This is a genomic window from Liquorilactobacillus vini DSM 20605, assembly GCF_000255495.1.
In the GTDB taxonomy this organism is placed as follows: Bacteria; Bacillota; Bacilli; order Lactobacillales; family Lactobacillaceae; genus Liquorilactobacillus; species Liquorilactobacillus vini.
Genome location: NZ_AHYZ01000060.1, coordinates 1 through 43,823, shown reverse-complemented (window position 1 = coordinate 43,823; position 43,823 = coordinate 1). Strand labels below are relative to the sequence as shown.

Here is a 43,823-nt window from a genome sequence, read left to right as displayed (position 1 = left end):
CAATTTGATATTCATAATCGAGCAATTTGCAATTGGCCGTTGCCTAAAATTAAATTGCTTAAACCAGTTGTCATGGTTAATATTTTAGGTCAGCATGTCACGGGAGCCAGGGAATTAGTTTTTGAAAAACCGCAATGGCAATTTCATGATTATGGCAAGACGGAGGTTCGTCGGGATCGTAAAATGGGTCATATTACAATTTTAACCAATGACTTAGAACAAACGCTGGCTGAAATTGCAGCAACAAAAGTTTGGGACTAAATTAGTAAGGAGATAAAAATGATTTCAAGATATACAAGACCTGAAATGGCAGCAATTTGGAGTGATCAGAAAAAATATCAATGCTGGTTAGAAGTTGAAATTGCCGTCGATGAAGCATGGTCGAAATTAGGGCATATTCCAGCAGCAGATGTTGCCAAAATCAAAAAAAATGCTAAATTTGATGTTAAAAGGATTCAGGAAATTGAAGCAGTGACTCATCATGATGTGATCGCGTTTACGCGGTGTGTTTCAGAGTCTTTGGGATCAGAACGGAAATGGGTCCATTATGGATTAACAAGTACGGATGTGGTTGATACCGCTTATGGTTATCAATTGAAGCAAGTTAATCAGATTTTACGGCAAGATTTAGCGGACTTTAAACAAATTGTTGCCAAAAAAGCAGTGCAATACAAAGAGACTGTCATGATGGGACGGACTCATGGGGTTCATGCCGAACCGACCACTTTTGGTTTGAAACTGGCACGTTGGTATTCAGAAATCAATCGTGATATTGAGCGTTTTGAACATGCAGCAGCTGGCGTTGAAGCCGGCAAAATCAGTGGAGCAGTTGGAACTTATGCCAACATTGATCCATTCGTAGAACAGTATGTTTGTCAAAAGCTCGGTATTCGTTCGCAGGAGATTTCCAGTCAGGTACTGCCGCGTGATTTGCATGCGGAGTACTTAGCTGTTTTGGCCTTGATCGCTACTAGTTTGGAAAAATTTGCTACGGAGATTCGCGGCTTGCAGAAATCGGAAACCCGTGAAGTCGAGGAACATTTTGCCAAGGGTCAAAAGGGTTCTTCGGCTATGCCGCACAAACGCAATCCAATCGGTTCAGAAAACATTTGCGGTTTAGCCCGGGTAGTCCGTGGCCACATGCTTACAGCTTATGAAGATGTAACTCTTTGGCACGAACGGGATATCTCACATTCTTCAGCTGAGCGAATTATTTTGCCAGATACAACAATTCTGATTGACTATATGCTGCAGCGCTTTGGGCGAATTCTCGATACTTTAACGGTTTTTCCTGAAAATATGAAACGTAATATGGGACGGACTTTTGGCTTGATTTATAGTGGTCGAGTATTGTTAAAGCTAATCGACAAGGGAATGACACGGGAGGCAGCTTACGATTTAATTCAACCTAAAACAGCGGAGTCGTGGGATAAACAGGTTCAATTCAGACCTTTGTTAGAGCGCGATCCTAAGATTTCTTCATTGTTGTCAAAAGCCGATTTAGACGATGCCTTTGATTATCATTGGCATTTGCGTCATGTCGATGATATTTTTCAACGTTTGGGATTAGCTTAAACACTTTCATAAAATTTTTCAAAAGACTGAGATTAGTAATTAAAGCTCAGTCTTTTTTAATTGTTCGTTATTTCAATAAAATTTAAAGTTAGCTGTTTTGCTTAAAGTTCATTAATTTGGCTAAATTTCTAAGAAAAAATATTTTTAAAAGCTTTTTTTGATTCAAATAAAAACTAAAAGCTTAAAATAAATAATAAAGTTCGTTTTTTCACTATTGACTAAGTTAAATAAAATTGTTAATCTTTAAGAAAAATAGCGATTATTTAATTGACTATTTATTATTAATATTCGTATTTAACGAAAGGATGGCAATTTCAAATGGCAAAAATGATTTATGCCGGGAAAGCAAAGCAATTGTGGACAACTGATGATGATCAGCTTTTACGGGTCGTCTATACCAATCAGGCGACAGCTTTAAATGGAAAACGCAAAGATCAAATCAGCGGCAAAGGGAAATTAAATAATGAAATTTCAACGTTAGTTTTTAAATATCTAGCTCAAAATGGAATTCCAACACATTTTGTAAAAAAAATTTCAGCAACTGAAGAATTGGTCAAAAAGGTTTCAATCATTCCTTTAGAAGTTGTCACTAGAAATATTGGAGCTGGTCATTTTGCTGCTCGTTTTGGAGTGAAAGAGGGCTTGAGATTGGCAGTACCTGTCGAAGAATTGTATTACAAGAGCGATGAGCTTGATGATCCATTTATGAATGAATCACAAGTTTATGCACTGAAAGTTGCTATACCGGCTGAAATCAAGCAAATTTGGCAATTATCACGACAGGTAAATCAATTGTTAACTCCGCTTTTTGCATCGCTTGGTTTGCAGCTCGTTGATTTTAAACTTGAATTTGGGCGAACAGCTGATGGTCAGATTATTTTAGCCGATGAATTTTCTCCAGACAATTGCCGCCTATGGGATCTAAAAACCAAGCAGCATATGGATAAAGATGTTTTTCGACGTGAATTAGGTGATTTAGCAGATGTTTATTCAGAAGTTCTGCGGCGCTTAGCAAGCAAATTGGGGGAATAAAAGATGAAGATCGTGCGTATTTATGTAACTTATAAACCATCAGTTTTTGATCCTCAAGGTGAAACGATTACTTCCGCTGTTCAAAGTTTGGGATATCCACAAATTAAAAAAATTGGAGTTGGAAAATTTTTTGATGTTCAATTAGACGACTCAGCTGACCTTGAGCAAACCATTTCAGAAGTAGCTGAAAAATTGTTGGTTAATTTTAATTTAGAGACTTATCGTTACCAAGTATTGGAGGAACAAAAATGAAAGTCGCTGTGGTTGTTTTTCCGGGATCAAACTGTGATATCGATCTTTATGAAGCCTTAACATCAGTATGTCAAGCACAAGCAGAGTATGTTTCTTATCAACAAGATAATTTATCGGGTTTTGATGCTGTCATGCTGCCAGGCGGTTTTTCTTATGGGGATTATTTGCGTTGTGGGGCAATTGCATGTTTCAGTAAGATTATGCCCGCCATTAAAGCTTTTGCCGAGGCTGGGAAACCGGTCTTTGGAACCTGCAATGGCTTTCAAATTTTAACGGAAGCTGGTTTGCTGCCAGGAGCTTTAAAAAGAAATGATTCATTGAAATTTGTTTGCAAAACTGTTGGCTTAAAAGTTGAGAATAATCAGACAATTTTTACGCAACTATATCAGCAAGCTGAGCAAATCAAGCTGCCAATTGCTCATGCGGATGGCAGTTACTATGCTGATCAGGCAACGCTAGCTGAACTTGAAGCTAATCATCAGGTAGTTTTCCGCTATGTTGGTGAGAATCCTAATGGCAGTTTGCATGAAATTGCTGGGATTACTAATCGCCGAGGTAATGTTTTGGGGATGATGCCACATCCAGAACGGGCAGTCGAAGCATTATTAGGAAATACTGATGGTTTAAGATTATTTAAATCATTATTGACTGGAAATTTGAAGGAGGCAATCAACTAATGGTCACAGAAATGACTCCTGAAGAAATAAAAATAAAAAAACCTTACTTGAATTGGGGACTAAGTGAAAAAGAATATAATTATATTTGCCAAAAATTATTGAAACGTTTGCCAAATTACACAGAAACTGGTTTATTTGCGGTGATGTGGAGTGAACATTGCTCCTATAAAATGTCTAAGGCACTTTTGCGAAAATTCCCCAGTCAAGGTGTAAGAGTTTTGCAAGGCCCGGGAGAAGGAGCTGGTATTTTAGATATTGGTGATAATCAGGCAGTCGTTTTTAAAGCTGAAAGCCATAATCATCCTTCAGCTGTTGAACCATATCAGGGAGCTGCAACCGGAGTTGGTGGAATCATTCGAGATATTTTCAGTATGGGTGCTCGTCCAATTGCGCTGCTTGATTCTTTACACTTTGGTGAAATCAATCGTCCGCGGATAAAATATTTAATCAATGAAGTTGTTGCCGGTATCGGCGATTACGGCAACTGCATGGGAATTCCAACGGTTGGGGGCGAAATTACTTTTGATTCATGTTACGCCGGTAATCCCTTGGTCAATGCCATGTGTGTTGGCTTAATGGATCAAAATGATATGCAAAAAGGTCGGGCTCAAGGAATTGGCAACGCGGTCATTTATGTCGGCGCTAAGACTGGACGCGATGGGATCCATGGAGCAACATTTGCATCTGCTGATTTTGCTGATGAAAGGGAAACACAGCGTTCAGCCGTTCAAGTCGGTGATCCTTTTATGGAAAAATTATTGATGGAAGCTTGCTTAGAGTTAACGCACCAACATCAAGACTGGCTAGTCGGAATTCAAGATATGGGTGCAGCTGGACTAGTTTCATCAAGCTGTGAAATGGCGTCAAAAGCTCAAAGCGGGATGGAACTCCAGTTAGATCTAGTTCCACAGCGTGAGCCAAATATGTCAGCTTACGAGATCATGCTTAGTGAATCACAAGAAAGAATGCTATTGTGTGTTAAAACTGGATTTGAAGAAGAAGTTAAGCAATTGTTCAAAGACTATGGCCTTGAAGCAGTTGTCATTGGCCGTGTAACTAGTGGTCACCAATATATTCTGTGGCAGCATGGTCAGAAAGTAACTGACATACCGGTCAGTTCTTTGACTGAGGATGTATTAGAAGAACAGGTTCCTGAAAAGCAGCCCCAACGAATTCAAACTGCTCAGGAGCCAATAACATGGCTAGCTCAGTTTGATGTTGAACACGTTTTCTATCAAATGCTGCAGCAGCCGACAATTGCTTCCAAGAAAATGTTTACTCAAACTTATGATTCTCAAGTCAGAACCAATACGGTTGTTGGACCGGGCAGTGATGCGGCAGTTTTACGAATCAGAAGAACTAAGAAAGGGCTGGCGATGACTACCGATGGCAATGGCCGTTTAGTTTATTTAGATCCAGAAGTTGGCGGTAAGCTAGCGGTGTTAGAAGCGGCAGCCAATTTAGTGGCCAGTGGGGCAGAGCCTTTAGGTATTACTGATTGCCTGAATTACGGCGATCCGCATGATCCTGAAATTTATTGGGAATTGCATCATTCAATCAAAGGAATGGCGGCGGCTTGCCGGGCATTAAAGATTCCAGTAATTTCTGGCAATGTTTCGTTATATAATGAAAACAATCATCAGGCCATTTATCCAACACCAATGGTTGGAATGGTTGGTTTGATCCAAAATCTTCAGCCTCGAGCAACGATTGCTTTAAAAAATGCCGGTGATCAGGTCTATTTAATTGGAACAACGAAAGATGACTATGCTGGCAGTGAATTGCAAAAATTATTAACTGGATCGATCAGCGGCAAACTGCAAGATTTTGATTTAGCTTCAGTTACAGCTTTGTTGAAAAAAATGTTGACTGCTGTTCAAAGAGGGTTGACAAACAGTGTTCATGACTTAAGCGAAGGCGGCTTGGCAGTTGCGGCAGCTGAAAGTGCCTTTGCGACCCAATTTGGCTTGCGACTTGAAGTGGACTTGTCAGACCAGCAGCTGTTTAGTGAAACTCCAGGTAGATTTTTAGTAACCGTTCCAGCCGAAAAAACAGCAGGATTTACCGATTTATTGGGAAGCAATGCTCAACTGGTTGGTCAAGTTACTGCCCAAAAAACGCTTGAGTTGAAGACTTTAACTGGTTGTTATCAACTTGATCTTTTGCAGGCCGAAAAATTATGGGAGGAAGCAATACCATGCCTTATGAAATCAAAGGATTAAACGAAGAATGCGGAGTATTTGGTGTTTTTGGAACTCCCGAAGCAAGCCGAATGACTTATTTTGGTTTGCACAGTTTGCAGCACCGCGGCCAAGAAGGAGCAGGAATTGTTTCTTGCGATGGGCAACATTTGCTGCAATTTCGGAATCGTGGTTTATTGTCAGAAGTTTTTGCCAATCGGAGGGATTTAGATCATTTAGTTGGGACAATGGCAATCGGTCATGTTCGCTATGGCACTAGCGGTAATAATACTTTAGCTAATGTTCAGCCGTTTTTATTTCATTTTCATGATGGTGATGTAGCATTAGCCCATAACGGCAATTTGACGAATGCTAGTTCATTAAAAAAGCAACTTGAAGACGAAGGAGCAATTTTTCAGTCAACCTCTGATACAGAAATTTTGATCCATTTGATTCGCAAGAATCAACAGCTGAACTTTATTGATGCTTTGAAAAAAAGCTTGAATCAGGTTCATGGAGGTTTTGCTTTCCTGCTTTTGCGCCGGGATTGCTTGATTGCAGCTCTTGACCCGAATGGATTTCGACCGCTGTCAATCGGACAACTTGATAATGGTGCTTATGTGGTTGCAAGTGAAACCTGTGCTTTTGACATGATTGGTGCAAGATTTGTTCGTGATATTTTACCAGGCGAATTGATCATTATTGATCATGACGGTTTGCATATTGATCACTATACGGACCAGACTCAATTATCGATTTGTTCAATGGAATATATTTATTTTTCCCGTCCAGATTCGATTATCCATGGAGTCACAGTTCATAATGCCCGTAAGAAAATGGGCCGTTTGTTAGCCCGTCAAGCACCGGTCCCAGCTGATGTTGATATGGTAATCGGAGTTCCAAATTCTTCACTTTCGGCGGCTAGCGGTTATGCAGAGGAAAGCAATCTGCCATATGAAATGGGGTTAATCAAAAATCAGTATATTGCGCGAACTTTTATTCAGCCAACGCAGGAACTGCGAGAACGCGGCGTAAAAATGAAGCTTTCTGCTGTTCGCGGTGTTGTCGAGGGTAAAAAAGTTGCGATTATTGATGATTCGATCGTGCGCGGAACAACAAGCAAACAAATTGTTCGATTGTTAAAAGAAGCTGGTGCTAAAGAAGTTCATATGCGGATTGCTTCACCGCCCTTACGTTTCCCTTGTTTTTACGGAATTGATATCTCAACCCGCTCTGAATTAATGGCTGCAAATTACACTGTTTCGGAAATGTGTTCGATTATTGGTGCGGATTCACTGGAATTTTTGTCAATTCCTAATCTAATCAAAGCAATTTCGGTACCAGATGCCGGTGACAATCCCAATGGCGGTTTATGCGTAGCTTACTTTGACGGCCAATATCCAACACCGCTTTATGACTACGAAGCAGGTTATTTAAAATCGCTCCAAAAACAAAAAGCACGGGAGGTCGTTCATTAAATGGATCGTTATCAACAGGCTGGTGTCAACGTTGAGGCTGGTTATGAACTGGTTAAACGGATCAAGCAAGATGTGGCTTCAACTGCACGACCGGGGGTTCTCGGTCACTTGGGAAGTTTCGGCGGATTATTTGAGCTTTCTGCGTTAAAAATTAATGATCCAATTTTAGTTTCGGGGACAGATGGTGTTGGCACGAAATTGCTAATTGCTCAAAAAGCTGATCAGCATCAGACGATTGGTATTGATTGTGTTGCCATGTGTGTGAATGATGTTTTAGCTCAGGGCGCTCAGCCGTTGTTTTTTTTAGATTATATTGCAGCTGGCCATAATCAACCTGAAAAGTTAGCAGCAATCGTTAAAGGCGTGGCGGCTGGCTGTCGGCAAGCTGAAACAGCTTTAATTGGTGGTGAAACAGCTGAAATGCCAGATATGTATGCTCCTGATGAATATGACTTAGCCGGTTTTGCAGTTGGAATTGCTGCTAAAGATCAACTCTTAACTGCTCAGTTGCCACAAGCTGGAGATGTTTTGCTAGGTTTGCCGGCAAGTGGCCTACATTCCAATGGCTATTCATTAGTTCGGCAGATTTTATTTAAGGATCATCATTTAACTTTGAATGATCGGCCGGTGGAGTTGCATGGTCAAAGCCTAGCACAAGTTTTATTGACGCCAACGCGAATTTATGTTCAAGCTGTCAAACCATTACTGGAGCAAAAATTGGTCAAAGGGATCAGCCATATTACCGGCGGTGGTTTTTATGAAAACTTGCCGCGAATGTATAATGATCAACTGCAAGCAGTGATTGATCCGGATAGCTGGCCACGTTTGCCAATCTTTTCCTATTTGCAAAAATTAGGTCAATTAACTGAAACGGATGCGTTTAGGACATTTAATTTGGGAATTGGCATGGTTTTAGCAGTTGCAGCTGATCAGGTTAAGCAGGTGCAACGGTTGCTGCAAGCCAATGATGAAAAAAGTTATTTGATTGGTAAATTGCGGCCACGAATGGCAAATCAAGCAAAGATAGTAATTAAGCGAGGCTAAACAATGAAAGTAGCAATTTTTGCTTCTGGCAATGGGACTAATTTTGAAGTGCTGGCCAAGAAGTTTTTAAAGCATGAGATTCCAGGTCAATTGGCACTTTTGTTTTGTGATCATCCGCAGGCAAACGTAATTGAACGCGCTAAACGTTTGGGGGTTACCTGGGCATCATTAACTGTCAAAGAATGTGGTGGCAAAGCTGAATATGAGAGAAGGGTTTACCAGCTGCTCATTGAAAAAAAGATTGATTTTATTATTCTTGCAGGTTACCTGCGAGTTATTGGCGGTCCAATTTTGGCAAATTATGAAGGCCGCATCGTTAATCTACATCCAGCTTATTTGCCCGAATATCCAGGCTTGCACTCGATTGAGCGGGCATTTGCTGATCAGCGAAAACAAACTGGAGTGACAGTTCATTATATTGATGCGGGGCTTGATTCAGGTCCAATCATAGCTCAAAAACATGTCCCAATTTTACCGACTGATACTGCAAAAAGTCTTGAACAGCGAGTCCATGACTGTGAGCATCAACTTTATCCGGCAGTCGTCAAACAGATTTTAACAAATTTACTAGAAAAGGAGCCAACCAAAAATGAGAAGAGCGATAGTTAGTGTTTCCGACAAAGCAAATCTAGTTCCATTTGTCAAAAAATTAATTGAGCATCAATTTGAAATTGTTTCAACTGGCGGTACGCAAAAATTTTTAGCCCAAGCGGGGATTAAAACAACCCCAGTGGAAGATGTGACCGGTTTTCCTGAAATTCTTGATGGTCGCGTCAAGACTTTGAATCCTTTTATTCATGGAGGTTTGCTTGGCCGGCGCGAATTACCGGAACACGAACGGATTATGAAGAAGCTTGGCATTCATCCAATCGATTTAGTTTGTGTCAATTTATATCCTTTTAAAGAAACAATCATGAAGTCAGGTGTAACTTTAGCTGAAGCAATTGAAAACATTGATATTGGCGGTCCGAGTATGCTGCGCAGTGCGGCTAAAAACTATCAGGATGTTACCGTCGTCGTGGATACGGCTGATTATCAGTTGATCATGGATCAATTAGATCAAAATGATCAAGTTGAACTAACAACCCGAGCTAAATTGGCAGCTAAAGCATTTCGACATACGGCAGCATATGATGCGTTGATTGCTGGATATTTATCAAAGCAAGTTGGCATTGAAGCACCGGAGAAGCTTTCACTAACTTATGAGCTGGAAGAAACCATGCGCTATGGAGAAAACAGTCATCAGCGGGCCTGGCTTTACAAAGATGCTTTGCCAGTCAAAAAATATTCACTGACCAATGCCAAACAACTGCATGGCAAGCAACTTTCATATAATAATATCAAAGATGCAGATGCAGCGCTTCGCTTAGCTCGGGAATTCGTTCAACCAACTGTTGTGGCTTTAAAACATATGAGTCCTTGTGGAGTTGGCCAAGGTAAGACCTTAGAAGAGGCTTGGGATCGCGCTTATGCTGCTGATCCAATTTCAATTTTTGGTGGTGTAATTGTACTAAACCGTCCGGTTGACTTAGCAACAGCAGCAAAAATGCATAAGTTATTTTTGGAAATTATCATTGCACCAGACTTTGCGAAAGATGCTTACCAAGTTTTGGCTAAGAAAAAGAATGTTCGATTGTTGCAGCTTGATTTTACAGCAAAGGATGAGCCAACTGAAAAAGAAGTTATTTCTGTTATGGGTGGTTTGCTGGTTCAAGACCAGGACGTATTAGCGGAGGATCCAGCTGATTGGCAAATTGTAACTAAAAAGGCACCGACTAAGGATCAATTGGCTAATCTATTTTTTGCTTGGAAAACGGTCAAACATACTAAGAGCAATGCAATTGTGGTTGCTAATAGTCAACGGACATTAGGAATTGGAGCTGGACAGCCAAACCGAATTGACTCGACTAAGATTGCAATCAAGCATGCTGCAGATCAAATTAACGATCAGACAGTAATGGCCAGTGATGCTTTCTTTCCAATGGACGACTGTGTTCAATATGCTGCTGAACATGGGGTTAAAGCAATTGTTCAGCCGGGTGGTAGTATTCGCGATCAGGATTCGATTGAGATGGCTAATAAGTATGGAATTGCGATGGTTATGACTGGTATTCGTCATTTCAGACATTAAGTGAGGAGGGGCAAAATGACGGCTTCAAATTTGCGGATTTTAGTCATTGGTTCTGGTGGGCGCGAACATGCAATTGCCCGCAAACTGTTGGCAAGTCCTGCAGTTAGTGAGGTTTATTGTGCGCCAGGGAACCCTGGAATGGTTGCAACTGGTATTAAGCTGGTTCCATTGGGTGAGCTAGCTTTTGATCAGCTGATTGAGTTTGCTAAAAAGCAAAATATTAGTTGGACGTTTGTTGGGCCAGAAGATGCTTTAGTGGCGGGAATTGTTGATCGGTTTCAAGCTGCTGGTTTAAAAATTTTTGGACCAACTGCCCAAGCAGCTCAGCTTGAGGGTTCAAAAAAATTTGCTTTAGAGTTTATGAAAAAATATCAGATTCCAACTGCCCATTATCAGGCTTATATTGATGAACAGTCAGCTTTGATTGGTTTAAGCGATTTGGATTTGCCCGTCGTAATCAAGGCTGATGGTTTGGCAGCTGGCAAGGGGGTCACGATTGCTCAGGATCGACTGACAGCGCAACAAGCTATTAAACAAGTTTTTGAAGAGCGTAAACAGCAGGTGGTTTTAGAGGAATTCTTAGCTGGGGATGAATATTCATTATTTGTCGTTATTGGTCAAACTAATTATCAAATTTTGCCGATGGCTCAGGATCATAAGAGAGTAGCAGATCATGATCATGGTCCAAATACTGGTGGAATGGGTGCATACAGTCCATTACCGCAATTGTCGACCAAACTATATCAGCAAATGCTGACGGAAGTTGTCGAGCCAACTGTTGCTGGCTTGCGGCAAGCAGAATTCAATTATCATGGAGTTTTGTATATTGGATTGATTGTCACCAAAAAGGGCCCCAAGGTCATTGAGTACAATGTTAGGCTAGGCGATCCGGAAACTCAAGTTGTCTTGCCTAGAATTGCTAGTGATTTTGCCAAATTAATTGATGCTTGTGTCCAAAACCAACCGTTGCCGCCAGTGACTTTTGCAGATTTTGCTGCTGTAGCAGTAGTGATTGCTGCTCAAGGTTATCCGCAATCACCACAGATTGGTCAAAAATTACCAGTATTGGCAGAAAATAAAAAAATCCAAATTGATTATGCTAATGTTGCTGGCCAAGTACCGGCTAAACTGGTTGCAAATGGTGGCCGCTTAGCTGCGGTAATTGCAAGTCAGCCTGATTTATTAGCTGCTCAAAAGACAGCTTATGATTATTTGAATTCTCTGAATTTGACGGGATGTTTTTACCGTCATGATATCGGTCAAAAAGCGACTGGTAAAATTTTTGCCTAAGCTATCAAAAAGTTATTTGATTCTAATTATCAAAGGGAGCTTGAAACAAAAGTTAATTTGCTTCAAGCTCCCTTTAAAAGCTTTAGAAAAAAGTCATTATTTAATGAAGAAAATCGATTTTATGCTTAATTTTTTAGTTATCCTTTTTTATTATTATCTATCGTGTTAAGATATGATTTGAGCCTAACCGATTGCCGGTTGCAAAGCCTGCTGAATTACTTGCCCGAGTTCTTGACAGCCTTGTTTAATTTGTTGAGTTGTTGTTCCTGTGAAGTTCAATCGTAAATGATTTGCTTGATGTGAAACAACGAAAAGGTCTTTACCGGGCAAAAAAGTAACGCCTTTACTTAGTTTAAGCAATTTTTGGGCATCGAGTTCTGCTGGAAGTGTTACCCAGACAAAAAAGCCGCCAGTTGGTTGGGAAAAAGTACAATTTTTCGGTAAATTTTCGGCTAAGCCAGTTAGCATAGCTTGCAGCTTGGTACGATAGGTTTTTCGCAGCTGATGAATATGTGCCGCAAAGTCATTGTCATTCAGATATTGATCGATGGCTTCTAAGACAACATTGGAAGATTGGCAATCAAAAGAAAGTCGTAATGTTGCAAGCGGTGCAATGATTTTGGGATCAGCTAATAGCCAGCCGCAACGCAAAGCCGGAGATAGGATCTTTGAAAAACTATTGACCATCACTACATTACCTGTTTGGTCAAAAGCTTTGACTGGTGGTAAACTTTGGCCTTGGTAGCGTAATTCGCGATAAGGATCGTCTTCGATCACTAGGGCATCATAAGCACTGGCTAGCTTAGCCAAACGTTTTCTTTTCTCGATTGACATGCAATAGCCAGTCGGATTTTGAAAATTAGGAATAACATAAATTAGTTTGATTTGCTGTTGCTGCAGTTGCTTTTCCAAAAGATCAAGGTCCATTCCATCAGGCTGCATTGGAATTTCATAATAAGTTGGTTGATATTCATTGAAAGCTTCAACTGCTCCAATGTAGGTTGGGCCTTCAACGGCGAGTCCATCGTGTTTATCAAGGAAGAGACTGGCTAATAATTTGATTGCTTCTTGTCCACCTTGGGTCAGCATAATTTGATCAGTTTCAGCTGTAACTCCTAATCTTTTTACATAATACATAATCTTTCCCCGCAAGTCAGGGTTGCCTAAAACGGATTGATATTGGAAGAGATCAGCAGAAGCCAGCTTGATTCTTTTTTGGAAAGCTGTTTCTAATTCATTTTTAGGAAAAAGAGCAGGATCTGGATACCCGCCAGAAAATGAAATTGAGTTAGGACGATCACTCAAGGAGAATAAAGCGGCTAAACTTGAAGTTCCTTGGGGATGACGATGTGAAATTTTTGGTATCATAATTAGATCCTCCTTGCTGATATTTGTGCTTGCTAATAGTGTAAACTAGATTTATCATTAAGTAAAATTCATTTTGTTCAATTTAAAGTGAAATTAATTCAATAAAGGAAGGTAAGCTTAAATGTCAACTTTTGCGTATGAAGTTTTTAGTGAAGTAGCAAAGCAGAAAACTTTTTTGGCTGCTGCTAGTCAATTAAATGTAACTCCTTCTGCCATTAGCCACTCAATCACTAATTTGGAAAAAGAACTTGGCTTTTCACTTTTTATTCGCAATCGAACGGGAGTTAAATTGACGCAAGACGGCGAAAAAATTTTGCCAGTCATTCAGGATATTTTAAATGCTGAGGCTAAGTTGGCCGAAGAAGCTGCACGAATCAATGGCTTGAATCAAGGGCGGATTCGGATTGGAGCCTTCAGCAGCGTTTGCATTAATTGGTTGCCGGATATCATTCGCAGTTTTAAGAAAAATTTTCCGCAAATCGAATTATTGGTTACGCAAGGGAATTTCAATGCTGTTGCTGAGCAAGTCCGTATCGGGACGATCGATATTGGTTTTAGTGCTTTGCCAATTAAAGAAAAGTTGGAAGTTATTCCTTTGCATCGGGATCCAATTTATTGTGTGACACCGGAAAGTTTCAAGCCGCAAGCTGGAGAGATCGTCACTGCTGATGATATTGAAGGCCGAAATTTTATCTTGCAACAGATCGATTATGATCGAGATACCAAAAGGGCTTTAGATACCTATCAAGTATCTTTGAATTCAATTCATTATAGTATTGATGACGCTTCAATTATTGCAATGGTTGAAAGTGGTTTGGGACTAGGGATTTTACCTGAATTGGCCTTACAAAAACTTTCGGGCAATGTCAATTATTATCCTTTTAAGGAACATTTTTACCGGACGATTTGTTTGGTAACACATTCTGAAGCCAAACAAACGCCTTCAACTAAAGCTTTTGTTAAAGCAATCCAAGACTATTTAGCAAGTCGTTACGGGGAAAAGTGGTAGTTAACATTTTAAAGAGAAGATGAGCTGAAGTTTGCTTAATTAAGTTCTAATGACAACTAAAAAAAAATCCGAGAATAGTATTGCAATTAATAGATTTTGTGCTATGATTTAAAAACATGATTTTGATGAAGTGCTTTTGCTTGAATTACAGGAGGATTATATTGAAAGAATTAACTAAGGGCAGCCCAATCAAGCTGATCATCCTTTTTACTTTGCCGTTAGTCATTGGTAACTTATTTCAGCAGTTGTACAGTATTTCGGATACTTTGATCGTTGGGCAAACATTGGGAGTTAAAGCGTTAGCAGCAGTTGGATCGACTGGCAGCATTCAATTTTTGATTATTGGTTTTGCTCAAGGGCTAACTGCTGGATTATCAATTTTAACGGCGCAGTATTTTGGAGCACATGATTATCAGCAAGTTCGTCAAAGTTTTGCGACGAGTATTGTAATTTGTGCGGTAGTAACAGTTTTCTTAACAGCTGTCAGTTTGACATTTATTCATTTAATCCTCCAACTGATGCAGACACCGGCAGACATTGAAAAAAATGCCCAAATTTTTATTTCCATAATTTTTGCAGGTATTTTTGCTTCGATGGCTTTTAATTTATTATCAAACGTTATTCGGGCTCTGGGTGATAGTCGGACGCCCCTTTATTTTTTGATTGTCGCCGCCGTTGTAAATATTATTTTAGAATTAATTTTTATTTTAATTTTTAAAATGGGTGTTAGCGGTGCAGGGATTGCCACTGTTATTGCTCAGTTTTTGTCAGTTTTGCTGTGTATTGGGTATATCATGCGGCATATTCCTTTATTGCAAGTGCATAAGCAAGATTTTCAGGCAATTACTTGGAAAAAGATTGCTCATCATCTTTATATTGGTTTACCTATGGCATTTCAGGCTTCAATTATTGCGATTGGTTCAATCATGATTCAATCAGCAATCAATGGCTTAGGGACAACAGCTGTTGCAGCTACAACGGCAGCCAGCAAGATTGACCAGATTGCTACTTTGCCGATGATGTCGTTAGGAATCGGGATGGCAACTTTTACTGCTCAAAATTATGGAGCCAAATTGTATGATCGGATTCTTTTAGGAGTTAAGCAGTGTTTGCTGGTTTCCATTGGTTTCAGTCTGTTTGGCGGGGCTTTAGTGATTTCCTTTGGCAAAGCGATGGTAACACTTTTTGTCGGTAAGGCAGCTAAAGAGGTATTGGATCTGTCACAAGTTTATTTTAATGTCAATGGTTCTGCTTATTTTATTCTAGCGGTTTTGTTTATCCTGCGCTATACATTGCAAGGATTAGGTCAAAGTGTTGTGCCAACTCTGGCTGGAATGGCTGAATTGGCAATGCGCTGTGTGGCGGCTTTAGTCTTAGCCAATTCTTTGGGTTATCTGGGAGCATGCTTTGCCAATCCATTAGCTTGGTTGGGATCATGCTTGGTTTTAGGAATTTCTTATTTTAAAGCCATCAAAATGCTTAAATATAAGAGTCGACAAACCCAGCATTTGGCAGCAGTGCAACCAGCTAAAAAAGTTGCTTGTTTGAATGAGTAAATTTCTTGAGAAGTATGTGTAAAAAGTGTAAATTGATAAAGAATAATTGAAAAGGTGATCAAATGGATAACGATTTTAAAATTGGGCAAAAAGTCAAATGTAAAAAATTTGGCAGTTTAAATCACGACTTTGTCGGCAGTATTGAAAAAATTTATGAGAATTCAGCCCTAGTTAAAATTTTGGAATATGACCAGGAGGATGAAGTAGCTGTCAATGATTTTCATAAGCGAGCGATCGTTCGTTTAAAGAGCATCAAGAGAATCAAATAAAAGATGCTGACAGCGAGTATATTTTATGCTATACTAAAAGCTGTCTTGCGGGTGTAGTTTAGTGGTAAAACACCAGCTTCCCAAGCTAGCGTCGCGAGTTCGATTCTCGTCACCCGCTTAAGATTGCAAAAGAGGAGTAGGCTATTTTTGCAGTTAAAGCGAGTCTGGAATGGTGAAAGCCGGGTACTGCAGATAGTTGAAGCGCGCTTTTGTGAACAATTAAAAATTTACAAGCGGATCGTTAGTGATCAATCGGAGTGGTACCGCGGGAAATCTCGTCTCTTACATTAATTAATGTAAGAGTTTTTTTTTTACAAATATTCTAATTTTTAAGGAGACAAAATTATGGATTTTAAAGGACAAGTTATTCAAAGTTTACAGCAGGTTTTACCGGTTGAGATGGCGCCAGAAAAACTTAATAGTTTATTGGAAATTCCTAAATCTGGCAAATTAGGAGATTTGGCTTTCCCAACCTTTATCTTAGCCAAAGAAATGCATCAGTCACCAGTTGAAATTGCTGCTGATTTAGCTAAAAAAATTGATGCGGCAGCATTTGAAAAAGTTCAGGCTGTTGGCCCGTATCTAAATTTCTTTTTAGATGAGCAAAAGTTTAGTCAACAGATTTTAGAGACTATTTTGACTCAGCAAGCTAAATTTGGCGAGCAAGATTTAGGTCAAGGCGGCAATGTCCCGATTGATATGTCTTCACCCAATATCGCTAAACCAATGTCGATGGGACATTTACGTTCAACCGTGATTGGCAATTCTTTAGCTAAGCTGTTAGAAAAAGTCAATTATCAACCAATTAAGATCAACCATTTGGGCGATTGGGGGACCCAGTTTGGCAAGCTGATTACCGCTTATAAACTTTGGGGTTCTGAAGAAGAAGTAAAAAAGGATCCAATCAATAAGTTATTGGAGTATTATGTTCATTTTCATCAAGTTGATGTCAAGCATCCTGAGTTAGATGATCAAGCGCGTGAATGGTTTAGAAAATTGGAAGACGGAGATCCAGAAGCCATGGAGCTTTGGAAATGGTTTCGCAAAATTTCGTTACAGACTTTCATGAAAGTTTATGATCGGCTGGGAGTTGAGTTTGATTCATATAATGGGGAAGCTTTTTATAATGACAAAATGGCGGAAATTGTTGAAATCTTAGCGGACAAAGGTTTGCTACATGAAAGTCGTGGTGCTCAAATTGTGGATTTGAGCAAGTATCATTTAAATCCAGCCTTGATTAAAAAGACTGACGGAGCGACTTTATACATCACACGGGATTTGGCAGCAGCTGTTTATCGTAAACGGACTTACCATTTTGTTCAGTCACTTTATGTCGTTGGCAGCGAACAGACTAATCATTTTAAACAGTTGAAAGCTGTTTTACATGAAATGGGTGCTGATTGGTCCGATCAAATTCATCATATTCCATTTGGCTTGATTACTTCTGGTGGACATAAATTGTCAACCAGAGCTGGTCGGGTAATTCTGTTGGAAAAGGTACTGGATGACGCAGTGGCGTTAGCTCAAAAACAAATTGAACAAAAAAATCCTGGTTTAAAGCACAAGGCTGAGGTTGCCAAAGCTGTTGGTGTTGGAGCGGTTGTCTTTCATGATTTGAAAAACAACCGGATGGATAATTTTGATTTTAATCTGGAAGAAGTTGTTCGTTTTGAAGGTGAGACCGGTCCGTACGTGCAATATACTCATGCCAGAGCGGAAAGCATCCTGCGTAAATCGGGCAAAAATCTTGGCGAATTGCCAGATCAGCTGCGGATTTCCAGTCAGATAAATCTAGAAGCCTGGGGAATCGTAAAAAAATTGGCAGATTTTCCGACAATGATCGAGCGTGCGGTGACTGAATATGAACCTTCAGTCATTGCCAAGTACGCGTTGCACTTAGCTAAAGCATTCAATCAATACTATGCACACAATCGGGTTTTAAATGACGACGCCGGTCTAAATGGTCGTTTAGCCTTGGTTGAGGCTGTTGCAATTGTCTTGAAAGAAGCTTTACGTCTTTTGGGTGTTAAAGCACCGGATGAAATGTAACAATTTAAAATTACTTTGAAAGTCGTGTTGTCGTTAAACACGACTTTTTGAATAGAAAAATTAAAACCTATATTTCATTGACCTAACTTTTTTGATATAATTATTTGTGTAATAATTATTTTTAAAAAGTGGGGAAAGTTATGAAAAGAGATGGCAAGTATCATTTAATTTCAAAGTTAAAGTTTTTTCCGTGGTTGGATAATAGCTTGCAGGAAAGTTTGTTAATTCGTGGTCAGGTCAAAAATTTCAAGAAGAATCAGAATTTAAGTCTTGATTTTAGGCTTGACGAGTATCTTTTAATAATTTTGGAGGGAGCAGCTGTGCTTTCTAAATCTACTCAAAACGATTGTGGGGCTAAAATCTTTTTGACGGAAAATTATTTGTACTCAGCGGTCGACTTGGAGCTAAGCCGGACAGCTTTTGCAAAAAAATGATAGCGTTTTCTACGACCTGGATAATTGGGATGATAGCCGGCTATTATTTACAGAGATTTTGGGGAAATGTAATGGTTTAGCTTTATTGATACCACGAGATATTTTAAAAAAGATGATTTTAAGCAATGAAAAATTTAGCTTTTTTTTATCTTTTAAAAATAAAGTTTTATTAGAAAATATTTATCGACAGCAGATAATTTCAACTGCAATTAGACCGAGTGAACGGGTTATTAAACAGTTATTATTTTGGGGAGAGAAGTTCTGCTCGCAGGCTGAAAATGGAGATCGAATCTTACCAAAATGGATCACGGTCCATGATATGGCTGTTAGTGCTTCAACCACTGATCGAACAGTTAGGAGGATTTTTGGTGAATTAGCTAGCCGAAATTTAGTTACCCGCGTGGGCTATAAAGAAAAAAGATTGAAACAACAGTTATTTATCGAATATAAAGATTTTAATTAGATTGCTCAGCGGTTTTAACACCGCTGTTTTTTTTGCTATAATTAAAAAAACAACGAGATAAAAGATGAAGGGGTTCAAATGAAAAAGGAAATCAGACAAGCAGCAATTGAACAGTTGATCAGTCAAGAAGAAATCGCTAATCAAGAGGAGCTGATGGCTGCCTTAGAAAAGCAAGGCATTAAAGCAACGCAAGCAACGATTTCGCGTGATATTCGCGAGCTACGGATTGTTAAAGAACAGGCAACCAATGGCAAATTGCACTATGTTATTTTTAGAGAAGATCCAATTTCGGAAAAACAGCAGTTATATGCTAATATCAGTGAAATGGTGACTGAGATTACCCAAGTTCAATTCTTAAATGTTGTAAAGACATTGCCGCATAATGCCAACGTTTTATCGGCAATCCTTGATGATTTAGAATTACCGCAAGTTGTTGGGACGCTGGCAGGCTATGATACGATCGTGATTCTCAGTCAAACGATCGAGCAAGCAACTAAAATCAACCAGATTTTTAAGGAACATCTGCAGTCACAGGATTAAGCTAACCAGTAAGGATTGATAGTTTGAAAACAAATTTTAATTTAGTGTGGGAAAAGCTTAAAAAGGTTTTAAAAAATTGGCATCAGGCATTTGCTAAATGGCTCAAATACTTTTGGCATCGCTACTGTTTGACGCGTTGGCTGATGATTGGCTTTTTAGGTATCTTTTTGCTGATTAGTACGTATTTAGTTTTTGTCGCCAAAACTGCCAAGGTAGATGATTTAAAAGCTCGCTTGGAACGTTCGACAGAAATTTATGATTACAAGGATCAAAAAGCAGGTTATTTATATTCACAAAAGGGGACATGGAAGCCTTTAAGTCAGATTTCGGTCAATCTGCAAAATGCTGTGATTTCAACAGAAGATCGGAACTTTTACCACGAATATGGTTTTTCATTCAAGGGAATTGCTCGGGCAGGGTTGTTGTATCTTCGCAATCGGCTAACCGGCCGAAATTATATTAGTGGTGGCGGCAGTACTTTAACGCAACAATTAGTTAAAAATGCTTTTTTGTCTCAAGAGCAAACCTTTTCTCGTAAAGCCAAAGAGATCTTTATTGCGATGCAAGTGGAAAACGAATATTCTAAACGTGAAATTTTGACGATGTATTTGAATAATGCGTATTTTGGACATGGTGTCTGGGGAGCGGAAGATGCATCTTTAAAGTATTTTGGTGTGCATGCTAGTCAGTTAACGGTCCCAGAAGCAGCAACTTTAGCTGGGATGCTGACCAGTCCCAATAGCTATAATCCAATTGATCATCCGCAAGCCTCCAAAGAGCGGCGAAATCTGGTTTTGAAGCTAATGGTTGAAAATCAGAAATTGACGACTGCTCAGGCTAAAAGCTATCAGCAAACATCAATGACAACCAAGGATCGCTACCACTATCAATCAGGGTACAAGTATCCTTATTATTTTGATGCTGTAATCAGTGAAGCTATTAACAAATATGGCTTGACCGAATCAGAAATTATGAATGGTGGCTATAAAATTTATACTTCTCTTAACCAGAATTATCAAACGGATTTGCAGGATGCTTTTGCTGACTCAGCATTGTTCCCATATAATGCTAGCGATGGCACTGAAGCCCAAGGAGCATCAGTGGCGATTGATCCGAAAACTGGTGGAGTAGCAGCTTTAATTGGTGGTCGGGCAGGTTCACATGTTTTTCGAGGCTACAATCGTGCAACGCAACTAATTCGTTCACCAGGATCAACAATCAAACCAATTGCTGTTTATGCACCAGCTTTAGCGGCTGGTTATCATTATGATTCCTATTTGGAAGATAAACTCCAATCATATGGCACTAATCAGTATACACCGCATAATTATGATAATGAATATGCAGGCAAGATTAGGATGTATTTGGCATTGGCTGATAGCAAAAATGCCGCAACGGTTTGGCTATTGAATAAGATTGGTGTTGATCGCGGGTATCAAATGGCCAAAAAGTTTGGGCTGAATGTCACTGCAAGTGATGACAATTTAAGCTTGGCTTTAGGCGGATTGAAAAAGGGGGAGTCACCTTATCAAATGGCGAGTGCTTACACGGCCTTTGCCAATAACGGAGTGAAAAAGTCGCCACATTTGATTACTAAAATTGTTGATGCGAGTGGGAAAGTAATTGTTGATAATCAAAATGTTTCTTCTAAGCGAATTATTAGTAAGAGTCAAGCAAGAGAAATGACCAGCATGATGATGGATGTTTATAATCTCGGAACGGGTGTTAATGCTAAGCCAAGCGGTTATACGATAGCTGGCAAAACAGGCACAACCCAAAGTTCACCAGGATCGACTTCTGATCGTGATCATTGGTATATCGGATATACTCCGGATATTGTTCTAGCGACTTGGGTTGGTTTTGATTCCAGTAAATATTCTTTAGATGATGAAGGAACCCGTGGTGGGTCAGCACTTTTCAAGGAACAAATGCAGGCGATTTTACCGCAAACTGCAGGGACGAAGTTTACAGTTAAGAGTGCCTCAGCTCGTTTGAACAACACGACGTCTACAAGCAGCGGCTTATGGAAGACACTTGAAAATGCAGGCAGCAATTTAAAGGATGATTTTTCAAAATCAACTTCTGATTTAGGTGAAAAAGCTAGCAGCTTGTTTGAGCAAGGAAAGCAAAAAGTTCAAGGTATTTTCGGAAAGTAGCGAATTCACAGCAAAAAATTGTTGATTCATGTTACACTGATTAAAGTACGATGATCAACTTAATATTGGAGGAAAAATCATGGTAAACATTTACGATACAGCTAATCAACTAGAGGAAGATCTGCAAAAAACCAGTGAGTTTTTAGCTCTTAAAGGCGCTTATGCCAAAATTAAACAGGATCCATTGGCGTTAGCAATGTTTAAAAAATTTCAGCAAAAACAGATTGAGTTTCAAAAAAAGCAGACTGATGGAACTTTAAAAGATGAAGATATTAATCAGTTAAAGGATCTAGGTGAAAGAGTTCAAAAAAATCCTTTGATTGTCGATTTGATGCAAAAAGAGCAGGGATTGGCTCATTTGCTGGATGAGATTAGTCAAATTATGTTTAAGCCGGTTGATGAACTTTATCGTGATTAATTAAAATGTTTTGTCAAGCCCAATTAGGGAGGAATCAGCTTGAGTTCCAAAAAAATTTACGACTATCAAGTTAATGAAGATCTTGCATTGTTTGTTTTGATTAAAGCAGCTGATGTGCGGTCAGCAAAAAATGGTAAAAAATTTATTTCCTTTACCTTTGCTGATCGGTCAGGTGAAATCAGTGCTAAGTTTTGGAATGCTTCTGAGCATGAAATTAGTGAATTCCAACCCGGAAAAGTGGTTTTGCTGAAGGGAAAACGGGAAAATTATCAAGGAAATCCGCAAATTAAAATTTTGCACTTGCGATTGGCAACTGAATTTGAGCCAAATGATAGTAGTTTATATCTAAGGCAGGCACCAGTCTCATTTGAAAAGATGGAAAGCGAGATCAACCAAACAGTTTTTGAAATTATTAATCCGAATTGGAATCGAATCGTACGCTATTTGTTGAATAAAAATCATGCTGCCTTTTTCAAATATCCGGCTGCCAAAAAGAATCATCATGCATTTGCCGGTGGCTTAGCTTATCATACATTATCAATGCTGCGGTTAGCTCGGGCAGTTGCCAAGCAATATCCAGTGATCAATGCTTCACTGCTGTATGCGGGAACGATTTTGCATGATATGGGCAAAACAATTGAACTTTCCGGACCAACAGCAACGACTTATACTTTAGCCGGTAATTTAATTGGTCATATTGTTTTGATTGATGAACAGATTGTTGAAGCTTGTCATCAGTTGCGGATCTCGGAAAATCAAGAGGATGTTTTGCTGCTGAGACATTTAATTTTGGCACATCATGGTTTGCTGGAATATGGTTCACCAGTTCGACCACATATCTTAGAAGCCGAGGTCTTGCATCAAATTGATCAGCTGGATGCTTCAATTCAGATGTTGAGCGGAGTCTTACATCATACTGAACCCGGTCAATTTTCTGAAAAGATTTTCGGGATGGATGGTCGTAATTTCTTTCGTCCAAGTGAGGACTTGAAGGATCCGTCAAAAAAATAATTACCAAAAAAGCGATGACTAAATTTAGTCATCGCTTTTGCTTTGCTTGTTTAATTGCTGGAAGAACTTGTACTTGAAGATAAATAATTAGAAAGAATATCTTTCAAATCATTATCCTTAATTGAAACATTTCCGCCCTTCAGGACTTTGGAAATAACACCTTGCAACACAGTTGAATCATTCATATCATTATCAATGATTTGTTTTTTAAGTTCGGCGATATGATCTGACATTTTACCTTTAGCCGGACGTTTGAGAGATTTAATAATATGATAGCCGTAACTCGTTTTGACCGGAGTTTTTGTGTATTCCCCTTGTTTCAAGCTAAAAGCAGCTTTCTTGAAACTTGAATCAAGTGAACTATTAGTATTATCAAAAGCTGCAAGTTTTCCGCCTTTATTCTTAGTTGCACTATCAGTTGAGTACTTTTTAGCTAATTTGCTAAAACTTGCGCCCTTGTTTAACTGATTAATAATATTTTGAGCAGTGGATTTTTTAGCGACTAAGATATGAGCAACGGTCGTTTTAGGTTGATATTTTTTCCATTGCTTTTTCAGCTGTTTATTAGTAATTTTGACGTGATCTTTAACAGCTTCTTTTAGTAACAGACTTGAACGAATAGACTGCTTGAAACTTGAGGTAGTCATACTGTTGTTTGATAAAAGTGAAGAAAACGAAGATCCATATTCCTTCTTGTAAGTGTTATAAGTATTATTAACTTTCTTTTGAGAAACCTTATCTCCATAATCTTTTTCTAAGACTTTATCCAGAATCATCTGTTCCAAGACTTGTTTACCAGAAGAAGTTTTCTTCATACTGTCATAATATGCACTCTCAGTAATTTTTCCACCGGAAGTGGTAGCGACAGTTTTGGAACATGCTCCTAGCGACAGTGTTAGCATGACGCCAGCTGCTGCAAGTAACCATTTTTTCATTATCTAAAACACATCCAATCTAAAGTATTCAATTAATAACTAACGTTTATAACTATAACACAAGCAATGAGTTGAGACAGTTAAAAAAGTAAAATTTACAAAAAATTTCACTTTTTATTCATGGTTAAGTCGCGAAACACTTTATATTTTAGGAAACTCTTGCTGCAATGCCGCTAATCGTTTTAAAATTGGCTCGATTTTAAATTGATATTCAGTAAATGATTTTTCTAAGTCAGCGGCAAAAGTTGAATTGACAAGCTCTTGTTCTAATAAGTGCGTGTTTTTGTTAACTGCTTTTAGAGAACGGCCGACTTTTTGCAAAGTACTATTCAACTCCTGCTTTTCAGTGACAGACAATTGCTGTTGCTTAATGGCTTTATAGAGCCAAACACTGGCAGCTAAACTGGTCCCCAAAAACAGCAATTTTTTCCAATTCATAATTAATCCTCCAATTGTTTTTTGATAGCATTAGCAATTGTTTGTAATTTTTCCGCATTATAAGCAGCTGAATTATCTTTAAAAATCATTTTGAAATCATCTTGATCGTTATAGCGCGGAATAAAGTGAATATGTGAATGAAAGACGGATTGATAAGCAACCTTGCCATTATTATTGATAATATTTAATCCTTCGATGACCGGGTTGCTGGCTTTGATTGCCCGTGCAATTTTTGGTATTCTGGAAAAAACAGTTTTAGCTAATTGTTCATCATAAGCAAAAATGTCAGTTACATGTTTTTTGGGAACCAATAGTGTGTGTCCCGGTGTCGTTTGTGAGATATCAAGGAAAGCCTTGACATCTTGATCTTCGTAGACCGTGAAACTGGGAATTTCACCGCTAATAATTTTACAAAAAATACAATCATTCATAAAAAATAACCTTCTTTCTAATTCCTTAATTTTAGTATACACTAACATTAGTAGAGTTTTTAAGCTAGTAATTAATAATTAGCATTTTTTCTTAGAAAGGAATATTTAATGGCACTTGAAATCAATAATTTAGTCGGCGGTTATTCACAGATTCCAGTTTTAAAGAAAATATCTTTTCAAGTCAGGCCGGGTGAACTGGTTGGCTTGATTGGGCTGAATGGAGCTGGAAAGTCGACGACAATCAATCATATTATTGGTCTGCTGGAACCGCAGCAGGGCTCAATTAAAATTAATAATGTTACCTTAAAGCAAGATCCGCGCAAGTATAAAAAGAGCTTAGCTTATATTCCAGAGATGCCGCTGCTTTATCCCGAATTGACTTTAAAAGAACACCTTGATTTGACGATCAAGGCTTATGATTTAAATCCAACAGTTGCTTGGAAGCTTGCGCGGCAGTTATTGAAAGTTTTTCGTTTAGATAATAAATTAACTTGGTTCCCAGCTAAGTTTTCAAAGGGAATGCGGCAAAAAGTTATGATTGTTTGCGCTTTTATTACGCAGGCTGATTATTATATTATTGATGAACCGTTTTTGGGCTTAGATCCATTAGCAACCCGTGATTTATTGGAATTGATAAGTAAGGAGAAAAAAAGAGGGGCAGGAATTTTAATGTCAACTCATGTTTTAAGTACGGCACAGACCAAATGTGACTATTTTGTTTTGCTGCAGGCAGGCCAAATCAAAGCGCAAGGGGATCTAGCCGAACTGGAGAAACAATCGCAAATAAGCTCGCATCAGTTAGAAGATATCTATTTTGCACTCACTAAGGAAGATCGACAGTATGAATGAATTATGGAAAAAACGCAAACAAAATTATTTGAATACCCTTTTGCATTACGCAAAATATGTTTTGAATGATCATTTTGTGATTGCGCTTCTTTTTTTCATGGGTGGTTTAGCATTAGCCTATTCAAAATTAATCAAGAGCTTGCCTGAGCAGCCAAAATGGTGGGAACAACCAGTCGTGATTCTCTGGTTGTTGTTGTGGTTGCAGGTCGGTCGGTTAGCAACCTTATTGCAACCGGCAGATATGATTTTTTTAGCTCCTGAACAATACCAGCTACCTGGATATCTAAAACAGGCTTTTAAACACTCATACTTGGTTGGTGCAGGCTGGCAAGTAGTTGCTTGGTTTGTAATTTTACCGTTAGTGGGCCATGGATTAAATTGGTCGTGGCCATTATTGCTAGGGCTTTTGATTTTGCAGTTAATGTTAAAGCTGATTTGGCTGGTGGTCCAGCAAGGGCAAGCCTTTAGCTGGGAAAAAGATTATATTTGGCATTTCTTGATTTTTAAGTGGCTGTTGCCATTGTCGTGTTTAGCGCTGTATGTTTTGACCAGTAATTTATTCAGCCTTTTAATACCAGCGGCAGTGATTATTGGACAAACTTTATTGCCTCGTTCAGCAAAAAATAAGGGAATTTTTAATTGGCAACAAATGATTAAAAATGAGCAGCAGCGGATGCAATCGATTTATCGGGTAATTAATTTGTTCATTGATGTCCCGCAGATTAAAGGTCGAATTTATCGTTTACGTTGGCTGGACGGCTGTTTACCATCAATTAGAAAATCACCAAGTATTTATGATTTTCTATTTATGCGTAGTTTTTTGCGTCGCAGTGAGTATAGCGGCTTATTTATACGACTAGTTGTTTTAGCTGGAATTTTACAAGCAATTCTCAAGGGTTTTTGGTTACCGATAATCTTAGACCTGATCTTTATCTATTTAATTGGTTTTCAGCAGTTTCCACTATATTTTACTTTTGATGATAATGCTTTGACTTACTTGTATCCGGTTGACAAGAAAGTTAAGTATCAAGCTTTTAAACGATTGAATTGGAAATTAATGCTGCTGGCAGCAGTGATTTTACTGGTGATTGGTCAGTTGATCGAGTTCGATCTTAAACGTTTGCTGTTTGAAATCATTGGTGTTTTAATAGAGATTTGGTTACTAAACAATTTATTTTTATTGTCATATCTAAAAAAAAGAACTTGACACTTAGATTTAAAGTTTTGTAAACTAAAACTTAGTTGAGTACTAAATCAGAGAGGACTGGCCGTCATGGATTTTAGACTAGATAACGGCTGGCAGATCAGACCTATTGGTGGCAGTACTGGAATGGCTTACATGGGAATCAACGAGGAGCAGCAGAAGTTATTTATTAAGCGTAACACCTCACCATTCTTAGCTGCATTGTCACTTGAAAAAATTACGCCACGGTTAGTGTGGACGAAACATACTTCGACAGGAGATACACTGACAGCTCAGGAGTGGCTGAATGGGCGTTGCTTAAAAAGGAAAGAAATGAAAGATCCAGCTGTGGCAAAACTGATTGCCAGGGTGCATCAGTCGAATTTATTGAAAAAAATGTTGCGACAAGTTGGTGGGGTCTATCTTTCTCCAGCAGATCTGCTAGGTAATTATTTTCGGGGATTAAGCAGTGACTTGCGGCATCACCCATTATTAAAAAAGGTGGCTAATTTCTTACGAGCTAATCAGCCGATGTTAGATTATCATCATTATCAGGTTAGTCATGGTGATTTAAATCATAAAAATTGGTTGCTTTCGGATAATGGTCGTTTGTACTTAGTCGATTGGGAATCAGCGGCTTTAGCTGATCCAGCATTGGATTTAAGTATGTTAATGCGTCAGTATGTTCCACGTCAAGATTGGCAAGATTGGTTAATCAACAAGTATCAGATCAGAGTTGATCAGCAATTGAAAAAAAGACTTCAGTGGTATGAAATGGTACAATTATTGCTTGAGATCAAAGAATTTCATCAGCGTGGTCGTTTCTTTGAAATGAACCGAAACATATTGGATTTAGCCAAGATATTTAAAAAAATGATTTGAATCAATAAATTTTGGGACATATTCAGGATTGAATGTGTCTGTTTTTGTTTTAGGGCAAGGAGGATAAAATTTATGCGTTTGCGGAATAAACCCTGGGCGAAGCCGCTGATTGCCAAAAATTCAGCTAAAATAGTGATTGAACCGGCAATTTATCGTGGAAAATGGCAATCACGATTTGTAAAAAGAGCGCCGCTTTTTTTAGAAATCGGTATGGGTAAGGGAAAATTTATCATTGAGATGGCTAAAAAGCATCCTGAAAATAACTATATTGGAATGGAGCTGCAGACGACGGTGGCAGCCATGGCCCTTAAGAGGCTCTTGCAGGCAGATGAGATGCCAACTAATCTCCAATTAGTTTGCGGTAATGGCAATCAATTATTGGAATTTTTTGCAAGCAATGAAATTAGTGGGATTTTTTTAAATTTTTCAGATCCATGGCCCAAAAAAAAGCAAGCTAAACGACGCTTGACTTATCAGACATTTTTAAGTCAATATCAGCAGGTAATGGCACCAAATGGGAAAATCGAATTTAAAACCGATAATCAAGGACTTTTTGAGTTTTCAATAAAAAGCTTAAATAATTTTGGTATGAAATTTGATGGCATTTGGTTAGACCTACACCATAGTGAGGCCAACGAAACCAATATTATGACTGAATATGAGGAGAAATTTAGTCAAAAAGGACAACCGATCTTCAAATTAATCGCGCATTTTAATTAGTTGATCATCAAAAACCTGAAAACAAAATTTTTTGTTTTCAGGTTCATGTTTGAAAAGCTTATTAATTGTTGGCAATGGGATTTTTAAGATAATTGCTGCGTTTTAACTCTAGCACACTACCAGTATTAGCATCAGCCAAAAAGTCATATTGAATCAGTTGCTGATCTTCTAAACGTGAAATTCCACCACGATAAACATCCGTCTTTAAAGCAAAGCGTTGAAAATGTTGTGGCTGCATGTTGATCCAAGAATCCTGAACTGGGGTCTCGGCCTGAAAAGCTGAGCGAATTTTTTTAAGGATTTGCTGAGGTGTTAGTTTGGTTGGCTGCTGGAGATTTCCGTTGGCTTGCAATCCGCTGATAAATCCAGCAATAGCACCAAAAATAAGTGGAAAGAAAACGTTAGCTTTAATTTTCATTGGGAAAACCTCCTTGGTGATTGTTTAAATTGAGTATAGCACAACTAAAAAAAGTGGTGCAAAAAATTATAAATTTTGGTTTCAAACGCAACTTGCTTTATAATGAAAGCAAACTTATTGGAGGTAGCATTTATGCAAAAATTGGAAAAAATTGATCAGCAGAGTTTGCAGCAAAAGTTTGCCAAAGGAAAATTTGTTTTTTTCTTTGAAGCCGGATGGTGTCCTGATTGTCAATTTATCAAGCCAGCAATGCCAGCGATTGAAAAAGACTTTCCACAATATAAATTTATAAAAGTTGATCGTGATGAGAATCTTGATTTATGTCAAGAAATGGGGATCCTTGGTATCCCAAGTTTTGTTGTTTACGAGAATGGCAAAGAGGTCAGTCGCTTTGTTAATAAAGATCGAAAGACCAAAGCTGAAGTTGAGGCTTTTTTGATGAAGTCTTAACAATTAATTTTTGAGGGAGTTCTAGGAATGTTGATTACTTGTTATAACCCAGCTCAACTGGGTGATGTTTTGCTGGTGATTTTAGGCCAGCCGAAAGCTGAACAGATAGTTAGCCGCAAAGGAAACATTGTTCAAATTGCAGATCGGAAGTCTGGCCAGATTATCGGTTTTAATTTTTTCAAAGTTTCTGAAATTTTGAATGATTTAACAGCCATTGGTCAAGTTATTTTAGATTCACAGCAGTTAAAAAAATTAAATCAATCATTACAAGCTGCGGGAATAAATTATACACTAATAGCTGATCAGGATGCTAAATTTGTGGTTGGCTATGTTGAAAAATGTGAGCCGCATCCAAACTCAAATCATTTGCACCTAACACAAGTCAGAGTTGATAAAGCTCAAAAACTACAAATTGTTTGTGGAGCACCTAATATAGCTGCTGGACAAATGGTGGTAGTAGCCAAAGTTGGTGCAATGATGCCCAATGGAGAGATTATTTGGCCAGGAAACTTACGTGGCGCCGTTAGCAATGGCATGATTTGTGCAGCTCGTGAATTAAAATTACCGCATGCTCCTCAAAAAAGAGGCATTTTAGTTTTGCCGCCTGAGAAATATCAAGTGGGTTCAATTTTTGATCTGCACCATGCACAAAAAGTTGATTGGAAATTTTAAAAAGATCGTGTTGGCCGGAATTTGTCAGTGAAAACTGAATTTCCGGTTATTTATTTGAAACATGAAATTTTTTAGTAAGAGGAGTATTAATTATGGAACATTATGATGGTCCGGCAATTTTACGTTTTAAAAAGAGACTGCCAGAAGCTAAGCGTTCGATAACTCATAAAACGCTTAATCAGCAGGAGAAAAATAAATTGCATAATTTTCATCCAAGTTATATTCCACCGTCGCTTCAAAATTTACAGCAACCAAAAACTACTCCAAAATATCAGCAGATTTTAGCAACCATGGTTAAACCAGCTGAAAGTTATTTGCTATTTGAATCAGTTGCTATGTCCGATTCAGCAAAGGCTAAAGAAAACTCTGCGGGAAAAAATGCTTCAGTTAAATTGATCTCAGCTGCAAAGAATGTGCCAGAAAATCAGCAAGTCTCACCACAGCCAACCTTTGTAGTTACTGAAGCAATTAGCAACGAGCAAACACCAATTTTAAAGTCTTCGACAACTGGTACTATTCACTCAAAAATCAATACATCGGTCGAAGCAGTAAATGACAGATCAGTGATTCATGATCAAACTGATCGATCAATAGTAATTAAAGCTAAACAGACTGATAAATCAAGTAAAGATGCAAAGCAAGCCCCCGCTGCAGTAGTTAAGCCGGCGATGCCTGGTTCTCAGCAAATGGATGGTGATTCTACTAATTTGCAGTTACAAGAGCAACCACAGGCTCAGCCGGCTGACTTGATTGATCAGTCAAAGATTCCGGCAGGTGCTGAGACTAATTCAAAATTAAATTTACCGTTAGAATTGTTGCCAACCCCAATTTCAGCGACCGATCAATCGATGGATGACTGGGTCTTAAATGAAAGCGAAACGCTTAATCAAACATTGGAGTCATTTCATGTTAAAGCCAGTGTTGATAATTGGACAGTGGGGCCAACAGTTACGCAATTTGAAATCAAACTTGTACCCGGAGTCAAAGTCAATAAGATTACCAATTTGAGTGATGATTTGAAATTAGCACTGGCGGCTAAGGATATTCGGATTGAAGCGCCAATTCCTGGGAAGAGCAGCGTCGGAATTGAGATTCCTAATCTGTATTCACGTCCAGTCATGTTGGCAGAAATTCTTAATACAACAACTTTTCAACAAGCTGTTTCACCATTGACAGTGGCTTTAGGCGTGGATTTGTTTGGTCAACCCCGGATTATGGATCTGCGAAAAATGCCGCATGGACTAATTGCTGGAGCGACCGGAGCAGGAAAATCAGTTTTTATTAATAGTTTGCTGATTTCTTTGCTGTATAAGACGACAGCTGCTCAAGTTAGATGGCTTTTAATCGATCCAAAAGCTGTTGAATTAGCAGCTTATCATGATTTGCCCCAATTGTTAGCTCCAGTTATTTCTGATCCAGCGGCAGCTACCGCGTCATTAAAATGGGTAGTTGAGGAGATGGAAGATCGTTATCAACGTTTAGCAGCAGCTGGTGTACGCAATATTGAAAGCTACAATCAACAGGCTATTGACCATCAGCAATTTAGCTTGCAATTGCCATATATTGTCGTCGTGATCGATGAACTAGCAGATTTAATGATGGTCGCTTCTAGTGACGTCCAAAATTATATTGCCCGGATCACGCAAAAGGCACGAGCAGCGGGAATTCATTTATTGATTGCGACTCAACGCCCAAGTGTTGATGTAGTGACTGGGACGATCAAAAACAACATTCCGACCAGAATTGCTTTTATGGTTTCAAGTCAAACTGATTCACGAACGATTCTCGATACTGCTGGAGCAGAGCGACTTTTGGGAAAGGGCGATCTGCTGTATTTAGGAAGTGGTTCAAGTCAGCCGATTCGTTTACAAGGTGCCTTTGTCGGTGATGAAGTCGATCGAATAACTGATTATCTACGGCAGCATTCACAACCAAATTATCTTTTTGATCCGACAAGTTTAAAAGCAGCTGTACAGGCCCAGGAAAAAGAAGATGATCTTTTTCCGCAGGTGATGGCATATCTCGTTAATGAAGAAACAATTTCAACTTCAAAGTTGCAGCGTATTTTTTCAATTGGTTATAATCGAGCAGCTGGCTTGATCGATGAATTGGAAGCACGCGGTTATATTTCAGCAGCACGCGGTTCTAAGCCACGGAAAGTTTTCATTAAAAAAACCGATCTTACTGAAAATTGACTGAAAAAATCTTAACACAAAAGCAGGCTGTTTTATGGTAAACTTAGCAATGGTTGCAAACATGATAAACAGCAATAAAGGAGATGCGATCATGGATAAGGAGACAACATATTTCTTTGTCGGAATCAAAGGTACAGGGATGAGTTCGCTGGCACTACTTTTGCACGACAAGGGCTTAAAAGTAACAGGCTCGGATATTGACAAGTATACGTTCACTCAGCGTGGATTAGAGCAAGCTGGGATTAAAATCTTACCATTTGACGAAAAAAACATTCATTCTGGTTTGACAATTGTTCAAGGCAATGCTTTTGATCAAGATCATCCAGAAATTAAAAAAGCTCATGAATTAGGGTTGCAAATTTTCAGTTATCCAGCAATGGTTGAAAAAGTCATTAGGGAAACTACTAGTATTGGAATTGCTGGTTCACATGGGAAAACCAGTACAACTGGTTTATTAGCTCATGTTTTAAGTGGAATTGCTCCCACAAGTTATTTGGTTGGCGATGGCAGCGGCAAGGGTGTTCCGGCGGCACGTTTTTTTGTGTTTGAAGCCGATGAATATCGACGTCATTTTGTAGCTTATCACCCAGATTATGTGATTATGACGAATATTGATTTTGATCACCCAGACTATTTTACCGGAATTGAAGATGTCTTTGATGCATTTATGACCCTTGCCAGTCAGACTAAAAAAGCAATCTTTGCTTGGGGTGAGGATAAATATTTGCGGAATTTAAAAGCTTCGGTTCCAGTTCATTACTATGGGACAAAGGAAAATGATGAATTTCGTGCAAGCAATATTAAGCGGACAACACAGGGATCAACGTTTGATGTTTACCGCGAGGAAGAGTTTTTGGGTAATTATAAAATTCCGTTATTTGGCGAACATAATGTTTTAAATAGTTTAGCAGTGATTGCAGTATCTTATTGCGAGCAAGTACCACAGGAAGAAATCAAACGTGAGTTGTTGAGCTTTAAGGGTGTTAAACGTCGCTTTACTGAGAAAAAGGTTGCTGATATGACGATTATTGATGATTATGCCCATCATCCATCTGAGATTAAGGCAACTTTGGATGCTGCTCGGCAAAAATATCCTAAAAAAGAAATTATTGCCGTTTTTCAACCGCATACTTTTAGTCGAACGATTGCTTTAATGGATGAATTTGCTGAAAGTTTGAATCTGGCAGATAAAGTTTTCTTAACTGATATCTTTAGTTCAATCCGTGAACACAATGGGAGTGTTTCAAGTAATGACTTAGGCAGCAAGATAACGAAGGGTGGAGAAGTCCTTAAGCTTGATAATATGTCTCCATTGCTTGATTTTCATGATGCTGTGGTTGTCTTTATGGGTGCAGGCGATATTCAGAAGTATGAATATGCTTACGAGCGATTATTGAGTAATTTGAGTTTAAAAAATAATTAATTACATCAAATATGAGGTAATTAATTGAGCGATTTTGAGCAGTATGTTAAGATATAACTAGAAGACTATTGGAGGTGGCGCAATCGGTGTCTAGCGATGGACAGAGATTTGGAAAAACGATTGATGAAATAGGTGAAGGAGAAACACTGACTGTTAATGAAAGTATTGATCATCAGCAAGTCTTACTTTATTTAGGGATGACTGATGATCAAAATCCGCTTTATTCAAACAAGAGGTATGCCCAACAGCAAGGTTATCAAGCTAAAATAGTGCCTGGAATGTTAGTCACTAGCATTATTACAACAACAGTTTCGAAAATCTTACCGGGGCCAGGAAGTCAGATTGTTAATTTAGCAATTAATTATCTTAAACCGGTTTATCAAGATGAAAATTTGACATTTAGCTTGACAGTTATTAAAGTTGATAAGATGAAAGAGGTTGTAACACTATCTGTGACTGCAAATGAGCAAGCAAATCGAATTTTGGACGCGATTGTCATGGTCAAACCACCACATCAGGTTTTAAATGAGTCAAAAGTTTCGATAGGAGTGAATGCTAATGAATGAAGAACAACAAAGAGTAATTATTAATCCCAATGAAGCGGGATTGCAAGGCTTTTTGGCTAAAATGTATGGCTTTATGGCTGGAGCAATTGCTATTTCTGCTGTGATTGCTTACCTAATTTCTAATGTCTTTTATGTTCAAACGCTTAATTTTATTGCACAAAATCAGTTAATTGTTTGGCTGCTTTTTGGTTTGCAGTTTGTTATTGTTTTAGGTATGTCGTTTAAAGCTGACCGCTCACCGGTCATGACGGGTTTGGGGTTGCTTTCGTATGCAGTAATTGAAGGCTTGTTCTTTGGTGTCATTGTTTCTGCTTATGCTAAGCTTGATGTTACGATGGCTTTTGTTGGGGCGGCAGCAGTTTTTGCCACGATGGCAGTGATTGGAACAACGACCAAAAAGGATCTTTCAAGAATTGGTACGCAGGCTTTGGCGGCTTTGATTGCCTTAGTGATTGTTTCACTAATTAATCTCTTCTTACAGAGTTCGGTGATTATGTATGTTTTCTCATTTATTGGTGTGATTATCTTCACTGCATTAACTGCTTGGGATGCTCAAAAGTTCAAACGGCTGTATTTTCAAACAGCTGGTCAGATTAATGAAAATAATTTGGCTTTAATGGGAGCATTGCAGCTTTATCTGGATTTTATCAATTTGTTTATCAGTTTATTAAATATTTTTGGCGGTTTCAACCGCAATTGATTTTAAAATCAATTCTGAATTAGTCGTAGCTATTAAATGCTGCGACTATTTTTTTGCTGAAAACTATCGTTGAATCTTTTTCTTTGTTAAAATAAGGCTAGGAAAATAAAGGAGTTCGAATATAAATGAAGGAAACTAACAAATTATTATTGATCGATGGCAATAGTGTGGCTTTTCGGGCCTTTTTTGCCTTGCATCAATCATTAGAACGTTTCATCAATCATGATGGTTTGCACACCAATGCAATTTATGGTTTTAAAAAAATGTTGGATAATATTTTGGCAACAGTTCAACCTACTCATGTTCTAGTGGCTTTTGATGCTGGTAAGCAAACCTTTCGTACGGAAAAGTTTGCTGCTTATAAACAAGGCCGTGCTAAAACACCAAGTGAATTAAGTGAACAATTTCCTTTTTTAAAAAAAATGCTGAGTGCCTATGGGATCATTAGTTACGAGTTGACTAATTATGAAGCTGATGATATTATCGGCACTTTGGCTGCTCAAGCGGAGCTGCAGGATTTTCAAGTAACGATCGTCACTGGCGATCGTGATCTGACACAATTGGCAACAACCAAAACGACCGTCGCGGTTAATCAAAAAGGTGTTAGTGAAATTGAAAAATATACTCCAGCTCATGTACAGGAGAAGTACGGGTTGGCGCCCGCTCAAATTGTTGATTTAAAGGGCCTGATTGGAGATAACTCTGACAACTATCCAGGTGTAACTAAAATTGGTGAAAAAACTGGATTACGCTTGTTACACCAATTTGGTTCAATTGAAGGAATTTATCAAAATCTTGACCAACTTAAGCCTTCAAAGATGAAAGAAAATTTGATTAATGAAGAATCGACAGCTTTTTTATGCAAAGATCTAGCACAAATTAGACGAGATGCGCCGATAGAAATCAAAATGGATCAACTTAAGTGGGACGGACCTGATCTAAAAAGTTTGCGTGAATTTTATCTGGCAATGGATTTTCGGAGCTTTTTAAGACAAATGGCTGTTGATGGGCAATTTCAAGATCAGCAAGTGACTGCTGACCAAGAGCAAGTGACCTACCAAGTGCTTGAACAAACTAAACTGGCTAGTTTACCAGTTGTACCTGCACAGGTCACGTTTTATTTAGAAATGAGTGGCGAAAATTATCATAATGCTGAATTTGCTGGTTTTGCGATTAAAGTTGATGACAAATTTTACGTTACCCGGCAAACTGAATTATTAAAACAAGCGCCATTAAAAAATTGGTTAGAAAATCAGGAAACCAGTGTTAATTTATTTGATGCGAAACGAACGATCATCGGTTTGCGGCGATTGGGGATTCATTTGCAACGGGTCGCTTTTGACTTGTTGCTGGTTTCTTATTTATTAGATACCAGTGATAATAGCAATGATTTAGGCAAGTTAGCTCAACAGCATGATTATTATCTGGTAGCGAGTGATGAAGAAGTTTATGGCAAAGGTACAAAATATGCGATCCCGAGCAAAGATTCCCGGTTGTTTGAGCATCTTTGCCATAAAGTTCGGGCAATTGCTGAGCTTCAGCAACCATTATTAGCCAAGTTAGAAGCAAATCAGCAATTAGAACTATATTTGAAGATTGAACGACCGCTGACTTTTGTGCTAGCTGAAATGGAAATTGCTGGGATCAAAGTTGATCCACAAAAATTAAAAATGATCAGTAGTAAGTTGATCGAACAGCTTAGCGATCTGGAAAAAGCAATTTATAATGAAGCTGGTGAGGAATTTAACATCAATTCTCCTAAACAATTAGGTGTGATTCTTTTTGAAAAGCTTAAATTACCAGTTATTAAAAAAACTAAAACTGGGTATTCAACCGCAGTTGGTGTTTTAGAGAAGCTGCGTGGAATGGCACCAATTGTTGATCATATTTTAAAATACCGTCAGTTAGCTAAATTGCAGTCAACTTATATTGATGGTTTGTTGAAAGTTATTTCGGCTAAAGATCAAAAAATCCATACTCGTTATACGCAAACATTGACAGCTACTGGTCGCTTATCTTCGGTTGATCCTAATTTGCAGAATATCCCGATTAGATTAGCAGAAGGTCGTCAAATTCGTCAGGCATTCGTTCCAAGTCATGCGGGCTGGAAAATTTTCTCTTCGGATTATTCACAGATTGAACTGCGAGTTTTAGCTCATATTTCGCATGACCAGAATATGCAGGCAGCTTTTAAAGCTGGTGCGGATATTCATGCCAGCACAGCACGACAAATTTTTGGCTTAGCTGATGATGCAAAAGTAACTGCCAATCTGCGCCGACAAGCAAAAGCAGTTAATTTTGGAATTGTTTATGGGATCAGTGACTATGGCTTATCGCAAAATGTTGGGATTTCCCGTCAGCAGGCTAAAAAATTCATTGAACGTTACTTTGAGGTTTTTCCAGGTGTTCATCAATATATGCAGGAAATTGTTAAGAAGGCCCATGCCCAAGGATATGTCGAAACCTTATTCAAACGTCGCCGTTATTTGCCGGAAATTAAAAGCAAAAATTATAACTTACGATCTTTTGCCGAACGGACAGCGATGAACACACCAATTCAAGGCAGTGCAGCTGATATTATTAAAGTTGCGATGATCAGAATGCAACAAGCGCTGCAAGCAAATCATTTGCAGGCAAAAATGTTGTTGCAAGTTCATGATGAATTGATTTTTGAGGCGCCTGCTGACGAGATTCCACGCTTAGAAGAGTTGGTTCCTGGAATTATGGATAGTGCTGTAGACCTTGAAGTACCGTTAAAAGTTGAAAGTGCTTATGGAGATACTTGGTTTGAAGCGAAATAGGAGCGAAAAATTATGCCTGAATTACCCGAAGTTGAAACTGTTCGCCGTGGTTTGGAAAAATTGGTTGTTGGTCAGCGAATCACTGCTATTGATATTCGCTATCCTAAAATTATCATTGGTTCACCAGCTGAATTTTGCCAAGCCTTACATAATAAAAAATTGTTGTCAATTGGCCGACGAGGTAAATTCTTATTATTTAATTTTGATCAAAATTTGACAATGGTTTCGCATTTGCGAATGGAAGGAAAGTATTTTATTCGTCGATCTGACCAACCAATTGAAAAACATACGCATATTATTTTTCAATTGGCTAGCGGTCAGCAATTGCGCTACAATGATGTGCGTAAGTTTGGTCGAATGCAACTGGCTAAGACCGATCAAGTCCAGAATTTACCAAATTTAAGTAAATTAGGCCCTGAACCATTGAGCACTGATTTTAAATTAACAGATTTTACTCGTAAACTTTTACATTGTAAAAAGGCAATTAAGCCAGCACTTTTGGATCAAACAATTGTAGTTGGCTTGGGTAACATTTATGTTGACGAGGTATTGTGGCTCAGTCAGATCCATCCTTTGACCAGCTGTTATGAGTTGACTGCTAAGCAAGCTGCTGATTTATTTCAGAATATTATTCAAGAACTGACAGCAGCAGTCAAAGCTGGCGGTACAACAGTTAGGACTTATAGCGATGCTTTTGAACATTCAGGAAAATTTCAGTTTGCCTTACATGTCTATGGAAAGGAAGGACAGCCTTGTCAGCGTTGCGGGACAAAGATTCAAAAAATTCGGGTTGCTCAACGCGGCACACATTTTTGCCCGCAGTGTCAGCAAGCACCAGTATGAGTTTTGTCTTAGGCTTAACTGGTGGTATTGCAGCAGGGAAAACAACGGCTGCTAAAATTTTTCAAGAATTTGGGGCAGTGGTTATCGATGCTGATCAAGTTGCGCGCCAAATTGTTGCACCGCAAACGACTGGTTGGCGGCAGATCAAAGCACAGTTTGGTGAAACTTTTATTTTACCCAATCAGCAACTTGATCGAAAAAAATTAGGCCAATTAGTTTTTGCTGATCGTCGACAGTTGGCAAAACTTGATCAGATTACTGGGCCACTGATTAAAAAAGAAATTCACCAGCAGCTGCAGCAATTAAAAAAGTACCAGCCGCCACTGATTATTTTGATGGTTCCGCTTTTATTTGAGGGGGGTTATCAAAGTGACTGTGATCAAACGATGACCATCAGTTTAGCTGAACAGCTGCAAGTCAAACGCTTGATGAAACGTAATCATTTGAGTCAACCGGCTGCTAAAAACCGACTGATGGCTCAGATGTCGACGGAGAAGCGTGAACAATTGGCAGATTTTGTGATTGATAATTCGCAAGGATTTGCTCATTTGCGAAGTCAAGTGATAAAATGGCTACAGGAAAAGCAGTTTGTTTAAAGAAAATTTAATGAGGTGGATTAAATGAGATGTCCTCATTGCCAGCACAATGGATCACGGGTCGTTGACAGTCGTCCAACTGATGACGGAAAAGTTATTCGACGGCGACGTGAATGTGAAGCATGTGGTTTTCGTTTTACTACATTTGAAAGAATTGAAGAAACGCCTTTATTAGTAATTAAAAAAAATGGTGAACGTGAAGAATTCAGTCGTGATAAAATTTTGCGGGGAATTATTCGATCAGCAGAGAAAAGACCAGTTGGGATGGATAAAATTACCCAGATTGTTGATCAAGTTGAAACTAAGATTCGTTCTTTAGGTGAAAATGAAGTTTCTAGTCAGTTGATCGGTGAATACGTAATGGGATTATTAGCAGATGTTGATGAAATTTCTTATATTAGGTTTGCCAGCGTTTATCGGCAATTTAAGGATATGAGTGTTTTTATGAAAGAGTTGAAAGAAATGATGGCTCGTGATAAGAAAAATTCGCAAGCTGATCATCCAGCCGATAAATCTACCAAGAAGTAGAAGGTGGGGGTAATGGTAAAAAAAGTAAAATTTAGTCCGCAAACTCAATTTGAGCTGACCGCTCCTGAACGAGTCCTTGCTGGAGATCAAGAAATTGTCCTGTGGCTTTATCAGCCATTGCTAGGGCCAACAGCCAGCAGTTTGTATGGCTTATTTCAAACCTGGACAGTGACTGAACTGAAAACTGGATTTTGTTATCAATTGTTGGAGCAATTAAATAGCGGCTGGCGGAATTTTACTGAAGCTTTGCAGCATTTAGAAGCACTTGGTTTATTGCGAACCTTTGTTAGAGAAACTGATTTTGAAGCACAGTTATTGTTTTCACTTCAGCGTCCGCAACAGCCTAGTAGTTTTTTTAAAGATGACTTATTAAGAAGTTTATTATTAGAAACTGTTGGCGAGCAGCATTATCAACGATTAGCGGCACATTTTTTCGCACCAAGTGATCAGCAATCATTTACTGGCAAAGAAATCTCCAAAAATTTGCTTGATGTTTATCAAGTTGGTGCTGAAGACTTGGCCCATGCTAGGTTGGTAAAAATTAATCGACCGGCAAAATCAGACTCAGTAGCCAATGTACCGGCAATTAAGTTAGATGTTCCTTTGCTCAAACAATTATTAAGTAAATCATTTGTCAATCAAGCACAGGTTTGGCAGCATCAATCAGCGTTGAAGACAGCAAGTTTGGTTTATGGTTTAGATGAAATCAAAATTGTTCATTTATTGGAAAATGCTGCAAATGTTCAAACGGATCAGGTTGACTTTAAGTTGTTTTTTCAATTATTGCATGCTAATCAAGCATCACAGCCAATTAAAAACAAAGGAAAAACTGCTAGTAAGTTGGATAAAGCAGCGATGCCAGTCAGCAAAACAGATACGTTTGTTCAGCAGTTGTTAGCTGCCTGTCAAGCCTATGCTCCAGGTGAATTTTTGCAGACTCTTAAAGCGGAAGCAGGAAGTTTTGTCACAAGTTCAGAGCGCAACTTGATCGAGCAGTTTGGCGGTTTAGACTATTTGTCTCCAGAGGTGATTAATGTTTTAATCTATTATATGATTGTTGATCGCGATATGCCAAGCTTAAATCGAGCTTTTTTTGAAAAAGTTGCAGCTGATTGGAAACGAAAAAAAGTTACTGATGCTTGGTCGGCTCTTAGCCAAATTCACCAAGTCAAAGAAAAAGCTATAACTAATCAAAAAAGTAGCGACCAGCGAAGACCTATATTTCATTCAAAACGAATCATTCAAAAAGAAAAGTTACCTGATTGGGCGCAAGAAGGTTATCAACTAACGAAAAAGTCAGCTGCATCTGAGCAGGAAATCAAAAAAATTGAAAAAGAACTCAAAAAGTTTAAAAAATAAGGTGGTGTAATCAATGCACGATATTGGCAAACAGTTTGAAAATGAATTGGATAAGCACAACTGGAACAAAAATTATCAACAACTGATCAAAACGGCTTTTGCTGATCCGGAAGTTCGGGCATTGATTGCTGCTCATCATGATGAACTGACTACGGCCGATTTGAAAAGAAGTGCCAGCAAGGTTTATGAGTTTGTCACGGTTAAAAATCAGTTGAAAGCTGGTCAGACAACTTTGGCACCAGGCTATGTACCACAATTACAGGTTGTTGATCATTCACTTGAAGTTAGTTATGTGCCCGGTCAGCAGCTGCAAGAACAACAAAAGCAAGCTCAGTTGCAGCAGCGAATGCAGCTGGTAAATTTGCCAAGAGCATTGCGCCGTGCTCAGCTGGCCAATTTTGAAGTAGCTGGTCGTCAAGCAGCAGCTGTTGCGGCTGTAAATTTTGTGAAAGCTTATTTGGACTCACCGCAGACTTTTCATCAAGGTTTATATCTGTCAGGTAGTTTTGGAGTTGGTAAAACTTACTTATTAGCAGCAATTGCTAATAGTTTGGCTGCCGAAGGATATCGTTCTTTGTTAGTTCATTTTCCTTCGTTTGCAGTTAATTTAAAAAATTCAATTGGAACTGATCGCACACGAAATTTAACGGAAAAGTTAAAGAATGCGCCAGTCTTAATGATTGACGACTTAGGTGCAGATCAGTTGTCAAGTTGGATCCGTGATGACGTTTTAGGAATTATTTTGCAATATCGGATGCAAGAACAGCTAGTGACGTTTTTTAGTTCGAATTTATCGCTAAAAGAATTGCAGGATGGGTATTTAACGATTAATAATCGTGGTGAAGCTGAACCATTAAAAGCACAGCGGATTATGGAAAGAATTCGTTATTTAGCGCAAGAGATCAGAATGGTCGGAAGAAATCGCCGTAATTCGTAGTTTCTTTTAAGAAAACTTGAATTTTGGCAGGAAGCGTGTTTTAATTAGAATTAATTGATGTGGAAGATAAACGGCTGTTAAATTACAGGGATGGCAGGATTGATTGAGAACTTGCTGCATAACAGCTTACCGCTTCCATTTACAGCTCAGTCAAATGCTGGGTCGGATCGTTGTCGTTAATGACGGATTGAGGAGATCAATTTTATTTGGTCTTAAATTTGGGTGGAACCACGTAATTAGCGTCCCAAACAGATAGTTAAAATGTCTGTTTGGGATTTTTTTATTGGAAAATTTAGGAGGTAATATCTTATGGCAAAAATCAAAATTGAATTTCCTGATGGTAATTTTAAAGAATTTGAAATGCAAACAACAGTTAAAATGGTTGCGGCATCGATTAGCAACAGTTTGGCTAAAAAAGCAGTTGGTGCTCGTTTCAATGGTGAGTTGGTTGGTTTAGCCCATCAGTTAACAACTAATGGTTCAATTGAAATTTTGACTAAAGACCAATCGGCTGCTTTGCCGATTCTTTGGCAAACCGGGGCAGTTGTTTTAGGTGCAGTTTTGAGTCAGTTGTATCCGCAAATGAATTTTGGCGAAAATGCGGCAACCGAACACGGATTTTATGTTGATACTGATAATCAGGCTGGTCAAGTTGCCGAAACTGACTTTGAAAAGATTACTAAAGAAGTTAGAAACCTGGTTAAAAAAGCTTTGCCTTTAGAAGAAGTTTCATATGATGTTGCTGAAGCTCTTAAACTAATTGGTGATGATCCCTATCGGCAAGATTTGATCAAGTCAAAGGCACAGGGCAATCAAGTTAGGGCAATTAAGTTAGGTAATTTTGTTGATTTTTCTGCAACTGCCGTTTTACCTAATAGTTCAGCTTTGAAATTTTTTAAAATTTTGTCAGTTGCTGGAGCTTATTGGAAAGGTGCTTCAAGCAATCCAATGCTGCAGCGGGTTTATGGAACAGCTTTCTTCAAACAAGCTGATCTTGATGCAGAATTAGAACGGCAAAAAGAAGCTCATGAACGTGATCATCGGGTAATTGGAAATGAATTAGACTTGTTCTTTGTTGATCCTAAAGTTGGAGCTGGGCTGCCGTATTGGATGCCAAAGGGTGCTACGATCAGAAGAACAATCGAACGCTACATTATTGATCGTGAAGTTGCAGATGGATATCAACATGTTTACACCCCAGTTTTAGCTAATTTGAATGTTTATAAGCAGTCTGGACACTGGGCGCATTACCGTGAAGATATGTTTCCGCCAATGGATATGGGTGATGGTGAGATGCTTGAATTACGGCCGATGAATTGCCCATCGCATATTCAAATTTATAACCATCATATTCGGTCGTATCGTGATTTGCCGTTACGGATTGCAGAATTAGGAATGATGCATCGCTATGAAAAATCTGGTGCGTTAACTGGACTTTCGCGAGTTCGTGAAATGACTTTGAATGATGGTCATACATTTGTAACACCGGATCAAATTGAATCAGAATTTAAAAAGATCTTACAATTGATGGTTTCAGTTTACCGCGATTTTGATATTACTGATTACCGCTTCCGGTTGAGTTATCGTGATCCAAAGAATAAAGTAAAATACTTCGATAATGATGAAATGTGGGAGAAATCTCAGAAAATGTTGAAAGCTGCGATGGATGATCTGAACTTGGATTACTTTGAGGCTGAAGGTGAAGCAGCGTTTTATGGCCCTAAATTAGATGTTCAGACTAAGACAGCACTTGGTGGAGAAGAAACATTGTCAACGATTCAACTGGACTTCTTATTGCCAGAAAGATTTGATCTTCATTATGTTGGTGCTGATGGTCAAGAACACCGACCAGTGATGATTCATCGTGGTATCGTATCAACTATGGAACGGTTTGTGGCATACCTGACAGAATGTATAAGGTGCTTTCAACTTGGCTGTCACCGCAACAGTAGCTGTGATTCCAGT

General features: G+C 38.7%; 42 protein-coding genes, 1 tRNA gene and 2 pseudogenes. 40 read left to right on the top strand and 5 right to left on the bottom strand.

The features are described from left to right. The 11 genes and pseudogenes from ON15_RS03630 to purD form a co-directional block, all read left to right on the top strand. Nucleotides 1-261: pseudogene (locus ON15_RS03630) on the top strand (5-(carboxyamino)imidazole ribonucleotide synthase); the annotation flags it as partial. Between the two features lie 18 nt (nucleotides 262-279). Then, on the top strand, nucleotides 280-1,575 hold the full coding sequence (gene purB / locus ON15_RS03625; RefSeq protein WP_010580126.1) for an adenylosuccinate lyase: 1,296 nt from the start codon (nucleotides 280-282) through the stop codon (nucleotides 1,573-1,575). A 318-nt stretch (nucleotides 1,576-1,893) separates the two neighbouring features. Continuing rightward, nucleotides 1,894-2,607 carry a phosphoribosylaminoimidazolesuccinocarboxamide synthase gene (gene purC, locus ON15_RS03620; RefSeq protein ID WP_010580125.1) on the top strand — a complete coding sequence of 238 codons (714 nt, stop codon included), beginning with the start codon at nucleotides 1,894-1,896 and terminating at the stop codon, nucleotides 2,605-2,607. Nucleotides 2,608-2,610: 3 nt separating this feature from the next. Continuing rightward, nucleotides 2,611-2,859: a phosphoribosylformylglycinamidine synthase subunit PurS gene (gene purS / locus ON15_RS03615; protein WP_010580124.1), complete on the top strand. Its 249-nt coding sequence runs from the start codon at nucleotides 2,611-2,613 to the stop codon at nucleotides 2,857-2,859. Next, complete coding sequence (purQ, locus tag ON15_RS03610) at nucleotides 2,856-3,536, top strand: phosphoribosylformylglycinamidine synthase subunit PurQ (RefSeq protein WP_010580123.1); 681 nt, start codon at nucleotides 2,856-2,858, stop codon at nucleotides 3,534-3,536. The genes purS and purQ overlap by 4 nt, the downstream gene beginning before the upstream one ends. Next, nucleotides 3,536-5,758 (top strand): phosphoribosylformylglycinamidine synthase subunit PurL, encoded by a 2,223-nt coding sequence (purL, locus tag ON15_RS03605; RefSeq protein WP_010580122.1) that lies wholly within the window; start codon nucleotides 3,536-3,538, stop codon nucleotides 5,756-5,758. Before purQ ends, purL begins: the two co-directional genes overlap by 1 nt. After that, a complete protein-coding gene (gene purF, locus ON15_RS03600) occupies nucleotides 5,734-7,194 on the top strand; it encodes an amidophosphoribosyltransferase (protein ID WP_010580121.1) in 1,461 nt (486 codons plus the stop codon). Before purL ends, purF begins: the two co-directional genes overlap by 25 nt. Beyond that, nucleotides 7,195-8,238 carry a phosphoribosylformylglycinamidine cyclo-ligase gene (gene purM, locus ON15_RS03595; protein ID WP_010580120.1) on the top strand — a complete coding sequence of 348 codons (1,044 nt, stop codon included), beginning with the start codon at nucleotides 7,195-7,197 and terminating at the stop codon, nucleotides 8,236-8,238. 3 nt (nucleotides 8,239-8,241) lie between these two features. Further along, entirely contained in the window at nucleotides 8,242-8,847 is a 606-nt protein-coding gene (gene purN, locus ON15_RS03590; RefSeq protein ID WP_010580119.1) for a phosphoribosylglycinamide formyltransferase, read from the top strand. After that, complete coding sequence (purH, locus tag ON15_RS03585; protein ID WP_010580118.1) at nucleotides 8,828-10,369, top strand: bifunctional phosphoribosylaminoimidazolecarboxamide formyltransferase/IMP cyclohydrolase; 1,542 nt, start codon at nucleotides 8,828-8,830, stop codon at nucleotides 10,367-10,369. Before purN ends, purH begins: the two co-directional genes overlap by 20 nt. Nucleotides 10,370-10,384: 15 nt before the next feature. Then, nucleotides 10,385-11,659 carry a phosphoribosylamine--glycine ligase gene (gene purD, locus ON15_RS03580; protein ID WP_010580117.1) on the top strand — a complete coding sequence of 425 codons (1,275 nt, stop codon included), beginning with the start codon at nucleotides 10,385-10,387 and terminating at the stop codon, nucleotides 11,657-11,659. A 183-nt stretch (nucleotides 11,660-11,842) separates the two neighbouring features. On the opposite strand, the gene ON15_RS03575 is transcribed toward purD, so the two are convergent. Beyond that, nucleotides 11,843-13,027: an aminotransferase-like domain-containing protein gene (locus ON15_RS03575; protein ID WP_010580116.1), complete on the bottom strand. Its 1,185-nt coding sequence runs from the start codon at nucleotides 13,025-13,027 to the stop codon at nucleotides 11,843-11,845. 121 nt (nucleotides 13,028-13,148) lie between these two features. Between ON15_RS03575 and ON15_RS03570 the strand changes: the two genes are divergently transcribed. The 12 genes from ON15_RS03570 to ON15_RS03520 all read left to right on the top strand — a co-directional run bounded on the left by ON15_RS03570 (nucleotide 13,149) and on the right by ON15_RS03520 (nucleotide 22,932). Next, a complete protein-coding gene (locus ON15_RS03570) occupies nucleotides 13,149-14,036 on the top strand; it encodes a LysR family transcriptional regulator (RefSeq protein WP_010580115.1) in 888 nt (295 codons plus the stop codon). Between the two features lie 161 nt (nucleotides 14,037-14,197). Continuing rightward, nucleotides 14,198-15,592: an MATE family efflux transporter gene (locus ON15_RS03565; protein ID WP_010580114.1), complete on the top strand. Its 1,395-nt coding sequence runs from the start codon at nucleotides 14,198-14,200 to the stop codon at nucleotides 15,590-15,592. A 62-nt stretch (nucleotides 15,593-15,654) separates the two neighbouring features. Then, the gene (locus ON15_RS03560) at nucleotides 15,655-15,861 is read left to right on the top strand and encodes a hypothetical protein (RefSeq protein WP_010580113.1); all 207 of its coding nucleotides are present in this window, start codon (nucleotides 15,655-15,657) and stop codon (nucleotides 15,859-15,861) included. 47 nt (nucleotides 15,862-15,908) lie between these two features. Beyond that, nucleotides 15,909-15,979, top strand: a tRNA-Gly gene (locus tag ON15_RS03555). A gap of 29 nt (nucleotides 15,980-16,008) precedes the next feature. Continuing rightward, nucleotides 16,009-16,152, top strand: coding sequence for a hypothetical protein (locus tag ON15_RS11730; RefSeq protein ID WP_156397508.1), 144 nt, complete (start codon nucleotides 16,009-16,011; stop codon nucleotides 16,150-16,152). Nucleotides 16,153-16,206: 54 nt separating this feature from the next. Next, nucleotides 16,207-17,910, top strand: a complete 1,704-nt coding sequence (gene argS / locus ON15_RS03550; RefSeq protein WP_010580112.1) for an arginine--tRNA ligase — start codon at nucleotides 16,207-16,209, stop codon at nucleotides 17,908-17,910. Nucleotides 17,911-18,050: 140 nt separating this feature from the next. Then, nucleotides 18,051-18,344 (top strand): hypothetical protein, encoded by a 294-nt coding sequence (locus tag ON15_RS03545; RefSeq protein WP_010580111.1) that lies wholly within the window; start codon nucleotides 18,051-18,053, stop codon nucleotides 18,342-18,344. Beyond that, nucleotides 18,331-18,807 carry a cyclic nucleotide-binding domain-containing protein gene (locus ON15_RS03540; RefSeq protein WP_010580110.1) on the top strand — a complete coding sequence of 159 codons (477 nt, stop codon included), beginning with the start codon at nucleotides 18,331-18,333 and terminating at the stop codon, nucleotides 18,805-18,807. The genes ON15_RS03545 and ON15_RS03540 overlap by 14 nt, the downstream gene beginning before the upstream one ends. Before the next feature lie 78 nt (nucleotides 18,808-18,885). After that, complete coding sequence (locus ON15_RS03535) at nucleotides 18,886-19,347, top strand: arginine repressor (protein ID WP_010580109.1); 462 nt, start codon at nucleotides 18,886-18,888, stop codon at nucleotides 19,345-19,347. A 23-nt stretch (nucleotides 19,348-19,370) separates the two neighbouring features. Beyond that, the gene (locus ON15_RS03530; RefSeq protein ID WP_010580108.1) at nucleotides 19,371-21,503 is read left to right on the top strand and encodes a PBP1A family penicillin-binding protein; all 2,133 of its coding nucleotides are present in this window, start codon (nucleotides 19,371-19,373) and stop codon (nucleotides 21,501-21,503) included. Between the two features lie 79 nt (nucleotides 21,504-21,582). Beyond that, complete coding sequence (locus ON15_RS03525; RefSeq protein WP_010580107.1) at nucleotides 21,583-21,921, top strand: YlbF family regulator; 339 nt, start codon at nucleotides 21,583-21,585, stop codon at nucleotides 21,919-21,921. Nucleotides 21,922-21,960: 39 nt separating this feature from the next. Further along, a complete protein-coding gene (locus ON15_RS03520; RefSeq protein WP_010580106.1) occupies nucleotides 21,961-22,932 on the top strand; it encodes a 3'-5' exoribonuclease YhaM family protein in 972 nt (323 codons plus the stop codon). 50 nt (nucleotides 22,933-22,982) lie between these two features. On the opposite strand, the gene ON15_RS03515 is transcribed toward ON15_RS03520, so the two are convergent. The 3 genes from ON15_RS03515 to ON15_RS03505 form a co-directional block, all read right to left on the bottom strand. Then, nucleotides 22,983-23,867, bottom strand: coding sequence for a peptidylprolyl isomerase PrsA (locus ON15_RS03515; protein WP_010580105.1), 885 nt, complete (start codon nucleotides 23,865-23,867; stop codon nucleotides 22,983-22,985). 141 nt (nucleotides 23,868-24,008) lie between these two features. Continuing rightward, the gene (locus ON15_RS03510; RefSeq protein WP_010580104.1) at nucleotides 24,009-24,305 is read right to left on the bottom strand and encodes a hypothetical protein; all 297 of its coding nucleotides are present in this window, start codon (nucleotides 24,303-24,305) and stop codon (nucleotides 24,009-24,011) included. A 2-nt stretch (nucleotides 24,306-24,307) separates the two neighbouring features. Beyond that, a complete protein-coding gene (locus ON15_RS03505) occupies nucleotides 24,308-24,736 on the bottom strand; it encodes an HIT family protein (RefSeq protein WP_010580103.1) in 429 nt (142 codons plus the stop codon). 108 nt (nucleotides 24,737-24,844) lie between these two features. Between ON15_RS03505 and ON15_RS03500 the strand changes: the two genes are divergently transcribed. From ON15_RS03500 to trmB, 4 genes are all read left to right on the top strand, one after another. Next, nucleotides 24,845-25,585: an ABC transporter ATP-binding protein gene (locus tag ON15_RS03500; protein WP_010580102.1), complete on the top strand. Its 741-nt coding sequence runs from the start codon at nucleotides 24,845-24,847 to the stop codon at nucleotides 25,583-25,585. Then, nucleotides 25,578-26,792, top strand: coding sequence for an ABC transporter permease (locus tag ON15_RS03495; RefSeq protein ID WP_010580101.1), 1,215 nt, complete (start codon nucleotides 25,578-25,580; stop codon nucleotides 26,790-26,792). The genes ON15_RS03500 and ON15_RS03495 overlap by 8 nt, the downstream gene beginning before the upstream one ends. Before the next feature lie 66 nt (nucleotides 26,793-26,858). Next, a complete protein-coding gene (locus tag ON15_RS03490) occupies nucleotides 26,859-27,650 on the top strand; it encodes a phosphotransferase family protein (RefSeq protein WP_010580100.1) in 792 nt (263 codons plus the stop codon). Between the two features lie 72 nt (nucleotides 27,651-27,722). Further along, the gene (gene trmB / locus ON15_RS03485) at nucleotides 27,723-28,370 is read left to right on the top strand and encodes a tRNA (guanosine(46)-N7)-methyltransferase TrmB (protein WP_010580099.1); all 648 of its coding nucleotides are present in this window, start codon (nucleotides 27,723-27,725) and stop codon (nucleotides 28,368-28,370) included. A 61-nt stretch (nucleotides 28,371-28,431) separates the two neighbouring features. Here the strand turns inward: trmB and ON15_RS03480 are convergent, their stop codons facing one another. Then, nucleotides 28,432-28,788, bottom strand: coding sequence for a membrane protein (locus tag ON15_RS03480; protein WP_010580098.1), 357 nt, complete (start codon nucleotides 28,786-28,788; stop codon nucleotides 28,432-28,434). A gap of 132 nt (nucleotides 28,789-28,920) precedes the next feature. On the opposite strand from ON15_RS03480, the gene ON15_RS03475 reads away from it, so the two are divergent. The 13 genes and pseudogenes from ON15_RS03475 to thrS all read left to right on the top strand — a co-directional run. Continuing rightward, complete coding sequence (locus tag ON15_RS03475; RefSeq protein ID WP_010580097.1) at nucleotides 28,921-29,238, top strand: thioredoxin family protein; 318 nt, start codon at nucleotides 28,921-28,923, stop codon at nucleotides 29,236-29,238. 27 nt (nucleotides 29,239-29,265) lie between these two features. Continuing rightward, entirely contained in the window at nucleotides 29,266-29,910 is a 645-nt protein-coding gene (ytpR, locus tag ON15_RS03470; protein ID WP_010580096.1) for a YtpR family tRNA-binding protein, read from the top strand. A 92-nt stretch (nucleotides 29,911-30,002) separates the two neighbouring features. Further along, nucleotides 30,003-32,105, top strand: a complete 2,103-nt coding sequence (locus ON15_RS03465) for a DNA translocase FtsK (protein WP_010580095.1) — start codon at nucleotides 30,003-30,005, stop codon at nucleotides 32,103-32,105. A 91-nt stretch (nucleotides 32,106-32,196) separates the two neighbouring features. Then, a complete protein-coding gene (gene murC, locus ON15_RS03460) occupies nucleotides 32,197-33,528 on the top strand; it encodes a UDP-N-acetylmuramate--L-alanine ligase (protein ID WP_026049466.1) in 1,332 nt (443 codons plus the stop codon). A gap of 86 nt (nucleotides 33,529-33,614) precedes the next feature. Then, on the top strand, nucleotides 33,615-34,094 hold the full coding sequence (locus ON15_RS03455; RefSeq protein ID WP_010580093.1) for a MaoC/PaaZ C-terminal domain-containing protein: 480 nt from the start codon (nucleotides 33,615-33,617) through the stop codon (nucleotides 34,092-34,094). Further along, complete coding sequence (locus ON15_RS03450) at nucleotides 34,087-34,794, top strand: Bax inhibitor-1/YccA family protein (RefSeq protein WP_010580092.1); 708 nt, start codon at nucleotides 34,087-34,089, stop codon at nucleotides 34,792-34,794. Before ON15_RS03455 ends, ON15_RS03450 begins: the two co-directional genes overlap by 8 nt. Before the next feature lie 125 nt (nucleotides 34,795-34,919). Then, complete coding sequence (polA, locus tag ON15_RS03445; RefSeq protein WP_010580091.1) at nucleotides 34,920-37,595, top strand: DNA polymerase I; 2,676 nt, start codon at nucleotides 34,920-34,922, stop codon at nucleotides 37,593-37,595. A 12-nt stretch (nucleotides 37,596-37,607) separates the two neighbouring features. Further along, a complete protein-coding gene (mutM, locus tag ON15_RS03440; RefSeq protein ID WP_010580090.1) occupies nucleotides 37,608-38,438 on the top strand; it encodes a DNA-formamidopyrimidine glycosylase in 831 nt (276 codons plus the stop codon). Continuing rightward, entirely contained in the window at nucleotides 38,435-39,034 is a 600-nt protein-coding gene (gene coaE, locus ON15_RS03435; RefSeq protein WP_010580089.1) for a dephospho-CoA kinase, read from the top strand. The genes mutM and coaE overlap by 4 nt, the downstream gene beginning before the upstream one ends. Nucleotides 39,035-39,058: 24 nt before the next feature. Next, nucleotides 39,059-39,562, top strand: coding sequence for a transcriptional regulator NrdR (nrdR, locus tag ON15_RS03430; protein ID WP_010580088.1), 504 nt, complete (start codon nucleotides 39,059-39,061; stop codon nucleotides 39,560-39,562). A gap of 12 nt (nucleotides 39,563-39,574) precedes the next feature. Further along, a complete protein-coding gene (locus tag ON15_RS03425; protein WP_010580087.1) occupies nucleotides 39,575-40,921 on the top strand; it encodes a DnaD domain protein in 1,347 nt (448 codons plus the stop codon). 13 nt (nucleotides 40,922-40,934) lie between these two features. After that, entirely contained in the window at nucleotides 40,935-41,858 is a 924-nt protein-coding gene (gene dnaI / locus ON15_RS03420) for a primosomal protein DnaI (protein WP_010580086.1), read from the top strand. Between the two features lie 309 nt (nucleotides 41,859-42,167). Then, nucleotides 42,168-43,807 (top strand): annotated as a pseudogene (thrS, locus tag ON15_RS03415) (threonine--tRNA ligase); the annotation flags it as partial. Nucleotides 43,808-43,823 lie beyond the last annotated feature (16 nt).

Bases quoted from the DNA above. Each gene is read 5' to 3' on its own strand.
- purD (WP_010580117.1), top strand. From the start codon at position 10,385: ATGACGGCTTCAAATTTGCGGATTTTAGTCATTGGTTCTGGTGGGCGC.
- purQ (WP_010580123.1), top strand. From the start codon at position 2,856: ATGAAAGTCGCTGTGGTTGTTTTTCCGGGATCAAACTGTGATATCGAT.
- ON15_RS03535 (WP_010580109.1), top strand. From the start codon at position 18,886: ATGAAAAAGGAAATCAGACAAGCAGCAATTGAACAGTTGATCAGTCAA.
- murC (WP_026049466.1), top strand. From the start codon at position 32,197: ATGGATAAGGAGACAACATATTTCTTTGTCGGAATCAAAGGTACAGGG.
- polA (WP_010580091.1), top strand. From the start codon at position 34,920: ATGAAGGAAACTAACAAATTATTATTGATCGATGGCAATAGTGTGGCT.
- nrdR (WP_010580088.1), top strand. From the start codon at position 39,059: ATGAGATGTCCTCATTGCCAGCACAATGGATCACGGGTCGTTGACAGT.
- argS (WP_010580112.1), top strand. From the start codon at position 16,207: ATGGATTTTAAAGGACAAGTTATTCAAAGTTTACAGCAGGTTTTACCG.
- purS (WP_010580124.1), top strand. From the start codon at position 2,611: ATGAAGATCGTGCGTATTTATGTAACTTATAAACCATCAGTTTTTGAT.
- ON15_RS03495 (WP_010580101.1), top strand. From the start codon at position 25,578: ATGAATGAATTATGGAAAAAACGCAAACAAAATTATTTGAATACCCTT.
- ON15_RS03560 (WP_010580113.1), top strand. From the start codon at position 15,655: ATGGATAACGATTTTAAAATTGGGCAAAAAGTCAAATGTAAAAAATTT.
- mutM (WP_010580090.1), top strand. From the start codon at position 37,608: ATGCCTGAATTACCCGAAGTTGAAACTGTTCGCCGTGGTTTGGAAAAA.
- purH (WP_010580118.1), top strand. From the start codon at position 8,828: ATGAGAAGAGCGATAGTTAGTGTTTCCGACAAAGCAAATCTAGTTCCA.
- ON15_RS03570 (WP_010580115.1), top strand. From the start codon at position 13,149: ATGTCAACTTTTGCGTATGAAGTTTTTAGTGAAGTAGCAAAGCAGAAA.
- purN (WP_010580119.1), top strand. From the start codon at position 8,242: ATGAAAGTAGCAATTTTTGCTTCTGGCAATGGGACTAATTTTGAAGTG.
- ON15_RS03545 (WP_010580111.1), top strand. From the start codon at position 18,051: ATGAAAAGAGATGGCAAGTATCATTTAATTTCAAAGTTAAAGTTTTTT.
- ON15_RS03505 (WP_010580103.1), bottom strand. From the start codon at position 24,736: ATGAATGATTGTATTTTTTGTAAAATTATTAGCGGTGAAATTCCCAGT.
- ON15_RS03500 (WP_010580102.1), top strand. From the start codon at position 24,845: ATGGCACTTGAAATCAATAATTTAGTCGGCGGTTATTCACAGATTCCA.
- ON15_RS03515 (WP_010580105.1), bottom strand. From the start codon at position 23,867: ATGAAAAAATGGTTACTTGCAGCAGCTGGCGTCATGCTAACACTGTCG.
- purM (WP_010580120.1), top strand. From the start codon at position 7,195: ATGGATCGTTATCAACAGGCTGGTGTCAACGTTGAGGCTGGTTATGAA.
- dnaI (WP_010580086.1), top strand. From the start codon at position 40,935: ATGCACGATATTGGCAAACAGTTTGAAAATGAATTGGATAAGCACAAC.
- ON15_RS03465 (WP_010580095.1), top strand. From the start codon at position 30,003: ATGGAACATTATGATGGTCCGGCAATTTTACGTTTTAAAAAGAGACTG.
- purB (WP_010580126.1), top strand. From the start codon at position 280: ATGATTTCAAGATATACAAGACCTGAAATGGCAGCAATTTGGAGTGAT.
- ON15_RS03490 (WP_010580100.1), top strand. From the start codon at position 26,859: ATGGATTTTAGACTAGATAACGGCTGGCAGATCAGACCTATTGGTGGC.
- purF (WP_010580121.1), top strand. From the start codon at position 5,734: ATGCCTTATGAAATCAAAGGATTAAACGAAGAATGCGGAGTATTTGGT.
- ON15_RS03450 (WP_010580092.1), top strand. From the start codon at position 34,087: ATGAATGAAGAACAACAAAGAGTAATTATTAATCCCAATGAAGCGGGA.
- ON15_RS03425 (WP_010580087.1), top strand. From the start codon at position 39,575: ATGGTAAAAAAAGTAAAATTTAGTCCGCAAACTCAATTTGAGCTGACC.
- ON15_RS03525 (WP_010580107.1), top strand. From the start codon at position 21,583: ATGGTAAACATTTACGATACAGCTAATCAACTAGAGGAAGATCTGCAA.
- trmB (WP_010580099.1), top strand. From the start codon at position 27,723: ATGCGTTTGCGGAATAAACCCTGGGCGAAGCCGCTGATTGCCAAAAAT.
- purL (WP_010580122.1), top strand. From the start codon at position 3,536: ATGGTCACAGAAATGACTCCTGAAGAAATAAAAATAAAAAAACCTTAC.
- ON15_RS03475 (WP_010580097.1), top strand. From the start codon at position 28,921: ATGCAAAAATTGGAAAAAATTGATCAGCAGAGTTTGCAGCAAAAGTTT.
- purC (WP_010580125.1), top strand. From the start codon at position 1,894: ATGGCAAAAATGATTTATGCCGGGAAAGCAAAGCAATTGTGGACAACT.
- ON15_RS03510 (WP_010580104.1), bottom strand. From the start codon at position 24,305: ATGAATTGGAAAAAATTGCTGTTTTTGGGGACCAGTTTAGCTGCCAGT.
- coaE (WP_010580089.1), top strand. From the start codon at position 38,435: ATGAGTTTTGTCTTAGGCTTAACTGGTGGTATTGCAGCAGGGAAAACA.
- ON15_RS03575 (WP_010580116.1), bottom strand. From the start codon at position 13,027: ATGATACCAAAAATTTCACATCGTCATCCCCAAGGAACTTCAAGTTTA.
- ytpR (WP_010580096.1), top strand. From the start codon at position 29,266: ATGTTGATTACTTGTTATAACCCAGCTCAACTGGGTGATGTTTTGCTG.
- ON15_RS03480 (WP_010580098.1), bottom strand. From the start codon at position 28,788: ATGAAAATTAAAGCTAACGTTTTCTTTCCACTTATTTTTGGTGCTATT.